The organism is Halomonas almeriensis, from assembly GCF_030409235.1.
GTDB lineage: Bacteria > Pseudomonadota > Gammaproteobacteria > Pseudomonadales > Halomonadaceae > Halomonas > Halomonas almeriensis.
Map to the genome: position 1 here is coordinate 1 of NZ_JAUFPO010000002.1, position 54,171 is coordinate 54,171.

At 65.3% G+C, this 54,171-nt stretch carries 59 protein-coding genes (1 of these 59 only partly in view); 20 read left to right on the forward strand and 39 right to left on the reverse strand.

Annotated elements, in window-relative coordinates; all coding sequences use genetic code 11:
* Positions 1 to 578 precede the first annotated feature (578 nt).
* Positions 579 to 1,073 carry a hypothetical protein gene (locus QWY74_RS00220; protein WP_264827539.1) on the forward strand — a complete coding sequence of 165 codons (495 nt, stop codon included), beginning with the start codon at positions 579 to 581 and terminating at the stop codon, positions 1,071 to 1,073.
* Between the two features lie 215 nt (positions 1,074 to 1,288).
* Positions 1,289 to 1,864, forward strand: coding sequence for an isochorismatase family protein (locus QWY74_RS00225; RefSeq protein WP_264827538.1), 576 nt, complete (start codon positions 1,289 to 1,291; stop codon positions 1,862 to 1,864).
* A 160-nt stretch (positions 1,865 to 2,024) separates the two neighbouring features.
* Here QWY74_RS00225 and yaaA read toward each other — a convergent pair whose 3' ends face one another.
* Both yaaA and QWY74_RS00235 read right to left on the reverse strand, forming a co-directional pair.
* The gene (yaaA, locus tag QWY74_RS00230) at positions 2,025 to 2,807 is read right to left on the reverse strand and encodes a peroxide stress protein YaaA (protein WP_264827537.1); all 783 of its coding nucleotides are present in this window, start codon (positions 2,805 to 2,807) and stop codon (positions 2,025 to 2,027) included.
* Positions 2,808 to 2,899: 92 nt separating this feature from the next.
* Complete coding sequence (locus tag QWY74_RS00235; protein WP_264827535.1) at positions 2,900 to 3,931, reverse strand: NADP(H)-dependent aldo-keto reductase; 1,032 nt, start codon at positions 3,929 to 3,931, stop codon at positions 2,900 to 2,902.
* A 287-nt stretch (positions 3,932 to 4,218) separates the two neighbouring features.
* On the opposite strand from QWY74_RS00235, the gene QWY74_RS00240 reads away from it, so the two are divergent.
* On the forward strand, positions 4,219 to 4,734 hold the full coding sequence (locus tag QWY74_RS00240) for a tetratricopeptide repeat protein (RefSeq protein WP_264827534.1): 516 nt from the start codon (positions 4,219 to 4,221) through the stop codon (positions 4,732 to 4,734).
* Between the two features lie 80 nt (positions 4,735 to 4,814).
* Positions 4,815 to 5,303: a hypothetical protein gene (locus QWY74_RS00245; protein WP_264827532.1), complete on the forward strand. Its 489-nt coding sequence runs from the start codon at positions 4,815 to 4,817 to the stop codon at positions 5,301 to 5,303.
* A 79-nt stretch (positions 5,304 to 5,382) separates the two neighbouring features.
* Here the strand turns inward: QWY74_RS00245 and QWY74_RS00250 are convergent, their stop codons facing one another.
* The 6 genes from QWY74_RS00250 to QWY74_RS00275 all read right to left on the reverse strand — a co-directional run bounded on the left by QWY74_RS00250 (position 5,383) and on the right by QWY74_RS00275 (position 8,640).
* Complete coding sequence (locus QWY74_RS00250; protein ID WP_264827530.1) at positions 5,383 to 5,931, reverse strand: LOG family protein; 549 nt, start codon at positions 5,929 to 5,931, stop codon at positions 5,383 to 5,385.
* A 23-nt stretch (positions 5,932 to 5,954) separates the two neighbouring features.
* Positions 5,955 to 6,476: a DUF501 domain-containing protein gene (locus tag QWY74_RS00255; protein ID WP_264827529.1), complete on the reverse strand. Its 522-nt coding sequence runs from the start codon at positions 6,474 to 6,476 to the stop codon at positions 5,955 to 5,957.
* A complete protein-coding gene (locus tag QWY74_RS00260) occupies positions 6,448 to 6,774 on the reverse strand; it encodes a hypothetical protein (protein WP_264827528.1) in 327 nt (108 codons plus the stop codon). The genes QWY74_RS00255 and QWY74_RS00260 overlap by 29 nt, the downstream gene beginning before the upstream one ends.
* Positions 6,775 to 6,862: 88 nt before the next feature.
* Complete coding sequence (gene ybaK, locus QWY74_RS00265; protein ID WP_264827527.1) at positions 6,863 to 7,330, reverse strand: Cys-tRNA(Pro) deacylase; 468 nt, start codon at positions 7,328 to 7,330, stop codon at positions 6,863 to 6,865.
* Positions 7,327 to 7,737, reverse strand: a complete 411-nt coding sequence (locus QWY74_RS00270) for an acyl-CoA thioesterase (RefSeq protein WP_264827526.1) — start codon at positions 7,735 to 7,737, stop codon at positions 7,327 to 7,329. The genes ybaK and QWY74_RS00270 overlap by 4 nt, the downstream gene beginning before the upstream one ends.
* Positions 7,738 to 7,809: 72 nt before the next feature.
* Positions 7,810 to 8,640: a hypothetical protein gene (locus QWY74_RS00275; RefSeq protein ID WP_264827524.1), complete on the reverse strand. Its 831-nt coding sequence runs from the start codon at positions 8,638 to 8,640 to the stop codon at positions 7,810 to 7,812.
* Between the two features lie 107 nt (positions 8,641 to 8,747).
* Here QWY74_RS00275 and QWY74_RS00280 point away from each other — a divergent pair, with 107 nt between their 5' ends.
* The gene (locus QWY74_RS00280; RefSeq protein ID WP_264827523.1) at positions 8,748 to 9,089 is read left to right on the forward strand and encodes a hypothetical protein; all 342 of its coding nucleotides are present in this window, start codon (positions 8,748 to 8,750) and stop codon (positions 9,087 to 9,089) included.
* A 4-nt stretch (positions 9,090 to 9,093) separates the two neighbouring features.
* Here QWY74_RS00280 and QWY74_RS00285 read toward each other — a convergent pair whose 3' ends face one another.
* Entirely contained in the window at positions 9,094 to 9,528 is a 435-nt protein-coding gene (locus QWY74_RS00285) for a hypothetical protein (RefSeq protein ID WP_264827522.1), read from the reverse strand.
* 61 nt (positions 9,529 to 9,589) lie between these two features.
* Here QWY74_RS00285 and QWY74_RS00290 point away from each other — a divergent pair, with 61 nt between their 5' ends.
* Positions 9,590 to 10,771 carry a MalY/PatB family protein gene (locus tag QWY74_RS00290; RefSeq protein WP_264827520.1) on the forward strand — a complete coding sequence of 394 codons (1,182 nt, stop codon included), beginning with the start codon at positions 9,590 to 9,592 and terminating at the stop codon, positions 10,769 to 10,771.
* Positions 10,772 to 10,848: 77 nt separating this feature from the next.
* Here QWY74_RS00290 and QWY74_RS00295 read toward each other — a convergent pair whose 3' ends face one another.
* From QWY74_RS00295 to QWY74_RS00310, 4 genes are all read right to left on the reverse strand, one after another.
* Positions 10,849 to 13,827: a valine--tRNA ligase gene (locus tag QWY74_RS00295; protein ID WP_264827518.1), complete on the reverse strand. Its 2,979-nt coding sequence runs from the start codon at positions 13,825 to 13,827 to the stop codon at positions 10,849 to 10,851.
* A 120-nt stretch (positions 13,828 to 13,947) separates the two neighbouring features.
* Positions 13,948 to 14,394 (reverse strand): DNA polymerase III subunit chi, encoded by a 447-nt coding sequence (locus tag QWY74_RS00300; protein ID WP_264827516.1) that lies wholly within the window; start codon positions 14,392 to 14,394, stop codon positions 13,948 to 13,950.
* A 177-nt stretch (positions 14,395 to 14,571) separates the two neighbouring features.
* A complete protein-coding gene (locus tag QWY74_RS00305; protein WP_264827543.1) occupies positions 14,572 to 15,702 on the reverse strand; it encodes a branched-chain amino acid aminotransferase in 1,131 nt (376 codons plus the stop codon).
* A gap of 153 nt (positions 15,703 to 15,855) precedes the next feature.
* Complete coding sequence (locus QWY74_RS00310) at positions 15,856 to 17,376, reverse strand: leucyl aminopeptidase (protein WP_264827515.1); 1,521 nt, start codon at positions 17,374 to 17,376, stop codon at positions 15,856 to 15,858.
* A gap of 262 nt (positions 17,377 to 17,638) precedes the next feature.
* On the opposite strand from QWY74_RS00310, the gene lptF reads away from it, so the two are divergent.
* From lptF to bfr, 5 genes are all read left to right on the forward strand, one after another.
* The gene (lptF, locus tag QWY74_RS00315) at positions 17,639 to 18,721 is read left to right on the forward strand and encodes an LPS export ABC transporter permease LptF (RefSeq protein WP_264827513.1); all 1,083 of its coding nucleotides are present in this window, start codon (positions 17,639 to 17,641) and stop codon (positions 18,719 to 18,721) included.
* Positions 18,718 to 19,782 carry an LPS export ABC transporter permease LptG gene (gene lptG / locus QWY74_RS00320; protein ID WP_290313538.1) on the forward strand — a complete coding sequence of 355 codons (1,065 nt, stop codon included), beginning with the start codon at positions 18,718 to 18,720 and terminating at the stop codon, positions 19,780 to 19,782. Before lptF ends, lptG begins: the two co-directional genes overlap by 4 nt.
* 12 nt (positions 19,783 to 19,794) lie before the next feature.
* A complete protein-coding gene (locus QWY74_RS00325; RefSeq protein ID WP_264827510.1) occupies positions 19,795 to 20,271 on the forward strand; it encodes an RDD family protein in 477 nt (158 codons plus the stop codon).
* A gap of 136 nt (positions 20,272 to 20,407) precedes the next feature.
* Positions 20,408 to 20,614: a (2Fe-2S)-binding protein gene (locus QWY74_RS00330; protein WP_264827508.1), complete on the forward strand. Its 207-nt coding sequence runs from the start codon at positions 20,408 to 20,410 to the stop codon at positions 20,612 to 20,614.
* A gap of 150 nt (positions 20,615 to 20,764) precedes the next feature.
* The gene (gene bfr, locus QWY74_RS00335) at positions 20,765 to 21,244 is read left to right on the forward strand and encodes a bacterioferritin (protein WP_264827506.1); all 480 of its coding nucleotides are present in this window, start codon (positions 20,765 to 20,767) and stop codon (positions 21,242 to 21,244) included.
* A 169-nt stretch (positions 21,245 to 21,413) separates the two neighbouring features.
* On the opposite strand, the gene QWY74_RS00340 is transcribed toward bfr, so the two are convergent.
* From QWY74_RS00340 to QWY74_RS00350, 3 genes are read right to left on the reverse strand one after another with little or no spacing between them, the layout of a single operon-like run.
* Positions 21,414 to 21,638 (reverse strand): DUF1653 domain-containing protein, encoded by a 225-nt coding sequence (locus tag QWY74_RS00340; RefSeq protein WP_264827542.1) that lies wholly within the window; start codon positions 21,636 to 21,638, stop codon positions 21,414 to 21,416.
* A 15-nt stretch (positions 21,639 to 21,653) separates the two neighbouring features.
* A complete protein-coding gene (gene tcdA / locus QWY74_RS00345; protein WP_264827503.1) occupies positions 21,654 to 22,481 on the reverse strand; it encodes a tRNA cyclic N6-threonylcarbamoyladenosine(37) synthase TcdA in 828 nt (275 codons plus the stop codon).
* Positions 22,478 to 23,245, reverse strand: coding sequence for a pseudouridine synthase (locus tag QWY74_RS00350; RefSeq protein WP_264827502.1), 768 nt, complete (start codon positions 23,243 to 23,245; stop codon positions 22,478 to 22,480). The genes tcdA and QWY74_RS00350 overlap by 4 nt, the downstream gene beginning before the upstream one ends.
* 205 nt (positions 23,246 to 23,450) lie before the next feature.
* Between QWY74_RS00350 and QWY74_RS00355 the strand changes: the two genes are divergently transcribed.
* The gene (locus QWY74_RS00355; protein WP_290313614.1) at positions 23,451 to 24,134 is read left to right on the forward strand and encodes an SIR2 family NAD-dependent protein deacylase; all 684 of its coding nucleotides are present in this window, start codon (positions 23,451 to 23,453) and stop codon (positions 24,132 to 24,134) included.
* A 64-nt stretch (positions 24,135 to 24,198) separates the two neighbouring features.
* A complete protein-coding gene (locus QWY74_RS00360; RefSeq protein WP_290313540.1) occupies positions 24,199 to 24,951 on the forward strand; it encodes a tRNA-uridine aminocarboxypropyltransferase in 753 nt (250 codons plus the stop codon).
* Between the two features lie 157 nt (positions 24,952 to 25,108).
* On the opposite strand, the gene QWY74_RS00365 is transcribed toward QWY74_RS00360, so the two are convergent.
* The 7 genes from QWY74_RS00365 to def all read right to left on the reverse strand — a co-directional run bounded on the left by QWY74_RS00365 (position 25,109) and on the right by def (position 32,585).
* The gene (locus QWY74_RS00365; protein ID WP_264827499.1) at positions 25,109 to 26,341 is read right to left on the reverse strand and encodes a TraB/GumN family protein; all 1,233 of its coding nucleotides are present in this window, start codon (positions 26,339 to 26,341) and stop codon (positions 25,109 to 25,111) included.
* Between the two features lie 78 nt (positions 26,342 to 26,419).
* Positions 26,420 to 27,868 carry a TrkH family potassium uptake protein gene (locus QWY74_RS00370; protein WP_264827497.1) on the reverse strand — a complete coding sequence of 483 codons (1,449 nt, stop codon included), beginning with the start codon at positions 27,866 to 27,868 and terminating at the stop codon, positions 26,420 to 26,422.
* Positions 27,869 to 27,911: 43 nt separating this feature from the next.
* Positions 27,912 to 29,285 carry a Trk system potassium transporter TrkA gene (gene trkA, locus QWY74_RS00375; protein ID WP_264827495.1) on the reverse strand — a complete coding sequence of 458 codons (1,374 nt, stop codon included), beginning with the start codon at positions 29,283 to 29,285 and terminating at the stop codon, positions 27,912 to 27,914.
* Positions 29,286 to 29,383: 98 nt separating this feature from the next.
* Positions 29,384 to 29,587, reverse strand: a complete 204-nt coding sequence (locus tag QWY74_RS00380) for a dodecin (protein ID WP_264827494.1) — start codon at positions 29,585 to 29,587, stop codon at positions 29,384 to 29,386.
* A 57-nt stretch (positions 29,588 to 29,644) separates the two neighbouring features.
* The gene (gene rsmB, locus QWY74_RS00385) at positions 29,645 to 30,985 is read right to left on the reverse strand and encodes a 16S rRNA (cytosine(967)-C(5))-methyltransferase RsmB (RefSeq protein WP_264827493.1); all 1,341 of its coding nucleotides are present in this window, start codon (positions 30,983 to 30,985) and stop codon (positions 29,645 to 29,647) included.
* Positions 30,982 to 31,962, reverse strand: a complete 981-nt coding sequence (gene fmt, locus QWY74_RS00390; protein WP_264827492.1) for a methionyl-tRNA formyltransferase — start codon at positions 31,960 to 31,962, stop codon at positions 30,982 to 30,984. The genes rsmB and fmt overlap by 4 nt, the downstream gene beginning before the upstream one ends.
* A 110-nt stretch (positions 31,963 to 32,072) precedes the next feature.
* Entirely contained in the window at positions 32,073 to 32,585 is a 513-nt protein-coding gene (gene def / locus QWY74_RS00395) for a peptide deformylase (protein WP_264827491.1), read from the reverse strand.
* 162 nt (positions 32,586 to 32,747) lie between these two features.
* Between def and dprA the strand changes: the two genes are divergently transcribed.
* The 4 genes from dprA (at position 32,748) to aroE (ending at position 36,285) form a co-directional block, all read left to right on the forward strand.
* A complete protein-coding gene (dprA, locus tag QWY74_RS00400; RefSeq protein ID WP_290313541.1) occupies positions 32,748 to 33,845 on the forward strand; it encodes a DNA-processing protein DprA in 1,098 nt (365 codons plus the stop codon).
* Positions 33,846 to 33,898: 53 nt separating this feature from the next.
* Positions 33,899 to 34,456, forward strand: a complete 558-nt coding sequence (gene tsaC / locus QWY74_RS00405) for an L-threonylcarbamoyladenylate synthase type 1 TsaC (protein WP_264827489.1) — start codon at positions 33,899 to 33,901, stop codon at positions 34,454 to 34,456.
* 93 nt (positions 34,457 to 34,549) lie between these two features.
* Positions 34,550 to 35,476, forward strand: a complete 927-nt coding sequence (hemF, locus tag QWY74_RS00410) for an oxygen-dependent coproporphyrinogen oxidase (RefSeq protein WP_264827488.1) — start codon at positions 34,550 to 34,552, stop codon at positions 35,474 to 35,476.
* The gene (aroE, locus tag QWY74_RS00415) at positions 35,473 to 36,285 is read left to right on the forward strand and encodes a shikimate dehydrogenase (RefSeq protein ID WP_264827486.1); all 813 of its coding nucleotides are present in this window, start codon (positions 35,473 to 35,475) and stop codon (positions 36,283 to 36,285) included. The genes hemF and aroE overlap by 4 nt, the downstream gene beginning before the upstream one ends.
* A gap of 18 nt (positions 36,286 to 36,303) precedes the next feature.
* Here aroE and QWY74_RS00420 read toward each other — a convergent pair whose 3' ends face one another.
* Positions 36,304 to 37,104 (reverse strand): M48 family metallopeptidase, encoded by an 801-nt coding sequence (locus QWY74_RS00420; protein WP_290313542.1) that lies wholly within the window; start codon positions 37,102 to 37,104, stop codon positions 36,304 to 36,306.
* Positions 37,105 to 37,387: 283 nt separating this feature from the next.
* Here QWY74_RS00420 and QWY74_RS00425 point away from each other — a divergent pair, with 283 nt between their 5' ends.
* Positions 37,388 to 38,251: an ATP-binding protein gene (locus tag QWY74_RS00425; RefSeq protein WP_264827484.1), complete on the forward strand. Its 864-nt coding sequence runs from the start codon at positions 37,388 to 37,390 to the stop codon at positions 38,249 to 38,251.
* 34 nt (positions 38,252 to 38,285) lie between these two features.
* Here the strand turns inward: QWY74_RS00425 and der are convergent, their stop codons facing one another.
* From der to QWY74_RS00495, 14 genes are all read right to left on the reverse strand, one after another.
* Complete coding sequence (der, locus tag QWY74_RS00430; protein ID WP_264827483.1) at positions 38,286 to 39,689, reverse strand: ribosome biogenesis GTPase Der; 1,404 nt, start codon at positions 39,687 to 39,689, stop codon at positions 38,286 to 38,288.
* Positions 39,686 to 40,834: an outer membrane protein assembly factor BamB gene (gene bamB / locus QWY74_RS00435; protein ID WP_290313543.1), complete on the reverse strand. Its 1,149-nt coding sequence runs from the start codon at positions 40,832 to 40,834 to the stop codon at positions 39,686 to 39,688. The genes der and bamB overlap by 4 nt, the downstream gene beginning before the upstream one ends.
* A complete protein-coding gene (locus tag QWY74_RS00440; RefSeq protein WP_320109344.1) occupies positions 40,831 to 41,481 on the reverse strand; it encodes a YfgM family protein in 651 nt (216 codons plus the stop codon). Before QWY74_RS00440 ends, bamB begins: the two co-directional genes overlap by 4 nt.
* 39 nt (positions 41,482 to 41,520) lie before the next feature.
* Positions 41,521 to 42,807 (reverse strand): histidine--tRNA ligase, encoded by a 1,287-nt coding sequence (gene hisS / locus QWY74_RS00445; protein WP_264827478.1) that lies wholly within the window; start codon positions 42,805 to 42,807, stop codon positions 41,521 to 41,523.
* A gap of 24 nt (positions 42,808 to 42,831) precedes the next feature.
* Complete coding sequence (ispG, locus tag QWY74_RS00450; RefSeq protein WP_264827477.1) at positions 42,832 to 43,947, reverse strand: flavodoxin-dependent (E)-4-hydroxy-3-methylbut-2-enyl-diphosphate synthase; 1,116 nt, start codon at positions 43,945 to 43,947, stop codon at positions 42,832 to 42,834.
* Between the two features lie 5 nt (positions 43,948 to 43,952).
* Entirely contained in the window at positions 43,953 to 45,035 is a 1,083-nt protein-coding gene (locus tag QWY74_RS00455) for a RodZ domain-containing protein (protein ID WP_264827476.1), read from the reverse strand.
* 29 nt (positions 45,036 to 45,064) lie between these two features.
* Positions 45,065 to 45,784 carry a type IV pilus biogenesis/stability protein PilW gene (gene pilW / locus QWY74_RS00460; protein ID WP_290313544.1) on the reverse strand — a complete coding sequence of 240 codons (720 nt, stop codon included), beginning with the start codon at positions 45,782 to 45,784 and terminating at the stop codon, positions 45,065 to 45,067.
* Between the two features lie 114 nt (positions 45,785 to 45,898).
* Positions 45,899 to 47,026, reverse strand: a complete 1,128-nt coding sequence (rlmN, locus tag QWY74_RS00465) for a dual-specificity RNA methyltransferase RlmN (protein WP_264827473.1) — start codon at positions 47,024 to 47,026, stop codon at positions 45,899 to 45,901.
* Positions 47,027 to 47,081: 55 nt separating this feature from the next.
* On the reverse strand, positions 47,082 to 47,510 hold the full coding sequence (gene ndk / locus QWY74_RS00470; protein ID WP_264827472.1) for a nucleoside-diphosphate kinase: 429 nt from the start codon (positions 47,508 to 47,510) through the stop codon (positions 47,082 to 47,084).
* 194 nt (positions 47,511 to 47,704) lie between these two features.
* Positions 47,705 to 48,031 carry a HesB/IscA family protein gene (locus tag QWY74_RS00475; protein WP_290313545.1) on the reverse strand — a complete coding sequence of 109 codons (327 nt, stop codon included), beginning with the start codon at positions 48,029 to 48,031 and terminating at the stop codon, positions 47,705 to 47,707.
* Positions 48,032 to 48,053: 22 nt separating this feature from the next.
* Complete coding sequence (locus QWY74_RS00480) at positions 48,054 to 49,202, reverse strand: aminotransferase class V-fold PLP-dependent enzyme (RefSeq protein ID WP_264827469.1); 1,149 nt, start codon at positions 49,200 to 49,202, stop codon at positions 48,054 to 48,056.
* Between the two features lie 91 nt (positions 49,203 to 49,293).
* Positions 49,294 to 49,761, reverse strand: a complete 468-nt coding sequence (locus tag QWY74_RS00485; RefSeq protein WP_264827467.1) for a Fe-S cluster assembly transcription factor — start codon at positions 49,759 to 49,761, stop codon at positions 49,294 to 49,296.
* Positions 49,762 to 49,855: 94 nt separating this feature from the next.
* Positions 49,856 to 50,794 carry a serine O-acetyltransferase gene (cysE, locus tag QWY74_RS13065; RefSeq protein WP_435389092.1) on the reverse strand — a complete coding sequence of 313 codons (939 nt, stop codon included), beginning with the start codon at positions 50,792 to 50,794 and terminating at the stop codon, positions 49,856 to 49,858.
* Between the two features lie 73 nt (positions 50,795 to 50,867).
* Positions 50,868 to 51,641, reverse strand: a complete 774-nt coding sequence (locus QWY74_RS00495) for an RNA methyltransferase (protein WP_264827466.1) — start codon at positions 51,639 to 51,641, stop codon at positions 50,868 to 50,870.
* A 256-nt stretch (positions 51,642 to 51,897) separates the two neighbouring features.
* Between QWY74_RS00495 and QWY74_RS00500 the strand changes: the two genes are divergently transcribed.
* Both QWY74_RS00500 and QWY74_RS00505 read left to right on the forward strand, forming a co-directional pair.
* A complete protein-coding gene (locus QWY74_RS00500; RefSeq protein WP_264827465.1) occupies positions 51,898 to 52,692 on the forward strand; it encodes an inositol monophosphatase family protein in 795 nt (264 codons plus the stop codon).
* Between the two features lie 156 nt (positions 52,693 to 52,848).
* Complete coding sequence (locus QWY74_RS00505; protein ID WP_264827464.1) at positions 52,849 to 53,190, forward strand: hypothetical protein; 342 nt, start codon at positions 52,849 to 52,851, stop codon at positions 53,188 to 53,190.
* 113 nt (positions 53,191 to 53,303) lie between these two features.
* Here the strand turns inward: QWY74_RS00505 and secF are convergent, their stop codons facing one another.
* On the reverse strand, positions 53,304 to 54,171 hold the 3' portion of the coding sequence (gene secF, locus QWY74_RS00510) for a protein translocase subunit SecF (RefSeq protein ID WP_264827462.1). The gene runs 59 nt beyond the window's last position; 868 of the gene's 927 nt are visible here — the last part of the coding sequence; its start codon lies beyond the right edge, outside the window; it ends in the stop codon at positions 53,304 to 53,306.

Here is a 54,171-nt window from a genome sequence, read left to right on the forward strand (position 1 = left end):
CCGGGTCTTCCCGGGGGATTTTTTTATGTCCGGGTGTCAGGCGATGACCTGGCCTTACCATGCGAGCGTAGGGTGAGCGCCGCCCGGACAAGGCACAGCCTTGTCAGGCGCGAACGGGCGAGGTGGAAAGCCGCGTAGCGGCGTCCCGAGCCCAGGCTCAAGGCCACGCAGTGGCCGCAGAGGCGTCAGGCATCTACACCGAAAAAAACCCGGGCCAAAAGGCTCGGGGTTTTTTTATGGAAGAATGTTGCCCCACTATAGCGCGCTGGTCAGGCAAGGGAGTTCCCCTGGAGAGTAGCGGAGAGCCGCCCTGGTCATCGTCAGTCATCTACACCGAAAAACCCCGGGCCAAAAGGCTTGGGGTTTTTTTATGGAAGAATGTTGCCCCACTATGGCGCGCTGGTCAGGCAAGGGTGTCCCTCCATGCAGACGAGAATCTGACGCCAACTGGAGACGCCACCTTCAGAATATTGAAGGATAGTGGAATACCCTTGCCAAATCCCTGAATCAGTTGGCAATTTTCTTCCTGACATACTAGGGTGAGCAGACGACATTTCGTTGATCTGAGGAGGGACACGATGAAACAGGAACTGCTACGCAAGTTGGCGCTGATGATGCTGATCGGTACGACCTCTGTTGGCCTGGCGGCTTGCAGTGGTGAGGAAGAAGCTGAGGAAAACGCTGAACAGGCAGCGGAGAGCGCTGAGCAGAGCGTTGAAGAAGCGGCCGACGAGACAGAAGAAGCCATGGAGGAAGGCGCCGAAGAGGCCGAGCAGGCCGGTGAAGAGATGGCAGAAGACGCAGACCAGGCCGTCGATGAGATGGCGGAAGGTACCGAAGCTGCCATGGATGAAGCTGGCGAAACAGCGGCTGATGCCGCCAATGAGGCTGAGGCCACCATGGATGAAGCCGCCGAGAACACCGAGGAAGCGGCCGGTGAAGCCGGCGAGGCCATGGAAGAAGCCTCCGAGGATGCCGGCCAGGCAGCTGAAGACTCCGTCGACAGCACTGGCGAGGCCATGGAAGATGCCGGCGAAGCCACCCAGGAAGCTGCCGACGAGATGCAGGAGTAATACTCCACCTCGCTGGATCAGCATTTCCTTAAAGAGAAAGGCCGGGCATTTTGCCCGGCCTTTCTCGTTGGTACTTTCTCTGTGTAAAGGAGGGCGGCAGCGGCTCGCCCTCCACTTCAGGCTGCTCTCAGTAATGTAGGCTGAGAGATCATCGCTTGCCCGACACCTTCTGGCCGGTGAAGGGCTTCATCTGAATCGAGACACGGGGAAGTGCCATGCGCATGCATTCCGAGTCGAGCCTGTTGCTGATGGTGGACATCCAGAGCCGTCTGTTGCCGGTGCTGGAAGATGGCGGACAGGTCATCGAAGAGGCTGCCTGGATGGGCGGTGTGGCCGAAGCGCTCGGTATACCGGTCTGGCTGACCGAACAGTACCCGCAGGGACTCGGTCACACTGTGCCGGCCCTGGTGACGGCGCTGACATCCCCGAGGTACTGGCAGAAGTACCACTTCAATGCGCATGCCGAGGCCCCGTTTGCTCGGGCACTGGCCGAGACCGGGCGCCGGCAGGTGATATTGTGCGGTGCCGAGGCGCATATCTGCGTGCTGCAGACGGGCCTGGCCCTGCTTGAGGCCGGCTACGAGGTGTTCTGGTTGAGCGAAGCGGTCGGTAGTCGGCGGCGGGATGAAGTGACCCTGGCCCGGCAGCGCCTGGTCGAAGCCGGTGCCCGGGCCGTCAGTGCCGACATGGTCGCCTATGAGTGGCTGGAACGGTGCGATGGCGCGACCTTCAAGGAGATCCACCAGCGTTTTCTCAAGGCGCGCTCGGAACGCCCCTTGACGTTTCGCTAGAAGCGTTTAGCTCATCCACGCCCTGCGAGAATGTCGACGTACATCCCGCCTGACCGCTTCACCAGCTCAGCGGTGCGGGCGCCCCGTGCGGAGCGGTTCCTGGGCTGCATGGGGTTGATCACTGGTGGATCGCGGTAGATGTGGGTCATGCCCGGCATGATCAGGGGCGGTCTCGTTCGTCGCGGCAGAATACCAGGGTGTTGCCCTCCGACATGGCCGCATTGTAGCGATAGCCGGCGACATCGAAGTCCTTGAGGGCCTCGGCATCATCCAGGCGTTGCTGAATCATCCAGGCGGCCATCAGGCCGCGAGCCTTCTTGGCATAGAAACTGATGATCTTGTACTGGCCATTTTTTTCATCCTTGAACACCGGTGTGATGACCCTGGCATTCAGGCGCCCGGCGTCGATGGACTTGAAATATTCGTTGGAGGCCAGGTTGACCAGTACCCGGCTGCCGCTTTGTGCAATGGCCTCGTCCAGGGCGCTGGTCAGCTCGTCGCGCCAGAAGGCATACAGATCCTTTCCGGCGGGGTTGGCGAGCTTGGTGCCCATTTCCAGTCGGTAGGGCTGAATCAGGTCCAGAGGCCGCAGCAGGCCATAGAGGCCCGAAAGAATGCGCAGGTGGTCCTGGGCGAAGTCGTTGTCGGCATCATCGAAGTGCTCGGCCTCCAGGCCGACATAGACATCGCCCTGAAAGGCCTGGGCTGCCGGCTTGGCATTGTCGGCGGTAAAGGGCGTCTGCCATTCGGCGAAACGAGCGGCGTTGAGACCGGCAATCTTGTCACTGACGCCCATCAATTGGCTGATGTCCTGAGGCGACTTGTCGCGCAGGATATCGATCAGGGTCTGGCTGTGCTCCAGGTAGTCCGGCTGGGTGTGCCGGGAGGTACTGGCCGGCGTTTCGAAGTCCAGCTTCTTGGCCGGGGAAATCACGCTCAGCATGAGGCGCTCCTGTCACGTCTGGGTATCGGGGCGAATTATAGCAAGGCCGTCCGAGGGGCGGGGCTATCGTCACGATAGTCCCGCAGGGCGGGTCAGGGGCAGGGGTTCGGCAGGCGCTGGTGAACCTGCTCGATGGCCTCCAGTACATCGTCATTCAGGCGCAGTGACTCGCTGGCCAGGTTGCTCTCGAGTTGCGCCATGGTGGTGGCACCAATGATGTTGCTGGTCAGGAAGGGACGGGAGTTGACGTAGGCCAGTGCCATCTGAGCGGGGTCGAGGCCATGTTCGCGCGCGATGTTCACATAGGCCTGTGTGGCCTCCTGGGCCAGCGACGTCGTGTAGCGCTGAAAACGCTCGTAAAGCGTCAGGCGCGCGCCTTCCGGGCGCGCGCCGTTGATATACTTACCGGAGAGCACACCAAAGCCGAGAGGGGAGTAGGCCAGTAGTCCGACGTTTTCACGATGGGCGACTTCGGCCAGGCCGATCTCATAGGTCCGGTTCAACAGGTTGTAGGGATTTTGCACCGAGGCCACGCGTGGCAGGCCCATTTTGTCGGCCAGGTGCAGGGCATGCATGACCCCCCAGGGTGTCTCGTTGGAAAGCCCGATGGCGCGGACCTTGCCGGCCTGGACCACTTCCTGCAGCGCTGCCAGAGTTTCTTCCAGGGCGATGGCATCTTCCTGCTCGTCCGGCTGATAGCCCAGCCGGCCGAAGAAGTTGCTGCGGCGCTCTGGCCAGTGCAACTGATAGAGATCGATATACTCGGTCTGCAGGCGTTGCAGACTGGCGTCAACGGCCTGATGCACCTGCTCACGCGTGAGGCGCGATCCGCCGCGGAGGTAATCCATGCCGGGGCCTGCTATCTTGCTGGCCAGGATGATGTCATCCCGGGAGCCGCGCGACGCCAGCCAGCTGCCGATGTAGCGCTCGGTCAGCCCCTGCGTTTCGGCGCTGGATGGTACCGGGTACATCTCAGCGGTATCAATGAAGTCGATGCCGAACGCGACGGCTCGGTCCAGCTGTTCATGGGCCTCGGCTTCACTGTTCTGTACACCGAAAGTCATGGTACCGAGGCACAATCGGCTGACCTCGATGCCCGTGTTTCCCAGGGGGCGCGTTTGCATCCGTCACTCCTCAAAATGTGGATAAAACCGTCGGAACTGCCTTCAGCCAGGCGTGGGGCGCCTGGGTCAAAATGCCTTGATCAGGCGGTTTGTCCGGCATGGTAGCCGGGGCAGGCCGAGGCGTAAACGTTAGGGGGTTGAGTCCCCGTGTGGCCGAGCGTATGCTTGCCTTCCCGTTGGCCAGGCGGAGCCTGTCCCTGCCAACGCCATTACATGAACGACGCCGGTCACAGGGTGGTGCTCGACGTCACTATCGAATCGAATCTCAGGACTCAGGATGGTTTGCCATGCCGCAGGCATCGTCACTGTTTACTCGGCTCGAGTACCGTCTGGCACAACAGCTCGTGCACACTCGCTGGTTGCCTCGTTCGCCGCATACCCAGCGGTTGACCATGCACCTGTTTCAACGCTGCGCCAAGGCCGGACACCCTGCGGCCCTGGCACAGTACGGCCATATGCTGTTTCACCGCGGCGTGTCCCCTCAGGACAAGGCGCGCGGCGCGCGTTACGTGATTGAAGCCGCACATGGCGGTGACATGCGGGCCCAGTACCGCGCCGGCCAGATTCACGAGCATGGTTGTGCGCAGTACCCCCGCCGCGAGGATCACGCCGTGACCTGGTACGCCCGGGCCGGCGAGGCCGGCCACCCCCATGCGGCAGCGCGTCTGGCTAGTGCCTACCGGCATGGTGATCTGGGGCTGCCCGTCGATCCCGAGCGGATGGCCTACTGGCAGCGCATGGCCGATCAGGTACCGGTCATGCCCGAGGCACTGGACAGCCGAGAAGCCGGAGCGCGACACTAAGGCCAGGTGTCTCAGTGACGAGACGTGAATCACTGGCCGGGCTTCTGGTGCCGCGGCCCTGACCAAGGAATCACCTGCCCGTGACGCTACCGACACTGCTGGATATCGAAGCGTCCGGATTCGGGCGTGGTAGTTACCCCATCGAGATCGGCCTGGCCCGTGGCGATGGCAGTGTCTGTGCCTTTCTGATCCAGCCACTGGATGAATGGATACACTGGGATCCCAAGGCCGAGCTGTTACATGGTATCTCGCGGGCCCGGCTGGCACGGGAAGGCTATCCGGTACGTGAAGTGGCGCGCTGGCTCAATGACGAGCTGCGCGAAGTGGGTATCGCCTATAGCGACAGCTGGGGCTACGACAATACCTGGATGTCCCTGCTCTTCCATCATGCCGGCATGTTGCCGGCCTTTCGCCTCGAAGCGTTGCGTCGTCTGTTGAGCGAAGCGCAGATGGAGCGCTGGAGCGATACCAAGGAAGCCATCATCGAGGAGCAGGGCGTGCATCGGCATCGTGCCGGCGAGGACGCCCTGCTGCTGCAGCAGACCTATCAGCGCACCCTGGGTTACTGACCTCCTGACGCCTTACCCTTTACACCTCACACCTCACACCTCACACCTCACACCTCACACCTCACACCTCACGCCGGCCTCACCGACCGAGGCGCTGCTCCAGCGCATCGAGCAGCGGCGCCGGCGAGTCGGCAGCCAGCAGGTTGGCGCGGGTGTCGGCGTCGAGGAAGCCGTGCTGCACGGTGTTGTCGAGAAAGGACAGCAGCGGGGTATAGAACCCCCGGGTATTAAGGAGCCCGAGGGGCTTGTCGTGCAGGCCCAGGTATTGCCAGGTCCAGGCCTCGAACAGTTCTTCCAGGGTCCCGATTCCCCCCGGCAGGGCGATGAAGGCGTCGCTGTAGGCCGCCATGCTGGCCTTGCGTTCATGCATGTTGCTGACGCGTACCAATCGGGTGAGTCCGGTGTGGGCCTGCTCGCGCTCCACCAGATGATCCGGCATCACGCCGGTCACCTCGCCACCGGCGGCCATCATGCTGTCGGCCAGTGCCCCCATCATACCGACGCGAGCCCCGCCGTAGACCAGTGCGTGACCCCGCGACGCCAGCTCACGGCCGAGCGTCCCGGCGGCTTCCAGAAAGGCCGGGTCATGGCCGGCGCGCGAGCCAAGATAGACGCAGAAGGTTGTCATGGGCTTCTCCGGGGGGCGTCGTCTCAGGGCAGGCAGTCGGCGACGCCATGATGTTCGTCCAGCCACTGGCCGATGACGTTCTGGCCACACAGATGATGGGCATACTGGGTGTGCAGACAGCGTACCTGGTTCCAGTTGGCGATACCGCCGATACCACGCTCGCGCAGCACCGTCTCGTAGCCCAGTTCCTGCACCCTGGCGTATTGTTCGGGTGTCATGTGGTGCCAGCGGGCCTCGATGTAGTCACGATGACTCTGATGGTAGGCCTCGAGGAAGTCGGGCTCCTCGCGCAGGCGGGCTTCCAGCTGCTTGATCACCCCGGCCGCCTCGAGATGGCTGAGCTCGATTTTCAGGCGCTCCGAACTCAGCCAGAAAAGGGTCGGGAAGGGGGCGCCATCGACGATGGGGGCCATGCGCAGGACCAGGGGCGTGCCCTCGCCGTCGGTGGCGGCCAGGGCTTCGATGCCCCGTGGCGGTCGGCCCAGCTGTTCGGTGATGCGTTCCAGTTGCCGCGCGTCAGGTTTCGTGTCGGGACGAATCACCATCGTTGTCATCTCGTATGAACTTGGTCGAGCGGCCCACGGCGCGAAAGAAGGTCCGATTGAGCTGTTCCGGCGTTGGAACATAGTTCCAGTAGCGGTCGCAGTAATCGTTGGCCCGGGCCATCAGCACGTCGTAGAGGCGGTTGAACGGCGCATCATAATCGTATGGGTCGGCCCCGAACAAGCGGATGTGAGGATAGTCGGCGAAGCGCTCCATGAAGTAGCGCTCCAGGTCCGCCTCCACGGCATGGTGGCGGGCAAGGTTATCTGGGTCGAGCCAGAGGTCGTAGCGGATGGCCATGGGCGGCTCCATTGGGTCATGTGGCGCGTTGCTGCCGAAAGCGTCCTTGCCGCTTGGACAGTGGGATGAGGCTTTCGGCTCGAAAGGGTCAACGCGCCAGGGAGGCAAAATCGGCGTTCAGCAGTTCGACCAGATCCCGGGGCGCCAGACGGATCTCCAGGCCGCGCCGCCCGCCACTGACGTGACAGTGTGCCAGGCCCGCGGCGCTGGCATCGACGAAGACCGGCAGGCGCTTTTTCTGGCCCAGCGGGCTGATGCCGCCCACGACATAGCCCGTGGCACGTTCGGCCTCCTCGACCTCGGCCAGGCTGGCCTTGCGGGCACCGGCGGACCTGGCCAGTGCCTTGAGGTCCAACTGGCCGGATACCGGCACCAGAGCCATGACCAGGCAACCATTATCGAGTCGTGCCAGCAGCGTCTTGAAGACCTCGTGCGTTGCCAGGCCCAGCGCATCGGCGGCCTCTTCGCCATAGGCCGGGTGGCGCGCATCGTGCTCGTACGTCGCGAGCGCAAAGTCGATACCGGACTTTTCCAGCACCTTGACGGCCGGAGTCATGCGTCTTTCGCCTCCGTTTCCTGCAAGTGTTCGCTCAAGGCCTCGCGCAGGCTGCCTTCGATGGGTACGGCGCATCCGGCCTGGTGGTCATAGTGCACCAGGACGGTATGCCCCGTGTTGGTCAATTGACCCGACTGACGGGCTTCCTGGGTCACGGTGAAGGAGCTCTTGCCGAGCCGCGTGAGGAATGTGCGAATCTCGATGTCGTGGCCATAATGCAGCTCGCCGTGATAATCGATCTCCAGGCGTGCCATGATCAGTCGCCAGCGGCGCGGGTCAAGGTCCGCGGTGAAGAGTCTGAAAAGGTCGTTGCGGGCCCATTCGAACCAGGCCGGCAGGCGCGTGTTGTTGATGTGGCCCAGCGCATCGGTGTCGTAGAAGGCGGGCTCTATAGTGCGAACGAACATGCAGTTACCTCTTCAGCGTATGCGGCCAGATATCTCTCGGCATGGCGATGCCCAGAGCATCACTATAGCATGCTAGCGAGTCGCTTCCGGGTCCCGGTCGGCGGTGCGCCGTTGATGCCACAGGGCCTGTCCGCGGTTCCAGCCCAGCAGCCACAGGGTGGCAGCAGCAAAGCCGATCAGCGTGCCCCAGGCGAGCCCCAGGGTGTCATAGGCCAGCGAGACGCACAGCGCATAGCATAGCAGCGAGCCCAGCCCGGCCGGGTAGTGCTTGATGACGGTTGCCACCGGCGCGGCACCATGGGTCAGGTGGAGAATCACCAGGAACGGGTACATGGTGACCGGGAAGGCCGCCATGACGCCGGCCCAGCTGCTCGGCACGACATGCGCCAGAGCGGTAATGACGAAGACGATGCCGGCCGCTAGCCCGGCGCGCAGTGCCAGAGCCGCGGCGCTGAATCCGCCGCGGGGCGGGGCGGCGCGCTCGGGAATGCGGCGGTAAAGCCAACTGAAGACGACAATCGCCAGCAGGGTGATCAGGGTGCCGCTCAGTCGATTGACGTCGAAGCGGGTCAACAACAGGCTCATCAGCCCCCAGGCGAGCAGGCCGCCCAGGGTCCCCCCGAGGACACCGCGTAAGCCGTCACGTCGGCCACACAGCAGATAGCCGCCACCCAGCGCCAGGGTCGCGGAGAAGCCTGCCAGGGTGTGCACGGCACTTTCGGCGGCAAAATTCGGCGAGATCTCAAGCCCGATGAAGAACAGCGCGATGGCCGTGCCCAGCGGGTAGCCGGAAAGCAGGCCAGCGGCGCGCGTACTGAGGCGCTCGGCGATCACCGAGAGGCCCAGTACCACGCCGATCGAGACCAGCAATTTGGCCAGTTGCCATTCAAGTGGAACTTCCATGACGCTATCCTGTTCGTCGAGACATGGCCCGAACTGGAACGCAGGCGCCCCAGGCGATCGCTCCATGGCCGGGTCGTTGCCGCCCTGTTGGCAGAGCCGAGGAATGCATGACCGGCCACGAGCTATCGCCGCCCAGTCGTCCCGAACATTGTGAGTTGTGTCAGCGCGCTGCACCGCTGACGCGCCACCACCTGATTCCGCGCACCCTGCACAGCAAGCCGCGCTATCGGCGTCGGTTCGATCGGGCGGAGCGCCTGAGCGCCATTCTGTGGGTCTGCCATGCCTGCCATCGGCATATTCACGCGCTGTTCAGCGAGCGCGAGCTGGCCGACCATTATCGCAGCCGTGAGGCCCTGCTGGGGCATCCCGAGGTCCAGACCTTCGTCGCATGGCTGGCCACCAAGCCGGCGGGCTTCGAGCCCAAGCGCCCGACGCGACGGCGACGCTGATGACTTACACCAGGCGCAGACCCTGCTGATCCACCCAGGCGGCCTTGAGAGCGGCCTCCAGGGGCGAGCGCAGGTGCGCGGGCAGGGCTTCGACAGCGGCCTCATAGTGCTCGACCCGGCGATTGCGCAACCAGCAGTAGGCCCAGGCACAGGCCTCTTCGTCGCTTTGCGGTACGGGCCGCGCCGGCATCTGGATCAGCAGAAAGACCGCGGTGCGTGCGGCCCAGAGCGGGATCTCCGCGTGATGCTCGCCCGCGCTCCAGGCCTCGAGGGTGGCACCGCCGGGCGTGGCCTCGGGCTCGCCCAGTTTGGCGACCCGTGCCGTTTCGGCAAGAATCAGTGCCAGGCGGTCGTGGTCGCCCTGGCCGAGTGCCAGCCACTGGGCGATGACCGCCGGCAGGCCCTGGCGGACCTTGGAATAGAAGCTGCTTTGGGGCATGGTTTGATGCATTCTCAGGGGCGTCACATGACGCCGGATCAGGAGCAAGGATGGCCACTTCATGACCGCGACCTTCGATTTTGTCACGCCCGTCGAGCGGCGACACCCTTCCAATGGCCACTGGCCGTCACAGAAATGGCATCGCTACGCGGAGGATGTCCTGCCGTTGTGGGTGGCCGACATGGACTTCCGCTCGCCGCCGCCCGTTATCGAGGCGCTGCAGTCCCGGGTCGAACATGGTGTCTATGGCTATGGTCTGGTAGCCGACAGCCTGCGCGATGCCGTCTGCCGCTGGAGCCGCGAGCACTATGGCTGGGCGATCGAGCCCGACTGGCAGGTGTGGCTGCCCGGCGTGGTGCCGGCCCTCAACATGGCCAGTCTGGCGCTTACCGAGCCTGGCGATGGCGTGCTGACCATCACGCCGATCTATCCACCCTTCCTGCAGGTGGCCGAGCGCACCGGCCGGGAGCCTCAGCAGGCCGCCATGCAGCCGCCCCGGGCAGCGGGCGATGACTGGCAGCTGGATCTCGAGGCCCTTGAGGCCGCCATCGCGCCGCGCACCCGAATGCTGCTGTGGTGCCATCCGCACAACCCGACCGGCCGCGTCTGGCGCCCGGACGAACTGGAAGGGCTGGCCCGTCTGGTCGAGCGCCATGACTTTTACGTGGTCTCCGACGAGCTTCACTGCGACCTGCTGCTCGAGGACGGTGCTCGCCATCAACCGCTGGCGGCCCTGTTTCCGGCGCTGGCCGGGCGCATCATCACCCTCTGGGCGCCGTCCAAGACCTTCAATCTGGCCGGGCTGACGGCCGCCTGCGCGGTGATTCCCGATGCCGACCTGCGTCGGCGCTTCGCGGCACGCCTCAAGGGCCTGCAACCCGACGGCAATGTACTGGGGCTGGTGGCCGCCGAGGCCGCCTACCGCCACGGAGAACCCTGGCGGCAGGACCTGCTGGAGACACTGCGTGGCCACCGCCGCCGGCTGGAAGCACATGTCGCCCGCTGGCCGGGGGTGCGCATGGCGGCCCCGCAGTCGACCTATCTGGCCTGGCTGGACCTGCGCGAGTCACCCGCCATGGATGGCGCCGCCTCGCCTCAGCAACGGCTGCTCGAGCAGGCGCGCGTGGCGCTTTCGGATGGCGCGGATTTCGGCTGGCCGGGCTTTGTGCGGCTCAACTTCGGCACCACCGCCGAGCAGCTGGACGCCGCGCTGAAGCGCCTCGATACGGTACTGTCTGGTTGATGGCGCGCCAGCCGGCATGAAAAAAACGCGGAGGTCGGCCTCCGCGCTTCAAATCATCCGCCCCGTTCAGGGCGGCGTCAGAGTGCGGCGATCCGGTCGCGTTGCTCGATCAGCAGCCGGCGGTTGGCGGCCAGTTCGTCGCGCTTGTCGCGTTCCTTCTGGACCACGGCTTCCGGCGCCTTGGCGACGAAGCTTTCGTTGCCGAGCTTCTTTTCGATACCGCCGATCAGCTTGTCCTGTTTGTCGATCTCCTTGGCCAGACGCGCCAGTTCCGCCTCCTTGTCGATCAGGCCGGCCATGGGCACCAGCACTTCCATGTCGCCGACCAGCTGGGTAGCGGCCAGCGGTGCCGTTTCAGGGTCATCGAGCCAGTCGATGCGCTCCAGCTTGGCCAGCTTGGCGAGGAAACGCCGGTTGGCGTCCAGGCGCTGTCGATCGTCGGCGTCGCCCTTGGTCAGAATGGCCTCCAGCGGTTTGCCGGGGGCAATGTTGAGCTCGGCGCGGATGTTGCGGATCGCCACGATCACGCCCTTGAGCCACTCGATATCACGCTCGGCCGCCTCGTCGATGCGGCTGTCGTCGGCCTGTGGCCAGGGTTGAACCATCAGCGAGTCATCCTCGCCGCGGCTGGTGCCGGCCAGCGGGGCGACGCGCTGCCAGATCTCCTCGCTGATGTAGGGCATCATCGGGTGCGCCAGGCGCAGCACGGTCTCGAGCACGCGCACCAGGGTGCGGCGGGTGCCGCGCTGGGCCTGTGCCGACGCCTCGTCATCCCAGAGGACCGGCTTGGACAGCTCCAGGTACCAGTCGCAGTACTCGTTCCAGATGAACTCGTAGAGCGCCTGGGAGGCGTGGTCGAAGCGGTATTCCTGCATGGCACGGGTGACCTGGGCCTCGGTCTGCTGCAGGCGCGAGACGATCCAGCGGTCGGCCAGCGACAGTTCGATCTCGCCGTCCCCGTCGTTTTCAAGCTCGGTGCCGCAGTCTTGGCCCTCGGCGTTCATCAGCACATAGCGCGAGGCGTTCCACAGCTTGTTGCAGAAGTTGCGGTAGCCATCCAGGCGGCCCATGTCGAACTTGATGTCACGTCCGGTGGTGGCCTGGGACAGGAAGGTGAAGCGCAGGGCGTCGGTGCCGTGGGCCTCGATGCCCTGCGGAAATTCCTGACGCGTGGCCTTGGCGATGGCCCTGGCCTTCTGCGGCTGCATCATGTTGCCGGTGCGCTTGTCGACCAGGGTGTCCAGGTCGATGCCGTCGATCAGGTCGATGGGGTCGAGCACATTGCCCTTGGACTTGGACATCTTGTTGCCCTGGCCGTCGCGAACCAGGCCATGCACATAGACCTGCTTGAAGGGCACCTCGCCGGTGAACTCCAGGGTCAGCATGATCATCCGTGCGACCCAGAAGAAAATGATGTCGAAACCGGTGACCAGCACGCTGCTGGGGTGGAAGGTCTCCAGCGCCGGTGTCCGCTCGGGCCAACCCAGGGTGCCGAAGGTCCACAGGCCGGAACTGAACCAGGTGTCGAGGACGTCCTCGTCCTGGCTAAGGGACACGTCGGCGGCGATGCCATAGCGCTCGCGGGCCTCGGCCTCGGTGCGGGCCACGTAAACTCTGCCCTCGGCATCGTACCAGGCCGGAATGCGGTGACCCCACCACAGCTGGCGCGAGATGCACCAGTCCTGAAGGTCACGCATCCAGGCGAAATACATGTTCTCGTAGTTCTTCGGCACGAACTCGATGTCGCCGTTCTCGACTGCCGCGATGGCGGGCTTGGCGAGGTCTTCCACGGCCACGAACCACTGGTCGGTGAGATAGGGCTCGATGACATCGCCGGATCGGTCGCCGAAGGGCTGCATCAGCTTCTTGTGCTCGACCAGCGGCTGTTCCTGGCCGGCTTCATCGGTGGTGGTCATGGCCAGGCCTTCGGCGGTGACCGCCTCGACCACCTGACGACGCGCTTCGAAGCGGTCCAGCCCGCGTAGTTCGATGGGCACCAGGTTGACCTCGTCCACACTGCCGATGTCTTCGCCCCGGGCGGCGCGGGATGCCAGGGCGGCGCTTTCCGCATAGGAGAGGCCGTCAGTGCGCATGTGCGCCTTGCGGTCCATCAGGTTGTAGAGCGGAATCGCGTTGCGCTGTGCGACGGCGTAGTCGTTGAAGTCGTGGGCGCCGGTGATCTTGACGGCACCCGAGCCGAAGTTGGGATCGGGGTACTCATCGGTGATGATGGGAATCAGGCGACGGTGTTCCTTCGGCCCGACAGGGATCTCGCAGAGCTTGCCGACCAGCGGCGCATAGCGCTCATCGTCCGGGCTCACGGCGACGGCACCATCGCCCAGCATGGTTTCCGGGCGCGTGGTGGCGATGGAGATATAGTCGCGTGTCTCGCGCAGCGTGACGTTGCCGTCGGCATCCTTCTCGATGTACTCGTAGGTTTCACCGCCGGCCAGCGGATACTTGAAGTGCCACATCTGGCCATCGACCTCGGTGTTCTCCACCTCGAGGTCGGAAATGGCGGTCTCGAACGTCGGGTCCCAGTTGACCAGCCGCTTGCCACGGTAGATCAGGCCCTTGTCGAACAACTGCACGAAGACTTCCTGCACTGCCTTGTAGAAGCCGTCGTCCATGGTGAAGCGTTCACGGGACCAGTCGACGCTGGCGCCCATGCGCCGCAGCTGGCGGGTGATGTGCCCCCCGGATTCCTGCTTCCACTCCCAGATCCGGTCAGTGAAGGCATCACGGCCCAGGTCGTGACGACTCTTGCCTTCCTCGGCGGCGACCTTGCGCTCCACCAGCATCTGGGTGGCGATGCCGGCGTGGTCGGTGCCCACCTGCCACAGGGTATTGTTGCCCTGCATACGCTTCCAGCGCGTCAGGGTATCCATGATGGTGTCCTGGAAGGCATGACCCATGTGCAGACTGCCGGTGACATTGGGCGGCGGGATCATGATGGAGAAGGGGGCGCCCTTGCCGGAGGGGGCAAAGTGGCCGTTGTCTTCCCAGCGCTGATACCAGCGGTTCTCGATCTGCTCGGGTTGGTAGGTCTTGTCCATGGGGGGTCCGGTCCAGAATGGGGTGCCACCGGGGCCAGGCAAAGCCGGGAACCGGTCGGCGGGGCATCGTCAAAAATGGGCTCGATTATAGCTTGATGAGGGGGCAGGCGTCAGCCTGACCTACTGCTGCCCGCGCAGCTGGTGCGCCTTAACCGCATAGCCACGCTGCTTGTAGGTCTGCCAGCATTCACGCTTGGCGGTCAGCACGGCCTGGTGCTGATTGATGATCTCGGCGACCCGCTCGAAGCGCGAGAACCACTCCGGAATCCCCGGGTGCAGGTTGAGCATGGCCTGGGTGCCGGTCTCGCCGGGCGCCGGTGGCTCCTGCCAGCCGATGGTGGCCGGCACGCTATCCGCCATCTCGCTGCCCAGCAGGGCATGCGGCAGGTAGGCATCGGCGCGAAAGTCCCACAGCCGATCATCCAGGGTCCGAGCCATGGCCTCGTCTTCCACATGCAGATGCAGCCGATAGCCCTTGTTGACGATGGTCTCGGCCAACCGGCAGGCAAAGGCCAGCCGGGCATCGAGGGTGGTATCGGGCAGGATGTAGAAATCGATCTGGGTCATGGGGCCTCATTCTGGGCTACGAGCTACGAGCTACGAGCTACGAGCTACGAGCTACGAGCTACGAGCTACGAGCTACGAGCTACGAGCTACGAGCTGCGAGCTGTGCGGTGCCACCATACTGCTCGCCACTCGCCACTCGCCACTCGCCACTCGCCACTCGCCACTCGCCACTCGTGTTTAGGCCAGTCGGGTCAGCCAGCCGTGGGGGTCTTCCCGGCGGCCGTACTGCAGGTCGAGCAGGTGGCCGCGCAGGCGCTTGGCGACCTCGTTGTCGCTGCTGCCGTCGAGGCGGATGGTGTCGTCCTCGGTGACCAGCTCGCCGACCGGGGTGATGACGGCGGCAGTGCCGCAGGCGAAGACTTCGGTGATGTCGCCGCTGGCCGCGCCCTCACGCCATTCGTCGAGGCTGATCGGACGCTCCTCGGGTGTCAGGCCTTCCTCGCGGGCCAGAGTGAGCACCGAGTCACGGGTCACGCCTTCGAGGATGGTGTCGGTGAGCTGCGGCGTCACCAGGCGGCCGTCGCGGAAGACGAAGAACAGGTTCATGCCGCCCAGTTCCTCGATCCACTTGTTTTCGGCGGCATCCAGGAAGGCGACCTGGCTGCAGCCGTTGGCTTCGGCCTCCTTCTGGGCGGCCAGCGAGGCGGCGTAGTTGCCGCCGCACTTGGCGAAGCCGGTGCCGCCGGCCGCGGCCCGCTTGTAGTGCGAGGAGAGCCAGATCGAGACCGGCGCGATGCCGCCCTTGAAGTAGGCGGCCGCCGGCGAGGCGATGACGTAGTAGTCGACCTCATGGGACGGACGCACGCCGAGGAAGGTCTCGCTGGCGATCATGAAGGGGCGCAGGTAGAGGCTGGATTCCTCGGCCGCCGTGGCGGGCGTCGGCACCCAGGCATGGTCCAGGGCCACCAGGGCCTTGAGCGAGTCGACGAAGTCTTCGTCGGAAAGCTCCGGCAGGGCCAGGCGACGCGCCGAGCGCCGGAAGCGCTCGGCGTTCTTTTCGGGGCGGAAGGCCCACACCGAGCCGTCATCATGGCGGTAGGCCTTGATACCCTCGAAGATCTCCTGGGCGTAGTGCAGCACGGCGGCGGCCGGGTCCAGGGTCAGGGGCCCGTAGGGGCGCACTTCGTGACCGTGCCAGCCGGCGTCGAGCGTCCAGCGGACATGCGCCATGTGGTCGGTGAAGTAACGGCCGAAGCCGGGATTGGCGAGGATATCGTCCCGGATGGGGGCTGCCGTGGCCTCGGAGGACGGCAGCACGGTAAAGCGTTGTGTGGGCACGGCGATCGGTCTCCGCTTGGCCCGAGGCATCGACAGCGCCCCGGGGTGATACTGGTACAACGGCCGGCCGGGCGGTCGCTGCATGCGTGTCGAGGATCGGGTGGCCGGGGCATCCGCTGCCCCGGCAGTACTGTCGTCAATGAAAAGGCCACCGCGGGCAAAAGGCAAGCCCGCGTCGGTCTATCACTCCTCGCCGACCTCGACCCGGCTGTCGCCGGCGCGATCCAGCAGATACTGGGTGAGCAGGCTGACCGGGCGGCCGGAGGCCCCCTTCTGCGCGCCGGACTGCCAGGCGGTGCCCGCGATGTCCAGGTGGGCCCAGGGATACTTGTCGGCAAAGCGCGAGAGAAAGCAGCCCGCCGTGATGGTGCCCGCCGGGCGCCCGCCGATATTGGCCAGATCGGCGAAGTTGGAGTCGAGCTGTTCCTGATACTCGTCCCACAGCGGCAGGTGCCAGGCGCGATCCCAGGCGGTTTCGCCGGCATCCAGCAGGTCCAGTGCCAGGTCGTCGTCGTTGGCCATCAGGCCGGTGGCGTGATGCCCCAGGCCGATGATGACGGCCCCGGTCAGGGTGGCGATATCGACCACGCTGGCCGGCTCGAAGCGCTCGGCATAGGTCAGGGCATCGCACAGCACCAGGCGACCCTCGGCGTCGGTATTGAGGACCTCGACCGACAGGCCCTTGAGGGTCTTGATGATATCGCCGGGCTTGGTCGCCAGGCCATCGGGCATGTTCTCGGCGCTGGCCACGATGGCGATCAGGTTGACCCGTGGCTTGATGGCCAGTGTCGAGGTGACGGCGCCGAACACGCTGGCGGCACCGCACATGTCGAACTTCATCTCGTCCATGGCGGCCCCGGGCTTGAGCGAAATACCGCCGGAGTCGAAGGTGATGCCCTTGCCGACCAGCACATGGGGCGGCTCGTCCGGATCCTCGGCGCCCTGGTACTTCATGACGATCAGGCGCGAGGGTTCGGCGCTGCCGTGGCCCACGCTGAGCAGGCTGTGGGCACCCAGGGCTTCCAGGGCGGCTTCGTCGAGGACTTCGGTGGTCAGCTTGCCGTTGGACTCGGCGGCCATGGTCTCGGCGCGCTCGGCGAGATAACTCGGGGTGCAGACATTGCCCGGGAGGTTGCCCAGGGTACGGGTCACCTTGACGCCCTGGCCGATACCATCGCCGATGCGTCCGCCCTCACGGGCCAGTTCTGCATGGTCGCCTTCAGCGACCAGCAGGGTCACGCGTTCGAGTTGCGGCAATGGCGCCGGCTCGGACTTGAAGTCATTGAAACGATAGACCGCATGATGGGCGGCCTCGGCCACAATGCGCGCCTTCCAGTGGCTGTCGCGATCGGCAATCGGCACATCGGTGAAGGCAACGGCAGCGTCCTCGGCCGGCAGGCTGGCCAGCGCGGTGAAGGCGGCGTCGACGGCCTTGCGGAAGGCGCTTTCCTGGCACTGGTCGCGCTTCCCCACGCCGACCAGCATCAGACGGTCGGTATTGAGGCCGGGCGCGAAGGGGATCATCTGGACATTGCCGAGACGCGCATCAAAGTCGCCACGCTCGATCAACTGGCCGATCAGTCGCTCGCTGGCATCATCGAGCTTGGCGGCGGCGGGCAGCAGCTCGCCGTCCTTGAACACCGGTACCACGAGGCAAGCCGTCTCGACCTTGGCGGGATTGGCCGTCTGAACTGGGAATTCCATGGTGTCTCCACAAGACAAGCGGTGAGGGATTCTGGATAATGCCGGCACATTGCCGATTCGCCCCAGTGTACCCCAGGAGCCCGCCGGACTTCACACTGACCTAGGCTGACAGGGCAACACCCGACCCCGCGTCGATGCCCAGGGCCGGATGCCGTGCCGTGTAGCGTGCCACCCTGCGCGGCCGGGCATGCGCCAGCGACGCCGTGATCGGAGGTTGCGGTCGTGCGGGAGCAAGGGCGGCAACCCGGACCGGGAGGCTGTATTGATCATATTTCGTTACCTGACCCGCGAGATCCTGCAGACCATGGCGGCAGTAGCCGGCGTGCTGTTGCTGGTCATCATGGGCAGTCGCTTCATTCGTTATTTCTCGAATGCCGCCGAAGGCGAGATCCCCGTGGATATTCTCGGCACCCTGATGCTCTTTCATCTGCCGGGGTTTCTCGAGCTCATCCTGCCGCTGGCCTTCTTCCTGGGGATTCTGCTGGCGCTTGGCCAGCTCTATCTCAACAGCGAGATCACCGTGCTGGTGGCCTGCGGGACCAGCCCCAACAAGCTGTTGTGGGTCAGCCTGCTGCCGGCCACGGTGGTGGCCATCCTGGTCGGCCTGTGCAGCCTGTGGCTGACGCCGGCCGGCGCGCTGCACAACGAGACCATGATCGCCGAGCAGCGCAGCCAGCTGGACTTCGGTGTGCTGGCGCCTGGACGCTTTCAGGATTTCGGCGATGGCCGAGTGGCTTACACGGAGACGCTCAGCGAGAGCGAGCGACGGCTGGAAGAGGTATTCATCAGCGAGCGGCAACGACGTGGCGATGGTACCCCGCAGACCGTGGTGACACGTGCCGCCGAGGGCTATCAGACCGTCGATGAAGAAACCGGCAGCCGCTTCCTGGTGCTTTCCCGGGGGCAGCGTTTCAGCGTCGATCCGGGGCGTGCCGTGGCCGAGCATCTGGCCTTCGGTCGCTATGCGGTGCGGCTCTCGGGCGCCGCCGAGCGTCAGGACCTCGATGATGCCGAGCTGCTGAGCACGCCGGTGCTGGCCGCGCAGGGCTCGCCCGAGGCTATGGCGCAATTGCAGTGGCGACTCGGTCTGCCGCCCATGGTCTTCATCCTCACGCTGCTGGCCATGCCTCTGTCCCGGGTCAATCCGCGTCAGGGGCGCTTTGCCAAGCTGCTGCCGGCGATCTTCCTGTACGTGGCCTACCTGAGTCTGCTGCTGGCGGCCATGGATGCTATGGCCGGAGGGAGCTGGCCGGTGGCGCTCGGCATGTGGCCGATCCACCTCGGCTTTCTGGCCATCGGCCTGCTGATGACGCTGCAGGCGCAGCGCAAGGGGATGAGTGGATGATCGCCGACCGTCTGGATCGCTACATCGCGCGCAATGTCCTGGGCGCCATTCTGGTGGTGCAGGTGGTGCTGCTGGGCCTGGACCTGGTCATCACCTACATCAATGAGCTGGGCGATGTAGAGGGCAATTACGGTGCCCTGGATGTGCTGCTCTACCTGTGCATGCGGCTGCCCTGGCGCTTCTACCAGTATGCGCCGGTCGGGGTGCTGATCGGTGCCCTGATCGGCCTGGGCGGCATGGCCTCGAGCAACGAGCTGACGGTCATGCGCGCTGCCGGGCGTTCCCTGGGCCGCATTCTGTGGAGTGTCATGAAGCCGATCATCCTGGTGGTGGCGGTGGTGCTGTTCATCGCCGAGTTCGTCAGCCCGCGCACCGAACAATTCGCCAGCGCCTGGCGTCTGCAGCAGATGCAGGGCGAGGGGGCCGTGATGACCGAGCAGGGCGGCTGGCAGCGCGAGGGCGAGGACTTCTACCGTTTCGGCGCCATCCGCGCCGACAATGTCGTGCTCGACCTGACGCGCTACCGTTTCGAGGGACGCGAGCTGCGCCAGGCCCTGAGCGCCCGTCGGGCCCTGTGGCGGGACGGTGGCTGGGTCATGGAGGACGTGAAGGTGACCCGCTTCGAGGACAATCGCACGGTGGTGACCGAGCAGGCGACGCGCTCCTGGGAGACGGACCTCACCCCGGCCGAGCTGGACCGCCTGCTGCGTGAGGTGGATACCCAGGCGCCCAGCGAGCTCTGGGCCCATGCCAGCTACCTGCAGTCCCAGGGACAGGATGCCACCCAGCCACTGCTGTACTTCTGGCAGAAAATGTTGATGCCCTTGACCATGGCGTCGCTGATGCTAGTAGCGGCCTCCTTCGTCTTCGGGCCATTGCGCAGCGTGGCGGCCGGGACGCGAGTCTTCTACGGCGTGGTGACCGGGCTGGGCTTCAAGTACCTGCAGGACCTCCTCGGCCCGGCCTCTACCGTCTTTGGCTTCTCGCCGGCCTGGGCGGTGCTGGCGCCGACGCTGATCTGCGCGGCGCTGGGTTTCTACCTTCTGCGACGCAGCGGCTGAGCGGGAGCTGCCATGGCCAAGCGCTTTACCCATCTCGAGCATGCCCATCCCGCCGGTCTGGGACGTCGGCTGGGCGCCATGCTCTACGATAGCCTGCTGGTGCTGGCGATATGGGTGGCGCTCACTGCTGGTCACGTCCTGATCAGTCGCCTCCTTCTGGGGCTGCCCGCCGAGCAGTTGGGGCAGGGAGCTGCTCAGGTCATGTCCCTTCGTCTCCTGCTGTTGCTGGGCGCCTTCGGGTTCCTGAGTTTTTTCTGGAGGCGGGGCGGCATGACGCTGGGCATGCAGGCCTGGCGCCTGCGCGTGCAGACGCCGCAGGGGCTGGCGCTCAACTGGCGTCAGTGCCTGGTGCGTTTCGTGGTCGGAGGGCTCTCCTGGGCCGCGCTGGGCGTGGGGCATCTCTGGATTCTATGGGACCCCGGGCGACGCAGCTGGGCGGACCTGGCCTCCGGTACCCGCGTCATGCTCCTGCCTGCCGCTCGGCCCTGAGAGACTGCCGGGTCCACCGGCCCGCTGCCCCGGCAGGGCTGACACCCCATGACGTACGAAAAAAGATCTCATCCATGGTTGCGATAGTCTATGCGAATCATTTACATTTGATTCGTGGTCAGCCTGAGGTGATGTCATGTACGTGTGTCTTTGCAAGGGTGTCAGTGACAAGGCCATCCGCCAGAGTGTGGAGGATGGCGCACGCAGCTGGCGTGAGGTGCAGCGCGATACGGGCTGCGGCACCCAGTGCGGCAAGTGCGCCTGCCTGGGCAAGAGCCTCACCCGGGAGTCCGTCGAGGAAATGCTGACCATGCCCGCCGACGATTTCGCCTACGCCGTGTGATGACAATCACTATTGTTTGCTTTGATATTTGCAAGCATTTGATTTTATTGAACTTTCTGCGTGATTATCTAGACTGTTCGGCATGCTTGGCCGGGCGCGTGACCCTGTGCCAGAGTGACCAGTGAGCCAGACAACGATAGAGGACGCGTCATGAAAGGTGACAGCAAGGTCATTGAATATCTCAACACGGTGCTCGGCAACGAGCTGGTGGCCATCAACCAGTACTACCTGCATGCCAAGATGTATCAGGACTGGGGATTCCACGCGCTGGGCAAGTGGGAATACAAGGAATCCATCGAGGAAATGCAGCACGCCGATACCCTGATCGAGCGCATTCTCTTCCTCGAGGGCCTGCCCAACCTTCAGGACTACGGCAAGCTGCTGATCGGCGAGAACACCAAGGAAATGCTCGAGTGCGATCTCAAGATCGAGAAGAAGGCGCACATCGACCTGATCAATGCCATCGCGCACTGCGAGCAGGTGCAGGACTACGCCAGCCGCGACCTGTTCCGCCAGATCCTCTCCGATGAGGAAGAACACATCGATCATCTGGAGACGGAGCTCGGCCTGATCGACAAGGTGGGGATCCAGAACTACCTTCAGCAGCAGATGCAGGCCGCGGCGGAGTAAGCTCGGCGGCAAGCCTTAAGCTGTAAGCTTTAAGAGGTAAGACCCCTTGGACCCGAAAGGTCTGGGGGGGTCGGGCGTCGCCGACTCGGGGGGTATCTTGAGTATTTCGCGACTCGATGCTGGCTGTCTTACAGCTTACAGCACTTCCCTCTTCCCTCTTCTTCCTTGCCTAAAACGCCTTCTCCAGCGCGAAGCGGGGCAGGGGTTCGCCCTGCACCTCCACGGTTTCCATGAACATCGCTAGCGGGCGGACCCAGAGGCCGTAGTCACCGTACAGGGCGCGGTAGGCGACCAGCGGCTCCTCGGTTTCGCTGTGATGGGCCACGCCGATGACTTCGTAGAGCGCGCCCTTGTAATGCCGGTAAATGCCGGGAGCGGGGTTCTGCGGTTCCATCATGAGTCTCCTGGGTTATCGAGCCGCTCGGCTCTGGCGCGCCAGGCGAGCCAGGACGCGACTGACGGCGACAAAGCCGAAGGTGCCGGTGACGAAGGTGGCGGCGCCGAAGCCCGAGGCGCAGTCCAGGCGGGTCGATTCGTCCGCGCCCGGCCGGGTGTGACAGACCTCGCCGTCCGGGGTCGGATACACCAGCTGCTCGTCGGAAAACACACACTCCACCGAGAAGCGCCGCCTGGGGTTGCGAGAGAACCCATGGTCGCGGCGCAGGCGTGACCGGACCCTGGCGAGTAGTGGGTCCTGTTCGGTGCGCGTCAGGTCCGCCGTGCGGATGCGAGTCGGGTCGGTCTGGCCGCCGGCGGCCCCGGTGACGGTGATCGGCTGTTTGCGGCGCTTGCACCAGGCAATCATGGCGGCCTTGGCCACGGCGTTGTCGATGGCGTCGATCACATGATCGGCATCGGCAGGGAGCCGATCGGCGAGGTTGTTCGGGGTGACAAAGGCACTATCGGCGATGACCTCCATGGCCGGGTTGATGGCCCGGCAGCGTTCGGCCAGTACCTCGACCTTGGGCCGGCCGATGGTGCCATCCAGGGCGTGTAGCTGGCGGTTGACGTTGGACACGCAGACATCATCCAGGTCGATCAGGGTCAGGCGCCCGATGCCGGAACGCGCCAGGGCTTCGGCCGCCCAGCTGCCCACGCCCCCCACGCCGACCACCACGACGTGGGCCTGTTGAAAGTGATCCGCGGCGCGTCGTCCATAGAGGCGGCGAATACCGCCGAAGCGAAGCTCGTGGTCGGCATCCCGGGAGGAAGCGGGCGTGGCGTCAGTATCGGTCATGAGGATGTCATTGGTCGTGTCGCGGTCTGGTGGCCCGCGTTGGTGGGCAAGTGCCCCGACCAGCCGAAGTGCTGGAAGAGGCTGGTCAGGCGAGTGTCCAGCGCGCAGTCGAGCGAGAGGGGCTGGCCGTGAACCGGGTGGGTGAAGGTCAGTCCCACCGCGGCCAGCAGTAGTCCCGGGCAGTCGAGCTGTTCGGCGAAGAAGCGGTTGTGCACACTCTTGCCATGCTTGGCGTCGCCGATGATCGGATAACCGCGGCGCGACAGGTGGCGTCGAATCTGGTGACGCCGCCCGGTCAAAGGTCGTGCTTCCATGAGCGAGTAACGGGCACTGGGGTAGCGGTCGACGCGCACCGGCAGCTCGACGCTATCCAGGCGAGCGATCGCGGTGCGGGCCTCACGGGCCGGCATCTCGGCCTTGGGGCGTCGTCCGTCCTCGTCGCGCAGGGCGTAATCCAGGCACTCCTGCTCGGGCCCATGGCCACGCACCACGGCCAGGTAGCGTTTACCGACGCGATGCGCGGCGAAGTCGTCGGCCAGCGTTCTCGCCGTTCGGCTGTCCAGGGCGAACACCATCAGGCCCGAGGTCGGACGGTCGAGGCGATGGACCGGATAGACGTGCCGGCCGATCTGGTCGCGCAGGCTCTGCACCAGGAAGCGTCGCTCGCCACGCGCCAGAGCACTGCGATGCACCAGCATGTCGGCGGGCTTGTGCACGGCGACAAGGTGCTCATCGTGGTAGAGAATGGGTAATGCGTCGGTCATGATGGCGCCTGACGAAAAACAGGCTGCCATTGTCGCTGTCGCTTGCCGGGATGTCATCCTCGACGGTTTTTGGTCTGCGGCCGGGCCGGTACCCGGGCCGGTACCCGGGTCGGCGGGGCCCCGGCGAGTTTCCATGGACAATCAGGAGCGTAATGTGGCGAATCATCCTGAAAGCCCCCATCTGGTGGTGCTGACCGGTGCCGGCATGAGCGCCGAAAGCGGTATCCAGACCTTTCGTGCGGCCGATGGGCTGTGGGCCGATCATCCCATCGAGGCGGTGGCGACGCCCGAGGGCTGGGCCCGCGATCCCGAGCGGGTGCTGCGTTTCTATGATGCGCGGCGCGAGCAGGTGCGCAGTGCCCGACCCAATGCCGGCCACCAGGCGCTGGCCGAGCTGGAAGCCGATGGCTTTGCCGTCAGTATCATCACCCAGAATATCGATGACCTCCACGAACGGGCCGGCTCACGCCATGTCGTGCATCTGCATGGTGAGGTGCTCAAGGCACGCTCCTCGCTGAAGGCGGATCTGCGTTACCCCTTGCCGCAAGGCGGCATCGAGCTGGGCGACCTGTGTGATCTGGGCAGTCAACTGCGCCCGGATGTGGTGTGGTTCGGCGAGGCGGTGCCGCGCTTCGGCGATGCCCTCGCGCTGGTGGCCGAGGCGGACCTGCTGCTGGTGGTGGGGACTTCGCTGGCGGTCATGCCGGCGGCCTCGCTGGTCGATGAAGCGTCCCTGGAGGCGCCGCGCGTGCTGGTCGACCCCCAGGCCGAAGAACTGACCACCACCGGCGTGCATGGCCTGGCGCTTTCCGCCGGTGAGGGCGTCCCCCGGCTGGTCGAGCACTGGCGCCGTCAGCAGCGCCTGGAGCTGCCTCACGAGGGATTCTGAGCTTCGGACGCTAGCGCGCAGCGTGGTAGAATCTGCTTCCCTTGGAGCGACACTCCCGTGATGCATGCCAGACGATCCGCTGCCGCCTGCCGGCCAGGCCCAGACCGAGCACACCGACGAGTCGCCGCCGCGCCGTGAATTCAATGCGCGCGGAAGCACCGTGGTGCGTTGCCCCTCCTGCAATCTACCCGAGTTGAATTGTCTGTGTCCCTATCGGGTCAGTGCACACTGTCGGGTCGAGGTATGGCTGCTTACGCATCCGATCGAGCACTACAAGCCAACCAACACGGGACGCTTGATTCGCGATGTGCTGCCGAGGACTCGGGTCTTCACCTGGTATCGCACCGCTCCGGATCCGGCCCTCCTGGCGCTGCTGGATGATCCGCGCTATGCCCCCTTCGTGGTCTTTCCCGACGATCAGCCGGGCTATGCCGAGCGGGTGGTCGACGTCGAGCGGGTGATCAAGCGGCGCGAGGCAGGGCGAGTCCCGGTACTGATTCTGCTGGATGGCACCTGGCGGCAGGCGCGCAAGATCTTTCGCCGCAGTGACTATCTGGCGGGGCTGCCCGTTCTGCCGCTGGTGACCGACCGGCAGACGCGCTATCGGTTGCGCAAGCCGGCCTCCGCCGAGCACCTGAGCACCGCCGAAGTGGCCGCCGAGCTGCTGCGTCAGGCCGGCGAGAGTCAGGCCGCGGACCATCTGGACGACTACTTCGAGGTCTTCAATGAGTGCTACGCGGCGAGCCGTCGCTACATCAAGCTGACCGAGACCTCGCCGGCCATGCAGAGGCTGCTTGCGGCACGCCAGGAGCGCTAGCGAAACACTGATTTATTGCTGCGCTCGATATCTTGGCTGCCGGCGGTACTCGTGCGCGAGCCCGGTCGGCATCCTCATTTAGCATCGCGTAAACTCCGGTTCCTCCGTTCCGGCGGCAGTCAACCTATCATCGCTCGCGACACAAATCAGCGCTTCCCTAACCGAAGAGCTTGCCGGCGATTCGCAGCCCGGCCACCCAGGTGCCGGCGGCCGAGCCCAGGGTAGCGGTGAGAAACACCAGCAGGGTGCGCGCCACGCGGTTGCGCCACCAGCCCTTCCAGTGGGTCACGTCATGGCGCAGGGTGGAGAAGTCTCGCACCTTGGGTTTGCGCAGGCTCAATTCGACCCCCGCGGCGACGAAGCCCGCGCCGATGGTGGGGTTGAGAGAGGTCAACGGGGCGGCGCAGAGGGTGGCGATGACGGTCAACGGATGGGCCAGGGCAACCAGGGTCGCGGCACCCGAGAGCACGCCGTTGATCAGGAACCACTCGCCCACCAGCTCCCAGCCGAGCTGGGTGTTGCGCGAAAAGCCGATGGCGAAGCCGGTCAGCACCAGGGCGGTGATCAGCCAGGGCACGGCCCGCCAGATCCTCGAGCGCGGTGGTGTCACCTCGAGCTGTTGACGCTCCTCGGCGGGGGCCTCGGGCAGGGGCGCTTCGAGATGCTCGCTCATGCCGCCCAGATGACCGGCGCCGATGACCACCAGCACATGGCGGTACTGGCCGGGCGGGCAGAGCTCGGCCAGACGCAATACCATGAAACGGTCGCGCTCGCTGATCAGCGGGGTATACAAGGACTCCGACTGAGACGCGAACTCGCGAAAGGTCGACTCCAGCACATCGCCTTCCTTGAGACGCTCGATGTCCTCCGAGGACACATCCTGACGCGACAGGACGCCGCCCAGCAGCCCCGAAAACAACGAGAAACGCTGCCACCAGGGCACGTTGTGATAGATGCGCTTGAGGGTAATGCCGATGTCGCGGTCGATCAGCGCCAGCGGCAGTTGGTGCTCGCGCACGCCCTCGACGGCGGCACGCATCTCGGCGCCGGGCTCGATGCCGGACTGCTCGGCAACACGCTGCTGGAAGGCGCCCAGCGCGAGGCTGGCGGCGACCATGCCGGCCTTGCCCTGACGAAAGACCTGGAACAGGTCCTGCTCGCCCAGGGCATCCGGGTTGGCCAGGTTCTGGTGACGCGAGTCGCACAGCTCGATGGCCACCGCATCGTAGTCGCCGGAGGCGATCATGTCGCGCACTTCCGCGGCGCTGCTGGCCGAGACGTGGGCCGTGCCCAGCAGGGTGTAGCGCGTGGTGCCAACCTGCAGGGTACGGCGCGGGCCGACGGCGTCGGCCGCCGGTTCGTCGAGAGTGCAGTCCTGAGTATCGGTCATGGACGCATGAGCCTTGAAGAGGTGAGAGAGTTGATTATCCACGAGTGTCGCCGGCGGGCAAACCCGTCGCGGCATTCGTCACTTGCGCCAGAAGGCCGGGGTAAAGAGCACCATCACGGTGAAGATTTCCAGGCGGCCGAGCAGCATGGCGACCACCAGAATCCACTTGGCCAGGCTCGGCAGGTCGCCATAGTGCGCCGAGGCCTCGCCGAGTGCCGGGCCGAGGTTGTTGAGCGCGGAGCCTACGGTCGACCAGGCGGTGACCTGGTCGACCCCGGTGGCCATGACGCCGACCAGCATCAGGAAAAACAGCATTACATAGGCCGAGAAGAACCCCCACACGGCCTGGGCGATGCCCTCCGGCACACTGACCTTACCGATCTTGACCGTTATCACCGCGCTGGGATGGATCAGCCGCATGACCTCGCGCATGCCCTGCTTGATGATCAGGATGATGCGGATGACCTTCATGCCGCCGCCCGTGGAGCCGGAGCAGCCACCCACGAAGGCCGCCACGAACAGCAAAAAGGGCAGGGCGCCGGGCCAGGAGGAAAAGTCGGCGACCCCGAAGCCCGCCGTGGTAGCCACCGAGACGACCTCGAAGAAGGCGTGGCGCAGGCCCTCGGCGGTGTCGTAGTCGCTGGTAAGCCACAGCGAGACGGCGGTGACCAGGGTCAGCACGCACAGGAAGATCATCAGGAAGCGTGCTTCCGGGTCCAGGAAGTAATGTGTGAGTCGGCGCTCCCGCCAGGCCACGAAGTGCAGGCTGAAACTGAACGCCGAGATCAGCAGAAAGCCGGCACAGATCAGTTCGATCACGGCACTGTCGAAGTGCCCTATGCTGGCGTCATGGGTCGAGAAGCCGCCGATGGCCACCGTAGAGAAGCTGTGCCCCAGCGCATCGAACCAGTCCATGCCGGCCGCCATGTAGGCCAGCATGCAGGTGATCGTCAGGGTGGCATAGATATACCACAGGGCCTTGGCCGTCTCGGTGATGCGCGGCGTCAGCTTGGAGTCCTTGAGCGGGCCGGGGATCTCGGTGCGATACAGCGCCATGCCGCCGACGCCCAGGGTCGGCAGGATCGCCACCGCCAGCACCACGATCCCCATGCCGCCCAGCCACTGCAGCTGCTGGCGATAGTAGAGAATCGCCTTGGGCAGCATGTCGATGCCGGTGATCACCGTGGCGCCGGTGGTCGTCAGCCCGGAGAAGGATTCGAAGACCGCATCGGTGGGCGACAGCGCCGAGGCCCCGGTCAGCATCAGCGGCAGCGAGCCGAACAGCCCAAGTACGCTCCAGAACAGCGCGGCGATCAGAAAGCCGTCGCGCGTTCGCAGCTCCTTGCGGGCGTGGCGGTTGGGCAGGTACATTAAGGCTCCGGTGCCCACCGTGATGCCCAGCGCGACGCTGAAGGCCTCCCACATGCCGTCGGCGAACAGCAGCGAGATCAGGATGGGCGGCACCATGGTCAGGCTGAACATCATCAGCAGCAGGCCCAGGATGCGCAGGATCATGCGCAGGCTCATGGCAGGATCCTCCTCGTCGTCCCTGTCGACATGATCCACTCCATCAGAAGAAGGTCAGCCCCACCTGGAAGAGTCGCTCCACGTCGCGAATGCGACGCTTGTCAATGACGAACAGGATGACGTGATCGCCGGATTCCACGATCACGTCATCATGGGCGATGAGGACCTCCTTGCCACGCACGATCGCGCCGATGGTGGTGCCGCTCGGCAGGTCGATGTCGGCGATAGCCTTGCCCACCACCTTGGAGGACTGGGTGTCGCCATGGGCGATGGCCTCGATGGCTTCGGCGGCCCCGCGGCGCAGCGAGTGCACATTGACGATATCGCCGCGTCGCACATGGGTCAGCAGGCTGCCGATGGTGGCCTGCTGGGGGGATATCGCGATGTCGATCTCGCCGCCCTGCACCAGGTCCACGTAGGCGGCATTGTTGATCAGGGTCAGCACCTTTTTGGCGCCCATGCGCTTGGCTAGCATAGACGACATGATGTTGACCTCGTCGTCGTTGGTCAGGGCACAGAAGATATCGCAATCCTCGATGTTCTCTTCCTCGAGGAGGCGCTTGCTGGTCGCGCTGCCATGCAGCACCACTGTTCTGTCGAGCCGCTCGGAGAGCTGGGTGCAGCGCTCCAGGCTGCGCTCGACGATCTTCACCTGGTGGCTGTGTTCCAGATGTTCGGCGAGGCGCTCGCCGATGTTGCCGCCGCCGACGATGACGATGCGCCGGAAGTCGCGCTCGAGTCGGCGCAGTTCGCTCATCACGGCACGGATATCGCGCCGCGCGGCGATGAAGAAGACCTCGTCGTCGGCCTCGATGACGGTGTCGCCGCGCGGAATGATCGGCCGATTGCGTCGATAGATGGCGGCCACCCGGGTGTCCACGCTTGGCATGTGGCGGCGCAGAAAGCCCAGCTCCTGGCCCACCAGCGGGCCGCCATAGTAGGCCTTGACGGCCACCAGCTGTACCAGGCCCGAGGCAAATTCGAGGACCTGGAGGGCACCGGGGTGCTCGATCAGGCGGCGGATATGGTCGGTGACCACCTGCTCGGGACTGATCAGTACGTCGATGGGCACGGCCTCGTGGGCGAACAGGCCCTTGCGCGTCAGGTAGGCGGTGGCCCGCACCCGGGCGATCTTGGTGGGGGTGCGGTAGAGGGTATGCGCCACTTGACAGGCGATCATGTTGACTTCGTCGGTGTTGGTCACCGCGATCAGCATGTCGGCGTCTTCACAGCCCGCCTGGCGCAGCACCATGGGGTAGGAGGCCGCACCGGCCACGGTGCGAATATCCAGGCGGGTATGCAGCTCGCGCAGCCGCTCGCCATCGGTGTCCACCACCGTGATGTCGTTCTCTTCGCGGGCCAGGTGTTCGGCCAGGGTGCCACCGACCTGGCCGGCGCCGAGAATGATGATCTTCATCGTCTGTCAGAGTCCGCAAGAAAGAAGCGCATGGGCATCATGCCACCGGGCGTGGCGAAGAGCCTAAACCAGTCGCTTGGTGAAAGACAGTGATCGGCTCAGTCCAGGGTGAAGCCGACCTTGATGGTGACCTGCCAGTGGGCCACACGCCCGTCCTCGATATGGCCGCGCGTGTCCAGCACCTCGAACCAGCGCATGCTGTGGAGGCTCTCTGCGGCCTTGCTCAGGGCGCCTTGCACGGCATCTTCAATGCTCTTTTCCGATGAGCCGGTCAACTCGATGTGCTTGTAGGTATGTTGCATGGTGGCGATCCCTCGTGAATGAAGCCTGGTCGGGTGGTCTCTGCTGCCTGGCCGGCATCAGCCGGCCGTCTTTCGCAGTCTGGCATAGAAAAAGCCGTCATGACTGTCAACGCTCGGCAGTAGCTGGCGCCCTGCGCCGGCCGGCTGGCCCCAGGCCAGTCCTTCGGGGGTGGTGACCTCGGCATCCGGAGTGCGCGCCAGGAAGGCCTGCAACTGATCGGTATTCTCGGCCGGCAGCACCGAGCAGGTGGCATACATCAGGGTGCCACCCTCGGCCAGCAGCGGCCAGAGATTGTCCAGCAGGCGAGATTGCAGTTCGGCCAGCTTGGCAATGTCCGATGACCGGCGCAGCCGCTTGATGTCCGGGTGACGACGAATCACGCCGCTGCCCGAGCAGGGGGCATCCAGCAGGATGGCATCGAAGGGCGTGCCATCCCACCAGTCCTGGGCGGTGGCATCACCGTGTACCAGCTCGGCATCCAGCCCGAGGCGCGACAGGGTGTCCTCGACGCGGGCCAGGCGGACGTCATCGCTGTCGATGGCCTGCATCTGGACATCGTAGAGCTCGAGCAGATGGGAGGCCTTGCCACCCGGGGCACAACAGGCGTCCAGCACCCGCGCCCCGGGGCGCGGGGCGATTACCGGCCCCAGCAGCACGGCGGCGAGCTGCGCCGACTCATCCTGCACGCTGACGTGCCCCTCGCGAAAACCGGGCAGCTCGTTCACTTCGCAGGGCGTATCCAGGGTCAGGCCATCCGGGGCATGGGGGCAGAGTCGCGCGGCACTGTCGAGGCGTTGCAGGTACATTTCGCGATCGCCGAAGCGCCGATTGACGCGGAGCGTCATGGGCCCCGGCTGGTTGTTGGCCTCGCAGATCCGCTTCCAGTCTTCCGGCCAGGCCTGGCGCAGTGACCTGACCCACCAGCGCGGGTGCAGCAGTGCCACGGCGGGATCCTTATCGACCTCGGCCTGGAGAGCGGCGCTGTCGCGCTGCAGGCGTCGCAGGCAGCCATTCAGCACCCGGGTCGCCCAGGTCTTGCCGAGCAGGCGAGCCGCCCCGGCGGTCTCGCCCACGGCGGCGTGGGCGGGGATGCGCATGTACAACAATTGGTAGATGCCGACCAGCAGCAGCGCCTGGATATCGGCATCCCGCGTCTTGAAGGCCTTCTCCAGCAGCTTGCCGGTCAGGGCCTCGAGGCGGGGCAGGGTGCGGCAGGTGCCGAAGCAAAGCTCCTTGAACAGGGCGCGGTCGCGGGCGATGACCTGATGGTCGTCAAGGTCATTGAGCGACTTGCGGCCCGTGATGACCGGGGCCAGGGCGCGAGCGGCGGCGGCTCGCACGGCCAGGCCGTTATCCAGCGATTTGCTGCGGGGCGTGGAGTGACGTTGCTGGCTCATGCGGGAGTCTCCCGGTGAGGTGGGCCGAGTAGCGTGCCGACGCTGAAGCGCTCTGCCCGAGCGCGCATCAGCTCGGCGGCGCCCAGGGGGGTGCCGCCGGGCAGCTGGGCACGGGTCACGCGCAGCGCACTGTCGCGGCAGGCGATGCGCAGGGCATCCCGGTCAGGCGTGAGCAGGGTGCCGGGGGTGGCATCGCTCTCGTGGGCGGCCAGTGTGCCCGGCTCGGCCAGCCACAACCGCAGTCGCTCGCTGCCCAGCTGACACCAGGCCACGGGCCAGGGGTTGAAGGCACGAACCCGCGCGGCCAGCGATGTCGCCGGGGCATCGAAGTTCAGTTCGGCTTCGGCCTTGCTCAGCTTGGCAGCGTAGGTGACGCCTGCCTCGGGCTGCGGCGTCGGGGTGATGCCGGGCTCCACCAGACGGTCGAGGGTCTCTATGAGTGCCTCGCCGCCCAGCGCCGCCAGGCTGTCGTGCAGGGAGCCCCCAGTGGTGGCCGCGGTGATCGGCGTGCGCCGGATCAGCAGCATGTCGCCGGTATCCAGCCCCTCGTCCATCTGCATCAGCGTCACGCCGCTCTCGGTGTCGCCAGCTTCGATGGCGCGCTGGATTGGCGCCGCCCCGCGCCAGCGTGGCAGCAGCGAAGCGTGTACATTCAGGCACCCCAGCCGCGGGGTTTCCAGTACCGCCCGGGGCAGAATCAGGCCATAGGCGACCACCACCATCACGTCGGCCTCGAGGTCGGCCAGTTCGGCCTGAGCCTCGCCCGAGCGCAGCGATGCAGGCTGGAACACCGCCAGCTCATGTGCCAGGGCGAGTTGCTTGACGGGGCTGGCTGTCAGCTTGCGACCGCGACCGGCGGCCCGGTCCGGCTGGGTATAGACCCCCACCACCTGGTGACGGCTTTCGAGGAGCGCTTGCAGGCTGGTGGCCGCGAAGTCGGGTGTGCCAGCGAAGATGACACGCAGCGGTTGGGACATGTCGGGGAGCCTTACCGAAATGGGTGCCCGGCATGATAACGGAACCGGGTCACCATTAAGAAGGCCAATGCCTCAACGGGCCCTGGCCGTGTGTCGCCGGGAGGTGTGGATCAGGCGTCCTGGGCAAGCTTGTGGCGCTTCTGCATTTTCTTCATGACCCTGTTGCGCTTGAGTGGCGAGAGGTAGTCGACAAACAGCACCCCGCGCAGGTGGTCGAATTCGTGCTGGATGCAGTGGGCCAGTAGACCCTCGGCCTCCAGCTCGTAGGGCGTACCGTCGCGATCCAAGGCTTCCAGGTGAACCTTCAGGGCCCGCGGCACCTCGGCGTAATAGTCGGGGATCGACAGGCAGCCTTCCTGAAGCGGCTCACGGGCTTCGCCAATCGGGGTATAGCGGGGGTTGATGAGCACCCTGGGCTCGTTGCGCCCTTCACTGACGTCCATGACGATCACTTGGCGATGGACATCCACCTGGGTGGCGGCCAGACCGATACCACTGGCGTCGTACATGGTCTCGAGCATGTCGTCGACCAGCTGACGCACGCCGTCGTCGACCGCCTCGACCGGGGCCGCCTCGGTGCGCAGGCGTTCATCGGGGAATTCGAGAATGGGAAGTTTGGCCATGGCGTAGGTCACCGTTGTGCGGAAAAGCGAAATCCGGGTCTATTCTAGGGGCGAAGGGCGGGGCAGAAAACCGCTTCGGCCCGATTAGTTTGATGACCTTTAAGTATAGCATTTCGCGGCGCGCCCCGGGAGTGCTGCCGCGACGGGCCGGGAGATTTGCCCATGCAACGCATCGCCATGGAATGGTTGGCCATATCCCTGTTGCCGGGGCTCGGGGCCACTCGTCTGGCCGAGGTTCTGGCCTTCGCTCCAGCCTGGCCGGATGGCTGGCTGGCTGCTCTGCCGCGCCCTGCGGCCCAGGCTCTTCGCCTGTGGCTCGAGCACCCGGATAAGAGCCCGCTCAGCGAACGCATCGCGGCCGCGGAGGACTGGCTGGCTGAGTCGGCCCAGCGTAGCCTGCTGCATCCGGGGCATTCGAGCTGGCCGCAGGTGCTCGATCATATCGCCGACCCGCCACCGGTGCTCTGGGCCCAGGGAGACCTGGCGGCGCTGGAACGCCCGCGCTTGGCCATGGTCGGCACGCGGCGCCCCACTCGTGAGGGGCGCGGCAATGCCGCGGGCTTTGCGCGTCAGTTGGCCGAGCATGGCTGGTGTGTTGTCAGCGGCATGGCGCTGGGCATCGATGGCATTGCCCAGCAGGCCGCGCTGGAGGCCGGAGGACGCAGTATCGCCGTTCTGGGCTGCGGCGTGGATGTCGTTTACCCGGCTCGCCATTATCACCTGCATCAGATGCTGCGTGATGAAGGAGGCCTCCTGCTGTCCGAGCATCCGCCGGGCACTCGCGCTCGGGCGGGATTTTTCCCCCGCCGCAACCGTCTCATCAGCGGCCTGTCGCAGGGCGTGCTGGTGGTCGAGGCCGCCGAGCGCAGCGGTTCCCTGGTGAGTGCCCGGCTGGCCGCCGAGCAGGGGCGTGAAGTGCTGGCCGTGCCGGGTTCGATTCACAATCCGCAGGCACGTGGCTGCCTGCACCTGATCCGCGAGGGCGCCAGTCTGGTCAGGGACCTGGACGATATCCTGGCCGAGCTAGGGCAGTGGCGTGGTGAGCCTGTGACACAGTGTCGCGGCGAGGAAGCGGAGGCCTGTGTCGACCCTCTGCTGGCCTGGCTGAGTGATAGCCCTACCCCGGTCGATGTGCTGGTCGAGCTGAGCGGGCTGGCGGTGGCCGAGTGCCAGCAGCGACTGCTGCTTCTGGAGCTCGAGGGCCGTGCGGCCCAGGCCGCGGGCGGCTGGGTACGCCTGCCGAGGCCGTCGGGGGCATGATAGAATTCGTTCGACCGTTTCATGTTCAGCCCTGATCGATTGGATGCACCGTCATGCCACAGGCCCGTTCTCTTGATGCCCTTGTCGATATACTGCGTGAAGGCGGCGTGATCGCCTACCCCACTGAAGCCGTCTGGGGGCTGGGTTGCGACCCGGATGATGTCCCGGCCCTGCAACGCCTGCTGGACATCAAGCGTCGTGACCCGGCCAAGGGCGTGATTCTGGTGGCGGCCGACCTCGAGCAGTGTCAGCCCTGGCTGGAAGGGCTGGCGCCGGATCAACGCCGGCGCCTGGTGGAGCCCCGGGCCCAGCCGACCACCTGGCTGGTGCCCGATAACGGGCGAGCTCACGCCCTGGTCAGGGGTGAGCACACCAGGGTGGCCCTGAGAATCAGCGAACACCCCGAGGTGCAGGCACTGTGCCGCGCCTTCGGCGGCCCGCTGGTCTCCACCTCGGCCAACCGTGCCGGCGAGCCCTCCGTCATGAGCCTCGAAGCGCTTCAACAGCTCTTCGGCAATGAGCTGGATGGCATTCTCGAGGGCGCCCTGGGTGGCCATACCCGACCCAGCACCATTCGTGACCTGGCCACCGGTGACGTGCTGCGTGCCTGACCTGTCCCCCGGCACCCCGTTGGTGCGGCATCTCCGGTTTCCAGTGGTGTTCCGGCGGGTTCCACTCATTCTGACATTCAGCGAGGAGGCCCTGTGGCCCAAGCGCATCTCCAAGACGTCAAGACATACCTGCTCGATCTGCAGGACCGCCTCTGCCAGGCGCTGGCCGCGGAGGACGGCCGGGCGGACTTTCGCGAGGATACCTGGGAGCGTGAAGAAGGCGGTGGTGGCCGTTCGCGGGTCATCGAGAACGGAGCCGTCTTCGAGAAGGGGGGCGTCAATTTCTCGCACGTCCACGGCGCCTCGCTGCCGGCAGCCGCCTCGGCGGCCCGCCCGCAGCTGGCGGGGCGCAGCTTTCATGCCCTGGGGGTGTCCTGGGTGCTGCACCCCGAGAATCCCCATGTGCCCACCAGCCACGGCAATGTGCGTTTTCTGATCGCCGAGAAGGAAGGCGAGGCGCCGGTCTGGTGGTTCGGCGGCGGCTATGATCTGACGCCCTTCTATCCGGTGCTCGAGGATGTCCGCCACTGGCACCGGGTGGCACGCGACGCCTGTGCGCCCTTCGGCGAGGACGTCTACCCGCGTTTCAAGGCCTGGTGCGACGACTACTTCACGCTCAAGCACCGGGGCGAGGCACGGGGCGTGGGCGGGCTTTTCTTCGATGACCTCAACGAGGGCGGCTTCGAACGCTGCTTCGCCTTTCAGCGGGCGGTGGGTGATAGCTTCCTCGATGCCTACCTGCCCATCATCCAGCGTCGCCGTGATCAGGCCTGGGGTGAGCGGGAGCGCGACTTCCAGCTCTACCGGCGCGGCCGCTATGTGGAATTCAACCTGGTCTGGGATCGTGGCACCCTGTTCGGCCTGCAGAGTGGCGGGCGCACCGAGTCGATCCTGATGTCGATGCCACCGCTGGCACGCTGGGAGTACTGCTGGGCCCCGCAGCCGGGAAGCCCGGAGGCCGAACTGGACGAGTATCTGCAGCCGCGGGACTGGCTGGCTGACGAGAAGGCAGGGCAATGACGGATCGTTACTGTGTGTTCGGTCATCCGATCGGCCATTCGAAGTCGCCGGCGATTCACGCGGCCTTTGCCGAGCAGACCGGTGAGGCGCTCACCTACACGGCCGTCGAGGCGCCGCTGGATGACTTCGCCGGCGCCTGGCGCGCCTTTATCGCCGCAGGTGGGCGCGGGGCCAATGTCACCGTGCCCTTCAAGGAAACCGCGCATCGGCTCTGCGATACCCTGAGTGAGCGCGCGCGCCGTGCGGGAGCGGTGAACACCCTGAGCCTCGGTGATAACGGCGAGACTCACGGCGACACCACGGATGGCCTGGGGCTGGTCGGCGACCTGCTGCGCCACGGTGTCGAGATTGCCGGCAAGCGGCTGCTGGTACTGGGGGCCGGGGGCGCGGTGCGCGGCGTGCTGGAACCTTTGCTGGAGGCCGGACCGGCCAGCCTGTTCATCGCCAATCGCACGGCCGCCCGGGCCGAGGAGCTGGGCGCGGACTTCGCCGATCTCGGAGCGGTGACGGGGGGCGGATTCGACGCCGTGCGCGGTCCATTCGACCTGGTGATCAATGGCACCAGTGCCAGTCTGGCCGGCGACCTACCGCCGCTGCCGGATGACCTCTTCTCGGCGGGCGGCGTCGCCTACGACATGATGTATGGCGCCGAGCCGACGGTTTTCCTGCGCTGGGCCGGCGAACGCGGCGCCAGGGGCATCGACGGCCTGGGCATGCTGGTCGGCCAGGCCGCCGAATCCTTTGCCCTGTGGCGCGGCCGGCACCCCGCGGTTACCCCGGTGCTCGAGCGCCTGCGCCGCGAACTGTGAGCCGGCTTGCGCAGGGAGTCAGCAGTCGGGAGTGCGTCCCGACTGCCGAGCCTGTCGATAGGTGGTCATGGCCTGGTTCATGCCCGCCTGCAGGTCGCTGATGCGGCTGCCGTGGCTGGGGTGGGTCGACATCCACTCGGGTGGCTGGCCGCCGCCCGCCTGGCTCATGTTGCGCCACAGCTGAACACTGGCGCGGGGGTCGAAGCCGGCGCGGGCCATCAGGTCGAGGCCGATCTCGTCGGCTTCGCTCTCGTGGCTGCGCGAGAAGGGCAGTTGCACGCCGAACTGGGCGCCCATGCCGAGTGCCTGCATGGTCATGTCATGGGTCGGGCCCTCGAGACCGGCCGCCGCCGCTGCCGCCGAGGCAACACTCAGGCCGACCTGGGTCGCGCTCTGGGTCGAGGCGCGCTCATTGGCGTGCTGGGCCATGACATGGGCAATTTCATGGCCGATCACCGAGGCCACCTGATTGGTGTCGTCGGCCAGGTCCAGCAGGCCGGTGTTCACGCCCACATAACCGCCGGGCAGAGCGAAGGCATTGGCCGACTCATCCTTGAAGACCCGAACCTCCCAGTTGGACTGACGCTCTTCAGGCGGCAGCACCTTGACGATGGCGTTGGTGATGCACTGCACCCGGCGCAAGGGCGCCCCGCCGACCGTGGGCAGTTCCTGCTGGTACTTGTCGAACGCCTTGGCGCCCATCCGGTTCAGCTCGGATTCGGACATCAGCATCAGCTGTGAGCGTCCGGTCGGGGATGTCGAGCAGGCGGCAATGGCAATGCTGAGCGCACCGATGGCGAGACACTGCATCCAGCGCATGGAGTCCTCCTTGGATCGGCTTTCGGGTCCTTGATGGTTCTGACAAGGTACCGCGCCTGCCGTGTGGGTCAAGGAAACACTGCTTAAATGCCTTCGCATGCAAATCGCTTCGTTGCGCGGTACGCGAAAGCTCGCCTAACTATTTGTTATGTCTCGCTTCCTGTGTTCCGTGCGCCTTGCGCTTTACTATGCTCGGCGATTTCTTCAGCGTTTCCTCAAGGCGAGGGCTGGCTATGGCATTATGCCATTCGACCGCCCTGACGACAGTAAGGAGAGTGCCTCGATGGATGATGAACTGGCTCGGCGCCTGCTGGGCGTGCTGGAGCGGGTGGAGCCCTGGCTGCCGCCGGCGCCGGTAAAGGTCGACTGGCAGCAGGATGTGGCGGCGCTGTGGCAGCGCCATCCACTGGGCGGGCGCCTCACCCCGGTGCCGCCCCGCGACGCGCTGCAACTGGCCGATCTGCTGGGGGTCGAGCGCCAGAAGCAGGCGCTGGTCGACAATACGCGTGCCTTCCTGCGTGGTTATCCGGCCAATCATGCCCTGCTCTGGGGTGCCCGCGGCGGTGGCAAGTCGTCGCTTGTGCGGGCCCTGCTCAATGACCTGGCCGCCGAGGGACTGCGCCTGGTGCAGGTCGATCGTCATGATCTGTCCGCGCTCCCCGTGCTGGTCGAGCAGTTGCGCCACGAGCCCCACCACTTCGTGGTGTATTGCGATGACCTGTCCTTCGAGGGCCAGGATGATGCCTACAAGGCCCTCAAGAGCGTGCTGGATGGTGCGCTCACCGGGCCGCCGGCGAACGTGCTGCTGTATGCCACCTCAAATCGGCGTCATCTGCTGCCGGAATCGATGGCCGACAATCAGGGATCGCACCTGGTCGGACAGGAACTGCATCACGGTGACGCCGTGGAAGAGAAGATCGCCCTGTCGGATCGCTTCGGTCTGTGGCTGAGCTTTCGCCCCTTCGACCAGGCCACCTACCTGCAAGCCTGTGAGCACTGGGTCAACTGGCTGGGGCAAGGCGATGACTGGGACGAGTCGGCACGTCGCGAAGCCATCCGCTACGCCACCCTGCGCGGCGGCCGCAGTGGCCGTGTGGCCTGGCAGTTTGCCTGTCAGCTGGTGGGTCAGCGCCGCCTGGGGACGTGAAGCACCACTGGCCGCGGTCGGCAGGCACCGCCGATCAGCGGCGGTTGCGGCGTGATTCCCTGCTGCGCTCGAGCTCGCGCTTTTTGGCCTTGTCGCGGTCGCTGGCCTCGGCCATGTTGTCGTAGGGATTCTTGCCCGAACGAAACTCGAAGCGCATGGGCGTGCCACGCACCTTGAGCACCTTGCGGAAGGTGTTGGTCAAGAAGCGCTTGTAGGCCTCGGGCAGCGAGCCGGTCTGGTTGCCGTGGACCACGATGATCGGCGGGTTGGTGCCGCCCTGGTGGGCCATGCGGAGCTTGATGCGGCGGCCATGGATCATCGGTGGCTGGTGCTGCTCGACGGCATCGCGCAGGATGTTGGTCAGGCGGTTGGTCGACCAGCGGCTGTGGGCCGACTGAAAGGCCCGCTCGATGGACGGATAGAGATCGCCGACCGCAGTGCCGTGCAGTGCCGAGATGAAGTGCAGTTCGGCATAGTCGGCGAAGCCCAGGCGACGCTTGATCTCGGTGCGCATGCGGTCCTTGGCCTCGCTTTCCAGGCCATCCCACTTGTTGACCGCCAGCACCAGGGCCCGGCCGCTGGTCAGCACATAGTCGAGCAGGTGAAGGTCCTGCTCCACCAGGCCGGTCCGCGCGTCCAGCACCATCACGGCGACGTGGCACTCCTTGATCGCTTCGAGGGTCTTGATGATCGAGAACTTCTCGGCGACCTCGGAAACATTCTTGCGACGCCTGACCCCGGCAGTGTCGACCAGCACATAGGGCTCGCCGCGACGCTCGAAGGGGATCTCGATAGCATCGCGGGTGGTGCCGGCCTCGTCGAAGACCACCACGCGTTCCTCGCCGAGCATGCGATTGACCAGCGTCGACTTACCCACATTGGGGCGGCCGATGACACCGATGCGAATGCCCTTGGTGCTGGTGTCGGCGGGCATGTCCTCGTCGCGCTCGGGAAAGGGCTCGAGAACCAGATCGATCAGCGCGGTCACATTGCGCCCGTGGGATGCCGCGATCGAGCGCGGCTCACCGATGCCCAGCTGCCAGAAGTCGGCCATGGCCGAGTGTTCCTCGAGACCGTCGGTCTTGTTGACGACCAGCCAGGTCTTCTTGTGGTTGACGCGTAGGTGGTTGGCGATGGCCTCGTCGGCCATGTGCAGCCCGGTGCGTCCATCGACCATGAACAGCACGATGTCGGCTTCGTCGATGGCCTGTAGCGACTGTTCCGCCATGACCGCATCGATGCCATCCTCGTCGCCGCTGATGCCGCCGGTGTCGATGACCGTATAGGTCTTGCCACCGAGGATGCCGTTTCCGTACTTGCGGTCCCGGGTCAGACCCGGGAAGTCGGCCACCAGCGCATCACGCGTACGCGTCAGGCGGTTGAACAGGGTCGACTTGCCCACATTGGGGCGGCCGACCAGAGCGATCACGGGATTCATGGGTTAAGTTCCAGAGCCTCCAGGCTTCCGTCGTCGGCCAGAGCGTAGACACGCTTGCCATCGGTGAGCGGGCGCACGCTGATCCCCGAGCCGTCAATCTCCTCGCGGCCCACTAGCTTGCCGTCGCGGGCGTCGATGAAGTGCACATAGCCTTCCATGTCACCCACCACCAGTCGGCCGTCGGCGAAGGCCGGCGCGCTCAGTTGACGGTTCGCCAACTCGGCCATGCGCCACTTTTCACGGCCGTCGGTGGCCGAGAGGGCGACCAGGTGGCTGTCGGCGTCGACCACGTAGAGTGTCTCGCCGACCAACACTGGGGTATGGTAGCTGGAGATGTCGCGTGCCCACAGGCCCTGGCCGCTGGTGGCCTGAAGCGCCGCCAGGCGCCCGTTGTAGCTGGTCACGAAGAGACGACCATCCGGAGTGAGCACCGGCTGCCCGGCCAGGTCGACCATGCGGTCGATATCGCTGCGTCCCTGCGGTGCGGCGATACGACGCTCCCAGAGGGCCCGCCCACTGCCGTTGTCCAGGGTCACCAGGCTGCCATTGGCCAGGCCGGCGAAGGTCACGGCATCGATGGTCCGCGGTGTTCCGGTGCTGCGCAACGTAAGGGCGGGCTGTGACGTGCTGTAGACCCAGCGTTCGGCACCGCTGCGACGATCGAGGGCGGTCACCTTGCCATCGATGGTCTGTACCACCACCAGCCGGTTGTTTACCTGCGGGGCGGAGAGAACCTCGCTGCTGACCCGCGAGCGCCAGACTTCCTCGCCACTGCCTTGATCCAGGGCGAGGATCTCGCCGTTTCGGGTGCCCAGGAAGACATGGTCGGCCACCGCGGTCAGGGCGCTTGAGGCGGCGCTGTCGAGCCGGGTTTCCCAGAGCACTTCGCCGTTGTCGGCGTTGATGGCCTTGATCAGGCCCTGATGATCGGCGGCGAAGAGAGTGTCGCCATCCTGCGCCGGGGCCAGGGAATAGCCGCCGAGCCCTAGGCCGTCGCCGATCTGTTCGTCCCAGAGGGTGTCGACGGTGGTGCTGTGGGTGATGTCCTGCAGTTCACGCGGCGCATTTTCGGAATCCACCTTGCCTGCGCAGCCTGCCATCAGTCCCAATGTCACCAGAGCGGCGATCGCCAGTGTCGGTTTCATGACGTGGTCTCCTGAGCGCCCAGGTTGTCGAGTTTGAGTTGCAGGCCGAACAGCGAACGTTCGCCCTGTTGCGAGCGTTGTAGGGCCTCCCGCCAGGCGTCGCCGGCGCTGTCGGTGTCGCCCAGCACGAAGTGGGCGTCGCCGCGAATTTCCGCGCGCTGTGCCGAGAGGGTGTCTGGAATCGCCCCGTCCAGGGTCGCCAGGGCGGCCTCGGCGTCATCCCCGGCGATCTGCAGGCGCGCCAGTCGCAGACGGGCCAGGCCGGCCAGGTAGGCGTGCTCGCTATCGGCGATGAGCCCCTCGAGGGCGTTGCGTGCGCTCCCCAGCTCACCGTCGCCGACGGCCAGGCGGGCGGACAGCAGCTGCCCCAGGTCGGCGTAGAGGCTGCCGCCATGCTCGTCAACCAGGGTGGTGGCCAGTTCTTCGGCCCTCTCGCGGGCGCCGTCGTCCAGCTGATCCTGACTGGTCAATTGCAGCAACTGTTGATAACGCTGTGAGGCAGCTTCCGCCTGAGCGGTCTGGTAGTCCTGCCAGCTTTTCCAGGCGAAGACACCGGCGGCGGCAATGGCCGCGCCGATCAGCAGCGACACGCCGTTTTCCTTCCACCAGCGCTTGATGGCTTCGAGCTGCTCTTCTTCGGTTCTCATTTCCGCCACGGGCGGCCTCCTTGTTGACAGTACGGTCCGTCAGGCTTCCGACAACAGCTCGCCCAGCACAGTGGCCAGTTCGCTGTGTTCAATACGGCGTTGTTCGCGATCCTCGCGCAGGAACTTGAGCGTGGCCGTCTGGCTGGCCAGCTCTTCCTCGCCGAGTAGCAGGGCCAGTCGCGCCCCGCTCTTGTCGGCCTTGCGAATACGGCTCTTGAACCCCCCTCCGCCACAGTGCAACTGCAGGCGCAGGCCGGGCATTTCATCGCGCAGGCGCTCAGCCAGGCCAAGGGCGGCGGCTTCGGCGTCACCGCTCATCGGCAGCAGATAGACGTCCAGGGTATCCAGTGCCGCCTCGGGCACCAGGTCCAGCGTCTCGAGCAGCAGCACTAAGCGTTCTACCCCTAGCGCAAAGCCCACGGCGGGAATCGGCTTGCCGCCCAACTGTTCGACGAGGCCATCATAGCGGCCGCCGGCACAGATTGTGCCCTGGCTGCCCAGCGCCTCGGTGGTCCATTCGAAGACGGTGCGGGAATAGTAATCCAGGCCACGCACCAGGCGGGGATTGATCACGTACTCGATACCGGCGGCGTCGAGGATGGCGGTAAGCCGCTCGAAATGCGCCCGTGACTCGGCATCCAGATGATCCATCAGCCGCGGCGCCGCCGCCAGCATGTCCGCCATGGCCGGGTTCTTGGAGTCCAGGATGCGCAGCGGGTTGGTGGCCAGGCGCCGCCGCGAGTCTTCGTCGAGCACGTCGTGGTGCGCCTCGAAGTAGCTGACCAGGGTGTCACGATAGGCGGCCCGAGCCTCCGGCGAGCCCAGTGAGTTGAGCTCCAGGGTCACATGCTCGAAGAGACCGAGCTGTTTCCACAGCCGTGCCGAGAGCAGAATCACTTCGGCGTCGATATCCGGGCCCTCGAGGCCGAAGGTTTCCACGCCGACCTGGTGAAACTGACGATAGCGCCCCTTCTGGGGGCGCTCGTGGCGGAACATGGGCCCCTGGTACCAGAGACGCTGGGTCTGGTTGTGCAGCAGGCCATTCTCCATGGCGGCCCGGACGCAGCTGGCCGTTCCCTCGGGGCGCAGGGTCAGACTATCGCCGTTGCGATCCTCGAAGGTATACATCTCCTTCTCGACGATGTCGGTGACCTCGCCGATGGAGCGCTTGAACAGCGCCGTCTGCTCAAGAATGGGCGTACGGATCTCGTCATAGCCGTAGCGTCCCATCAGGTTGCGCACCTGCGTCTCGAAGTACTGCCACAGCGGGGCCTGGGTCGGCAGCAGGTCGTTCATGCCCCGAATGGCCTGGATCTTCTTGCTCAATGCTGACTCCTTCACGTGCCGGGATCAGGCGTCCCGGGCAATCACGTCCTGTTCTGCCTGTTCCTTTTCGCGGACCTTGTCACGAATCAGTCGTTCGAGGTCGTCGACCAGATGGTCGTTGCGCAGTTTGCTTGACGGCTTGCCGTCGATATAGACGAGGTTGGCCGGGCTGCCGCCTGTCAGGCCGATGTCGCTTTCCTTGGCCTCGCCGGGGCCATTGACCACACAGCCGATGACCGAGACATCGAGCGGCGTCATGACATCCTCGAGACGCTCCTCGAGCTGGTTCATGGTGCCGATGACGTCGAAGTTCTGGCGCGAGCAGCTGGGGCAGGCAACGAAGTTGATGCCCTTGGAACGCAGGCTCAGGCTCTTGAGCATGTCGAAGCCGACCTTGATTTCCTCAACCGGATCGGCGGCCAGGGACACGCGGATGGTGTCGCCGATGCCGTCCATCAGCAGCATGCCAAGGCCGATGGAGGACTTGACGGTGCCCGAGCGCAGGCCACCGGCCTCGGTGATGCCGAGGTGCAGCGGCTGCTCGATGCGTGAGGCCAGCTCGCGGTAGGCGGCCACCGCCATGAACACATCCGAGGCCTTGACGCTGACCTTGAAGCCCGGGAAGTCGAGGCGGTCCAGATGGTCGATGTGGCGCATCGCGGATTCGACCAGGGCAGCCGGAGTCGGTTCGCCGTATTTCTTCTGCAGGTCTTTCTCCAGCGAGCCGGCATTGACGCCGATGCGAATCGGAATGCCGTTGTCGCGGGCGGCACCGACCACGGCGGCGACCCGGTCTTCACGACCGATGTTACCAGGGTTGATGCGCAGACAGTCGACGCCGAGCTCGGCCACGCGCAGGGCGATGCGGTAATCGAAATGGATATCCGCCACCAGCGGGACCTTCACCGCCTGCTTAATGCGCCCGAAGGCTTCTGCGGCGTCCATGCTGGGGACCGAGACGCGCACGATGTCGGCCCCGGCATTCTCGAGTTGCTGTATCTGCGCCACGGTGGCATCCACATCGAGCGTGTCGGTGTTGGTCATGCTCTGCACAGAGATTGGGGCTCCGCCACCGACCGGCACGTCACCGACGTGGATGCGGCGGGATTGGCGGCGTTGGATGGGCGATGGTGCGTGCATGTGACTCACTCTCCCAGGGTGAAGCGAGCAACGTTGTTGGTACCGGCGCGCTCGCTCAGGTCGATGACTTCGCCATCCCAGCTCAGTTCGACGCCGGTGGCATTGCCCACGGTCAGGCGAAAGGGCGGTGTACCCTCGACGCTGGCCGTGGTGCCGGGCTCCTGCAAGCCGACGAAGACGCGCTGGTTGCTGGCATCGAAGATTTCGGTCCAGGACTGCTCGTTGAAGCTCAGCTCGAGCAGGCTGGTGGAGGTCTCGGTGGTGGCCGTGTCGCTTCTGGCCGGTGTGTCGCCGTCGGCCGGGGCATCGGCCGAGGCTTGCTGGTGATCGGCGTTGGTGCTGGCGCCTTCAACGCCAGCAGCGGAGGTGTCCGGGGCAGTATCCGTCGAGGCGCTGTCCGAGGCCGTAGCCGAGCCCTCGTTGTCAGCCTCGCCTGTCGCGTCGGTCGCAGCGTTCTGGGTGTTGTCCGACGCAGCTTCCTCGGGCGCTTCCAGCAGGCTGGTCGTGTCGCCCGAAGGGGGTGTGTCGGCCGAGGTGGTCGAGTTGGCGTCACTCTCGCCGGTGTCGGTGCCCCCTTCGCTGCCTGCTTCCTCGACCAGGGAGGCATTGCCATCCATGTCATCCACGGTCACCGCTGCTGTGTCACCCGGCGCGGGCGGTTCGCTGCCGCCGCGGCTCTGCCACCACATCAGGGTCAGACCGATCAGGCCGGCGATCACGATCAGGGTGACCAGACGAAACAGCCAGGTGCCGATTCGCGAGGGAGGCCGGCTGACCACGTGCACGGGCGTAACCCGATGCTCGAGGTCCTCCTTGCCAAAGTGCGCATGGTAGGCCGACAGCACTGCATCTTCGTCGAGGCCGAGCAGGCTCGCATAGCTGCGCAGATACCCGCGTCGATAGGTGGCGATGGGGACTTCCTCGTAGCTGTCCCTCTCCAGGCCATCAATGACGGCCGGGCGCAGGTTGAGCGCCGCGGCGACTTCCTCGCGCGTTAGTCCCAGGTTTTCCCGTTCGCGTTGCAGCAACTCGCCAGGAGAAGCCTGGGCGGCTGTTGCATCGGGTTCCTGGAAAGGTGTGTCGCTCATGGCGTGAATCCTTGATTGGCAAACAGGGCTCAGGGCCTGGCTGACGAGGCATGGGTCGACCGCTGGTCGTGGCGGGCATGACGAATCTCGTCGGCCAGGCGAGCCGCCTGACGATCCGGGCCGGCCAGGCGGCGATATTCATTCAGGTGTCGCTCGGCGCTGTCGAGCCGGCCCAGTCGAATGTCGAGTTCGGCCAGTTGTCGATGGGCCGCAGCATGCTCGGCATCGACGCTCATCGCCTGCTCAAAGCGGTCGCGAGCGGCGCGATCATCCCCGAGTGCCTGTCGACAGCGGCCCAGGTTGGTCAGCAAGCGGGCGCGCCTGGGGTAGTGCGCGTCCGAGCTGGCGCGCTGCAGCTGTCGACAGGCGGCCTCGAGTTGCCCCTGATCATACAGGAAGGCGGCGTAATTGTTGCGTGCTCGGGTGAAATCCGGGGCTGTCTCCAGGGCCTTGCGATAGGCCGTCGCTGCCAGTTGTTCATCGCCCCGGCGTTGGTGCACGAGGGCCATGGCCTGGCGTGCTTCGGCGTTATCCGGGGCCAGCTCCAGCGCTTGGCGCAGCGCCCGGCTCGCGCGCGGCAGGTTGCCCTGAGAGAGATAGGCTTCACCCAGGCGCGTATAGGCCGCCGACGGCGACTCGTCCGGCGCCACCGGCTCAGCTTGTGTAGCGCATCCACTCAGCCACAGCATGCCGATCAGCACCAGCATGATGAGCGGCCGACGGTAGCCATCGAGACTCGGGCGATCCATCATGGCCTCCTCGCAGAGGTGATGTGCGCCGGGCCAGCACAGGCCACGGCCCCTGATGAAAAAAGCTCGCCCATCAAAGCGTCGTGCCCGGTGGAAGTCAAGCCAGCCCACGGCTCAATCCGCGTCGATCTGAATCGACTGTATGTAGCGCTCGTGGCGGCGGGTTCGGTCCTTCACGCGGCCGACCAGTTGGCCGCAGGCGGCGTCGATGTCGTCACCTCGCGTGGAGCGAATGGTCGCATTGAGATTGAGGTCGTACAGCCACTGCTGGAAACGCTTGACCTGGTTGCGCGAGGGCGTCTCGTAACCTGAGTGCGGAAAGGGGTTGAAGGGGATCAGGTTGATCTTGCTGGGCAGCTCCTTCAGCAGCTCGGCGAGTTGCTGGGCATGCTCCTGCTGATCATTGACGTCCTTCATCATGGTGTACTCGATGGTCACCACGCGCGCATCGTCGCACTTGGCCAGGTAGCGCTGGCAGGCATCCAGCAGGGTGCGAATGTTGTACTTGCGGTTGAGCGGCACCAGCTCGCTGCGCAGCTCGTCGTTGGCGGCGTGCAGCGAGATGGCCAGACTCACGTCGAGCTCGTCGCCCAGCTTGTCCAGCATGGGGACCACGCCGGAGGTGGAAAGCGTGACACGGCGCTTCGAGAGGCTATAGGCATTGTCGTCGAGCATCAGCTTCATGGCCGGCACGACGTTGTCATAGTTCATCAGCGGCTCGCCCATGCCCATCATCACCACATTGGTGACGGGGCGATTGGCGGTGTCATGGCGGGGGCCGAAGCTGTTGCTGGCCACCCACACCTGGCCGATCACTTCGGCCGCTGTGAGGTTGCGCTGAAAGCCCTGCTTGCCGGTGGAGCAGAAACTGCAGTCCAGCGAGCAGCCGACCTGGGACGAGACGCACAGGGTACGACGCTTGCCGTTCTCGGCGGGGATCAGCACGGTTTCGACATAGCTGCCATCCTCGACTTCGAGAACCCACTTGCGGGTCCCGTCATTGGAGGAGCCTTCGTAGACCACGCTGGGGCCGCGAATTTCGGCGACCTCCGAGAGGCGGGCGCGCAGGGCTTTTGACAGGTTGGTCATGGATTCGAAATTGTCGCAGCCTTCCTGGTGAATCCATTTCATCACCTGGGCGGCACGGAATTTCTTCTCGCCGATGGAAAGGAAGAAGGCTTCCATTTCCTCGCGCGTCATGCCCAGCAAGTTGAGGCGTTGGGAAGCAGTGGTGGCAGTCATGATAGTCAGCGGTCGGTCGGGGCGGGGGTGTTGCCACCCCCGCTGGACGGGGCGATCAGCCGCGCGGGCAGATCTCGTCGTCGCTAAAGAAGTAGGCGATTTCACGCGCCGCGGATTCCGGCGAATCGGAGCCATGCACGGCGTTGGCGTCAATCGACTGGGCGTAATCGGCACGGATGGTGCCGGCTTCGGCTTCCTTGGGGTTGGTGGCGCCCATCAGGTCGCGGTTGGCGGCGATGGCATTGTTGCCCTCCAGCACCTGCACAATGACCGGACCGGAGGTCATGAAGCCCACCAGGTCGGCAAAGAACGGACGTTCCTTGTGCTCGGCATAGAAGCCTTCTGCCTTTTCCTGGGAAAGGTGCAGCATCTTGGCGGCGACGATCTGCAGGCCGGCATGTTCGAAACGGCTCTCGATCTCGCCGATGACGTTCTTGGCCACGGCGTCGGGCTTGATGATGGACAGGGTGCGTTCTGTAGCCATGGGGCGTGCTCTCCAGAGTAGCGGATAATGAAAGCCTCACGCCGCCTCGAGAGTCTCGGCGCGGCGCGGGGCTGATGGTTGATGCGGTTCGACCGGTGGGGTCGAGTGGGCGCAGAGTATACCGCCCCTGGGCGCTGATGAACAATTCGCGCGCCGCCCGGATCGCCACGCCATGGCCGGTGGTGGCATGCCGCTCACACGCTGAAGCTCTCGCCGCAGCCGCACTCGTCCTTGACGTTGGGGTTGTTGAAGCGGAAGAAGCGGTTGAGTCCTTCCGAGACATAGTCGACCTCGCTGCCGTCGAGCACTTCCAGGGCGTCCGGGGCGACAAACACCTTGACGCCATGTTCCTCGAAGGCCACGTCGTCGTTGGCGGCCTCGTCGGCGATGTCGAGCACATAGCTGTAGCCCGAGCAGCCGCTGGGCTTGATGGTGACGCGCAGGCCCAGGCCATGACCGCGTTCGTCGAGAACACGGTTGATCTGCTCGGCAGCGGCGGTGGTGATGGATAGGTTCGCCATGATGGCCTCCTGCTCGATAGGTTCAGCGGCGCAGCCCGGTCAGGGCGTGCCGCAATGTGGCGAGGGTCCGGTCGATATCGTCCGCGGTGGTGAAGCGCCCCAGGCTGAAGCGCAGCGAGGCCAGTGCCAGCGCTCGCGACACCCCGATCTCCCTTAGTACATAGGATGGCTCGACACTGGCGGAGTTGCAGGCCGAGCCGGTCGAAACGGCGATGTTGCGCAGCGCCATCAAAAGCGATTCGCCATCGACCCCGGAAAACCCCAGATTGATGATGTTCGGGACCGAGGCCTCGGTGGTCGAATTGAGATGGATACCCGGAAGGTCGGCCAGCCCCTCCAGGAAACGCGCCTGCAGTGCCTCTATGCGAGCCTGATCGGCCTCACCTTCGCGGCCGGCGATGGCAAAGGCCTCGCCCATCCCGGCGATCTGGTGGGTCGGCAGGGTGCCGGAGCGCATGCCGCGCTCGTGGCCGCCCCCATGAATCAGGGCCTCGAGCCGGATGTCCGGCGAGCGCTTCACATACAGGGCGCCGACGCCCTTGGGACCATACGCCTTGTGGCCGGAGAGCGACATCAGATCGATGCCCAGCTCGGCCACGTTCAGGGGCAGGCGCCCGACCGCCTGGGCGGCGTCGGTGTGGAAGAGCGCGCCGGCCGCGTGGGCGGCGGCTGCCAGACCCGCCAGATCATTGATGCTGCCCAGTTCGTTGTTCACCGCCATCAGCGAGACCAGCACGGTGTCGTCGCGCAGCAAGGCCTTAAGCGACTCCGGCGTGATGCGGCCGCTGCCGTCGGGCGTCAGCCAGCTCACCTCGCAGCCCTCTTTTTCCAGCGCCAGGGCGGTGTCGATGATCGCCTTGTGCTCGATGGTCGAGGTCACCAGGTGCCGGCCCCGCTCGCGGCCGGCGCGCATGAGGCCGATCAGTGCCAGGTTGTCGGCCTCTGTGGCGCCGCTGGTCCAGACGATCTCGCGCGGGTCGGCGCCAATCCGGTCGGCGACCTGGCGGCGCGCGCTCTCGACGGCCTGTTCGGCCTGCCAGCCGGGCATGTGACTGCGCGAGGCGGGGTTGGCGAACACACCGTCGAGTGTCAGGTGCCGGCTCATGACCTCGGCGACCCGGGGGTCGACGGGCGTGGTGGCCGCATAGTCGAGGTAGATGGAACCGCTCATCGGCGATGAACCCTTGATTCTTGCCGGTGGCTCGAGGGTCGAGCCGCCTGGCGAGGCCTTGGTTGAATCGGTGTCCGCACCCGTTCGTTCTTCAGGGCGATGACGCCGGAATCTGCTTGTCGGCCACACGACGCTGCCGTGTGGCAATCGCCTGGAATTCGTCGCGACCGGCCAGCTGGCCCAAGGTCACGCCATCCAGGAAGCCGTGAATCTGCTCGGACAGCTCGTACCAGAGGTGGTGGGTCAGGCAGGTATCGCCCTGCTGACAATCCGACATGCCACCACAGCGCGTGGCATCCACCGATTCGTCGACGGCATCGATGACCCGCGCCACCGAGATCTTCGTGGCCGGCTCGGTCAGTAGATAGCCGCCGCCCGGGCCACGCACGCTGCCGACCAGGCCGTTGCGCCGCAGACGGGCAAACAGCTGTTCCAGGTAGGACAGCGAAATTTCCTGGCGCCTGGCGATATCGGCCAGGCAGATGGGCCCCTGGTCGGCATGCATCGCCAGGTCCAGCATGGCGGTGACGGCGTAGCGTCCCTTGGTGGTCAGGCGCATGGTCCTTCACCTCGGCACCGGGGTGGACGTTGGAAACAGCGGCGCGCGAAGCCGCCGATCAACCTGTCATTATGATAAAGACCCAGTAGATCGGTCAACCATTGTGCCCGGTGTCCTTGCGGGTTCGGGTGGCGCTTGGTTCGTCCGTCTCCTCGGATGGCGAACCATCGGCTGGTTCAGAGGCGGGTGTCGGGGCATAGTCCGAGGTTTTCGGTGTTGCCGTGCGGTCGTCGGCAGGCGCACAGCCGTGGTCGATGCCTTCCAGGATGTCGGCGAAATCCTCGTCACGCAGTTCGGGCAACCGGCCATCGCGGAAGCCGGCGTCGATCTGGCGCAGCGTCGCGCACATCTGCTCGATGCGCTCATCGACCTGATGCATGTGATCGAGCATGGCCTGCATGGAGCGGGCCACCGGATCCGGCATGTCCTGGCTGACGCCATAGGCATCGAACCCGAACTTGCGGCACATGGCCTCGCGACGTTCGGGGTCGACCTGCAGGGCGTCTTCGGTATCCGGGTCGCTGCGCTGCACCACCTTGCCGGGAATCCCGACCACGGTGGCGCCGGCCGGCACTTCCTTGGTGATCACCGCATTGGAGCCGACCTTGGCGCCGGCGCCCACGGTGAAGGGGCCGAGGATCTTGGCCCCGGCACCGACGATCACGCCATCCCCCAGGGTGGGGTGGCGCTTGCCATCCTGCCAGCTCGTGCCGCCCAGGGTGACGCCTTGATAGAGAGTGACATCATCACCCACTTCGGCCGTCTCGCCGATCACCACACCCATGCCATGGTCGATGAAGAAGCGCCGGCCGATGTTTGCGCCGGGGTGGATCTCGATGCCGGTCAACCAGCGGCCCAGTGTCGACAGGGTGCGTGCCAGCCACTTGAGGTTGCGCCGCCACAGCCAGTGCCCGAGGCGATGCAGCAGCAGGGCATGCAGGCCCGGGTAGTTGGTCAGGACTTCGAGAAAGTTGCGCGCCGCCGGGTCACGGGCGAATACGCTGTTGATGTCCTCGCGCAGACGTTGAAACATGCGGCGATCCTTGGTTAAGGGCGAGTCTTGCCCTTCATGGTGGGGGGCACTCGGGGCGGGTTCAAGTCATGCATCAGGAACCGGCATCCGGGGTATCCGACGAGTCCTGGCGGTCGCTGCTCGCTGCCTGACGCTGGGTGGCGGTCAGGATGCCGCGCAGGATGTTCATCTCCATGCGCTCGGGGCGGGCGCGCAACGTGAAGCGCCGCAGCCGCGCCATCAGCTGACGCGGCTGCGCCGGGTCATGAAAGCCGATGTCGATCAGGGTGCGTTCCAGGTGGTCGAAATAATGCTCGAGCTCCTGATGGCTGGCCAGTGGCTCCGGCGCGGCCTCGTCGCCTGCCTCGGGGGCCTCCATGCACGCCAGCCGGCACTCGTAGGCCACGACCTGAATGGCGGCCGCCAGGTTCAGCGAGCTGAAGTCGGGGTTGGTGGGGATATGCACATGGGCGTGACAGCGCTGCATCTCGGCGTTGGTCAAGCCACTGTCCTCGCGGCCGAAGACCAGGGCCACGCGGCTTTCCTCGCCGGCCAACTCCGCCGGCAGACGTTCGCCGAGCTGTCGCGGCGTGGTCATCGGCCAGGGCAGGGTGCGCGAGCGGGCGCTGGCGCCCACCACCAGGGTGCACTCGCTGACGGCGTCCTCCAGGCTTGCGAAGGTTGGGGCCTGATGGACCAGGCGGTCGGCCCCTGACGCGCGGGACACGGTCTCGGCCGTGATCGGCTCGCAGCGCGGGGCCACCAGCGCCAGGTCAGCGAGTCCCATGTTGTGCATGGCACGGGCCGTGCCGCCAATGTTGCCTGGATGACTGGTGCCGACCAGCACGATACGTATGCGTTCGAGCATGGGGAGTTCCGGTTGGGGCTGTTAACGTCGCGAAAAGCGCAGTCTAGCATGCTGGCTTCGAGCTTCGAGCTTCGAGCTTCGAGCTTCGAGCTGCGTAGCGCGCGCATGGCGTTTCTGATAGGATTCGTGCCACCAGTCGACGATAGCGTCGGCTCGGGGGAGTGGTCCGCCCGCGGCATAAGCGTTGCTGCGCCGCCAGGGCCGGCGCTTCCTCGCTTGCGTTCTTTAACATCACCGTGACTCCCAAGGCCTGATCATGCATCCGATGGTCCAATTTGCACTGCGTGCTGCGCGCAGTGCCGGCGAGCAGTATCTGCGCGTTCGCGAGCGCATCGAAAATGCTCATGAAGAACATAACCTCGACAAGCTGCTCGAGGACACGGCGCGTAACGCCGAGACACTCATCCAGCGTCAGCTGGCGCGCGGGTACCCCCAGCATGGCGTCGTCGGCCGCTACACCCCGCAACGTGACGGGGAGGGCGATGGCCGCGATGTGATATGGCAGATCGAACCCGTACATGGCTATTCCAACCTGACCGTGGCCGCCTCCGGCTTCGCGCTCTCGGTGGTCTGCATGGTCAAGGGCCGTCCGGAGCATGCGGTGATGATCTGCCCCTTCAGCGATGACGAATACCTGATGAGCCGCGGCCGTGGCGCCCAGCTCAACGGTAAGCGTATTCGTGTGCCCCGGCATTACGCCATCGAGGGCGCGCGCATTGCCATGGGGCTGCCCGAAGCCTCGCTGCGTTCGCGCCTGCAGCCGACTCATCTGACCCTGATCCAGCAGCTGGCGCCTCGCGTCGAGCTGATGCGGGCCTCGGGCAATGCCTTGATGGACATCGCCGAGCTGGCCTCTGGGCGTGCCGATGCCGCCTTTGTGCTGGGCATGGAAGAGCAGGAGATGCAGGTCGGCTCACTGATGCTCAAGGAAGCCGGTGCCCTGATGGGCATGCCCGATGGCCAGCCCACGGTGGCCACCAGCCAGCCGTTGATGGCCGCCGGCCCGCGTCTCTACAAGACGCTGGTCAAGCAGCTCAAGCCTCATTTCTGAGTCGTCTGACGCCGGGGCTGACGCCTCGGCTACATCGCGTTACGTTGTGGGACTGTTCGTGGTCGCTCACTGGGTGTAGGTTTAGGGGAGCCAGCCGCCAATGTGGCAGCTGGTTCATGCCCAGGGCCATGAACACCATCCGCGAGAGGAGTGACGATGCAACCCCTCAGCTATTACTACTACAACGTGCTGGAAAGCCTCGAAAAGCCTTGTGATGTACCTGCTGCACACCTGCAGGAAGGCTATGATCTCCTGTACCACTATGGTGGTCGCGTGGAGATGGACCTGATGCGTCGGGCCGAGGCAGCCAGCGCCGAGAATGATCCACTTCACTGGCATGAAGCGCTGGACGACGAACAACGCGACAAGCTGCGACGAGCCTTCCAGGACGAGAATCCCGCCAAGATTCTCAAGGTGATGCAACGCAACGGCTATGCCAGCGTGCTCTATCACCACGCCCGTGAAGTGTTTCAACCCGATGCCCAGGGTGTCGCCTGAGGCAGGTTCAGCGTTGTTGGCCACGGCTGCAACGTTTCGCCTGACACAAACGCAAAACGCCACCCGATCGGGTGGCGTTTTGCGTTGCGGCAGCGGTATCGGCGCCGCGCGACTCAGGGCAGCTCTTCCTCGCCTTCTTCGTCGTCCTTCTGTGGCGGCATCAGGTCCACGCGCTGCAGCTTGAGCGGCAGCAGCAGGGCGGCGGAGACGTAGATGGACGAGAAGGTTCCCACCGCCACGCCGATCAACAACGCCACGGCGAAGAAGTGGATCATGTCGCCGCCGAGAAATACCAGGGCCAGCAGCACCAGCAGGGTCGTGCCGGATGTGGCCAGGGTCCGCGACAGCGTCTGGTTGATGGACTCATTGAAGATGGCCGGCATGTCATCGATACGCGAGGTGCGAATGTTTTCGCGAATGCGGTCATAGACCACGATAGTGTCGTTCAACGAGTAACCGATCACCGCCAGCACGGCAGCCAGCACGGTCAGGTCGAACTCGAAACCGAACAGCGCGAAGACACCGATGACGATAACCACATCGTGGATCAGGGCCAGCAGGGCACCGATGGCGAACTTGTACTGGAAGCGAAAGGCCACGTAGAGCATCACGATGCCCAGTGCCACCAGCATACCCATGCCGCTCTGGTCGCGCAGCTGATCGCCGACCTGGGCACCGACGAACTCGGCGCGTACCAGCTCGACATTGCTGCCGGATTGGCGCAGCAGGTCGACGATTTGATCGCCGACACCGGCCTCGAAGATTTCCTGCAGTCGAATCAGCACCTCGGTAGAAGTGCCGAACGTCTGCACCACGACGTTCTGGAAGCCAGCGGCCTCCAGAGCCTCACGCACGGCGTCCAGCGCCGGTGCCGCGGCATAGCGCACCTCGACCAGGGTGCCGCCGGTAAAGTCCAGCCCCAGATTGAGGCCCTGCAGCGCCAGCGCGACCACCGACACCACCAGCAGAATGGCCGAGCTG

Bases quoted from the DNA above. Each gene is read 5' to 3' on its own strand.
- QWY74_RS00220 (WP_264827539.1), top strand. From the start codon at position 579: ATGAAACAGGAACTGCTACGCAAGTTGGCGCTGATGATGCTGATCGGT.
- QWY74_RS00225 (WP_264827538.1), top strand. From the start codon at position 1,289: ATGCGCATGCATTCCGAGTCGAGCCTGTTGCTGATGGTGGACATCCAG.
- yaaA (WP_264827537.1), bottom strand. From the start codon at position 2,807: ATGCTGAGCGTGATTTCCCCGGCCAAGAAGCTGGACTTCGAAACGCCG.
- QWY74_RS00235 (WP_264827535.1), bottom strand. From the start codon at position 3,931: ATGCAAACGCGCCCCCTGGGAAACACGGGCATCGAGGTCAGCCGATTG.
- QWY74_RS00240 (WP_264827534.1), top strand. From the start codon at position 4,219: ATGCCGCAGGCATCGTCACTGTTTACTCGGCTCGAGTACCGTCTGGCA.
- QWY74_RS00250 (WP_264827530.1), bottom strand. From the start codon at position 5,931: ATGACAACCTTCTGCGTCTATCTTGGCTCGCGCGCCGGCCATGACCCG.
- QWY74_RS00255 (WP_264827529.1), bottom strand. From the start codon at position 6,476: ATGGTGATTCGTCCCGACACGAAACCTGACGCGCGGCAACTGGAACGC.
- QWY74_RS00260 (WP_264827528.1), bottom strand. From the start codon at position 6,774: ATGGCCATCCGCTACGACCTCTGGCTCGACCCAGATAACCTTGCCCGC.
- ybaK (WP_264827527.1), bottom strand. From the start codon at position 7,330: ATGACTCCGGCCGTCAAGGTGCTGGAAAAGTCCGGTATCGACTTTGCG.
- QWY74_RS00270 (WP_264827526.1), bottom strand. From the start codon at position 7,737: ATGTTCGTTCGCACTATAGAGCCCGCCTTCTACGACACCGATGCGCTG.
- QWY74_RS00275 (WP_264827524.1), bottom strand. From the start codon at position 8,640: ATGGAAGTTCCACTTGAATGGCAACTGGCCAAATTGCTGGTCTCGATC.
- QWY74_RS00280 (WP_264827523.1), top strand. From the start codon at position 8,748: ATGACCGGCCACGAGCTATCGCCGCCCAGTCGTCCCGAACATTGTGAG.
- QWY74_RS00285 (WP_264827522.1), bottom strand. From the start codon at position 9,528: ATGCCCCAAAGCAGCTTCTATTCCAAGGTCCGCCAGGGCCTGCCGGCG.
- QWY74_RS00290 (WP_264827520.1), top strand. From the start codon at position 9,590: ATGACCGCGACCTTCGATTTTGTCACGCCCGTCGAGCGGCGACACCCT.
- QWY74_RS00295 (WP_264827518.1), bottom strand. From the start codon at position 13,827: ATGGACAAGACCTACCAACCCGAGCAGATCGAGAACCGCTGGTATCAG.
- QWY74_RS00300 (WP_264827516.1), bottom strand. From the start codon at position 14,394: ATGACCCAGATCGATTTCTACATCCTGCCCGATACCACCCTCGATGCC.
- QWY74_RS00305 (WP_264827543.1), bottom strand. From the start codon at position 15,702: ATGCCTCGGGCCAAGCGGAGACCGATCGCCGTGCCCACACAACGCTTT.
- QWY74_RS00310 (WP_264827515.1), bottom strand. From the start codon at position 17,376: ATGGAATTCCCAGTTCAGACGGCCAATCCCGCCAAGGTCGAGACGGCT.
- lptG (WP_290313538.1), top strand. From the start codon at position 18,718: ATGATCGCCGACCGTCTGGATCGCTACATCGCGCGCAATGTCCTGGGC.
- QWY74_RS00325 (WP_264827510.1), top strand. From the start codon at position 19,795: ATGGCCAAGCGCTTTACCCATCTCGAGCATGCCCATCCCGCCGGTCTG.
- QWY74_RS00330 (WP_264827508.1), top strand. From the start codon at position 20,408: ATGTACGTGTGTCTTTGCAAGGGTGTCAGTGACAAGGCCATCCGCCAG.
- bfr (WP_264827506.1), top strand. From the start codon at position 20,765: ATGAAAGGTGACAGCAAGGTCATTGAATATCTCAACACGGTGCTCGGC.
- QWY74_RS00340 (WP_264827542.1), bottom strand. From the start codon at position 21,638: ATGGAACCGCAGAACCCCGCTCCCGGCATTTACCGGCATTACAAGGGC.
- tcdA (WP_264827503.1), bottom strand. From the start codon at position 22,481: ATGACCGATACTGACGCCACGCCCGCTTCCTCCCGGGATGCCGACCAC.
- QWY74_RS00350 (WP_264827502.1), bottom strand. From the start codon at position 23,245: ATGACCGACGCATTACCCATTCTCTACCACGATGAGCACCTTGTCGCC.
- QWY74_RS00355 (WP_290313614.1), top strand. From the start codon at position 23,451: ATGAGCGCCGAAAGCGGTATCCAGACCTTTCGTGCGGCCGATGGGCTG.
- QWY74_RS00360 (WP_290313540.1), top strand. From the start codon at position 24,199: ATGCCAGACGATCCGCTGCCGCCTGCCGGCCAGGCCCAGACCGAGCAC.
- QWY74_RS00365 (WP_264827499.1), bottom strand. From the start codon at position 26,341: ATGACCGATACTCAGGACTGCACTCTCGACGAACCGGCGGCCGACGCC.
- QWY74_RS00370 (WP_264827497.1), bottom strand. From the start codon at position 27,868: ATGAGCCTGCGCATGATCCTGCGCATCCTGGGCCTGCTGCTGATGATG.
- trkA (WP_264827495.1), bottom strand. From the start codon at position 29,285: ATGAAGATCATCATTCTCGGCGCCGGCCAGGTCGGTGGCACCCTGGCC.
- QWY74_RS00380 (WP_264827494.1), bottom strand. From the start codon at position 29,587: ATGCAACATACCTACAAGCACATCGAGTTGACCGGCTCATCGGAAAAG.
- rsmB (WP_264827493.1), bottom strand. From the start codon at position 30,985: ATGAGCCAGCAACGTCACTCCACGCCCCGCAGCAAATCGCTGGATAAC.
- fmt (WP_264827492.1), bottom strand. From the start codon at position 31,962: ATGTCCCAACCGCTGCGTGTCATCTTCGCTGGCACACCCGACTTCGCG.
- def (WP_264827491.1), bottom strand. From the start codon at position 32,585: ATGGCCAAACTTCCCATTCTCGAATTCCCCGATGAACGCCTGCGCACC.
- dprA (WP_290313541.1), top strand. From the start codon at position 32,748: ATGCAACGCATCGCCATGGAATGGTTGGCCATATCCCTGTTGCCGGGG.
- tsaC (WP_264827489.1), top strand. From the start codon at position 33,899: ATGCCACAGGCCCGTTCTCTTGATGCCCTTGTCGATATACTGCGTGAA.
- aroE (WP_264827486.1), top strand. From the start codon at position 35,473: ATGACGGATCGTTACTGTGTGTTCGGTCATCCGATCGGCCATTCGAAG.
- QWY74_RS00420 (WP_290313542.1), bottom strand. From the start codon at position 37,104: ATGCGCTGGATGCAGTGTCTCGCCATCGGTGCGCTCAGCATTGCCATT.
- QWY74_RS00425 (WP_264827484.1), top strand. From the start codon at position 37,388: ATGGATGATGAACTGGCTCGGCGCCTGCTGGGCGTGCTGGAGCGGGTG.
- der (WP_264827483.1), bottom strand. From the start codon at position 39,689: ATGAATCCCGTGATCGCTCTGGTCGGCCGCCCCAATGTGGGCAAGTCG.
- bamB (WP_290313543.1), bottom strand. From the start codon at position 40,834: ATGAAACCGACACTGGCGATCGCCGCTCTGGTGACATTGGGACTGATG.
- QWY74_RS00440 (WP_320109344.1), bottom strand. From the start codon at position 41,481: ATGAGAACCGAAGAAGAGCAGCTCGAAGCCATCAAGCGCTGGTGGAAG.
- ispG (WP_264827477.1), bottom strand. From the start codon at position 43,947: ATGCACGCACCATCGCCCATCCAACGCCGCCAATCCCGCCGCATCCAC.
- QWY74_RS00455 (WP_264827476.1), bottom strand. From the start codon at position 45,035: ATGAGCGACACACCTTTCCAGGAACCCGATGCAACAGCCGCCCAGGCT.
- pilW (WP_290313544.1), bottom strand. From the start codon at position 45,784: ATGGATCGCCCGAGTCTCGATGGCTACCGTCGGCCGCTCATCATGCTG.
- rlmN (WP_264827473.1), bottom strand. From the start codon at position 47,026: ATGACTGCCACCACTGCTTCCCAACGCCTCAACTTGCTGGGCATGACG.
- ndk (WP_264827472.1), bottom strand. From the start codon at position 47,510: ATGGCTACAGAACGCACCCTGTCCATCATCAAGCCCGACGCCGTGGCC.
- QWY74_RS00475 (WP_290313545.1), bottom strand. From the start codon at position 48,031: ATGGCGAACCTATCCATCACCACCGCCGCTGCCGAGCAGATCAACCGT.
- QWY74_RS00480 (WP_264827469.1), bottom strand. From the start codon at position 49,202: ATGAGCGGTTCCATCTACCTCGACTATGCGGCCACCACGCCCGTCGAC.
- QWY74_RS00485 (WP_264827467.1), bottom strand. From the start codon at position 49,761: ATGCGCCTGACCACCAAGGGACGCTACGCCGTCACCGCCATGCTGGAC.
- cysE (WP_435389092.1), bottom strand. From the start codon at position 50,794: ATGTTTCAACGTCTGCGCGAGGACATCAACAGCGTATTCGCCCGTGAC.
- QWY74_RS00495 (WP_264827466.1), bottom strand. From the start codon at position 51,641: ATGCTCGAACGCATACGTATCGTGCTGGTCGGCACCAGTCATCCAGGC.
- QWY74_RS00500 (WP_264827465.1), top strand. From the start codon at position 51,898: ATGCATCCGATGGTCCAATTTGCACTGCGTGCTGCGCGCAGTGCCGGC.
- QWY74_RS00505 (WP_264827464.1), top strand. From the start codon at position 52,849: ATGCAACCCCTCAGCTATTACTACTACAACGTGCTGGAAAGCCTCGAA.